General features: G+C 70.2%; 55 protein-coding genes, 5 tRNA genes and 1 other RNA gene (1 of these 61 only partly in view). 36 read left to right on the forward strand and 25 right to left on the reverse strand.

Features of this window, described 5'->3' with window-relative positions:
• Positions 1-104: 104 nt before the first annotated feature.
• Positions 105-701, reverse strand: a complete 597-nt coding sequence (locus ACWF62_RS03535) for a bacterial proteasome activator family protein (RefSeq protein WP_378507640.1) — start codon at positions 699-701, stop codon at positions 105-107.
• Between the two features lie 140 nt (positions 702-841).
• Here ACWF62_RS03535 and ACWF62_RS03540 point away from each other — a divergent pair, with 140 nt between their 5' ends.
• Positions 842-2,041, forward strand: a complete 1,200-nt coding sequence (locus ACWF62_RS03540; protein ID WP_378507641.1) for a cysteine desulfurase-like protein — start codon at positions 842-844, stop codon at positions 2,039-2,041.
• Between the two features lie 85 nt (positions 2,042-2,126).
• Here ACWF62_RS03540 and ACWF62_RS03545 read toward each other — a convergent pair whose 3' ends face one another.
• The gene (locus ACWF62_RS03545) at positions 2,127-3,113 is read right to left on the reverse strand and encodes an NAD(P)H-quinone oxidoreductase (protein ID WP_378507642.1); all 987 of its coding nucleotides are present in this window, start codon (positions 3,111-3,113) and stop codon (positions 2,127-2,129) included.
• Between the two features lie 88 nt (positions 3,114-3,201).
• Between ACWF62_RS03545 and ACWF62_RS03550 the strand changes: the two genes are divergently transcribed.
• The 5 genes from ACWF62_RS03550 to ACWF62_RS03570 all read left to right on the forward strand — a co-directional run bounded on the left by ACWF62_RS03550 (position 3,202) and on the right by ACWF62_RS03570 (position 5,571).
• A complete protein-coding gene (locus ACWF62_RS03550; RefSeq protein WP_378507743.1) occupies positions 3,202-4,359 on the forward strand; it encodes an alpha-hydroxy-acid oxidizing protein in 1,158 nt (385 codons plus the stop codon).
• An 87-nt stretch (positions 4,360-4,446) separates the two neighbouring features.
• Complete coding sequence (locus ACWF62_RS03555) at positions 4,447-4,881, forward strand: MarR family winged helix-turn-helix transcriptional regulator (RefSeq protein WP_378507744.1); 435 nt, start codon at positions 4,447-4,449, stop codon at positions 4,879-4,881.
• A 49-nt stretch (positions 4,882-4,930) separates the two neighbouring features.
• Positions 4,931-5,017, forward strand: a tRNA-Ser gene (locus ACWF62_RS03560).
• A 123-nt stretch (positions 5,018-5,140) separates the two neighbouring features.
• Positions 5,141-5,419: a hypothetical protein gene (locus tag ACWF62_RS03565; protein ID WP_452629427.1), complete on the forward strand. Its 279-nt coding sequence runs from the start codon at positions 5,141-5,143 to the stop codon at positions 5,417-5,419.
• A gap of 5 nt (positions 5,420-5,424) precedes the next feature.
• Positions 5,425-5,571, forward strand: coding sequence for a hypothetical protein (locus ACWF62_RS03570; protein WP_378569831.1), 147 nt, complete (start codon positions 5,425-5,427; stop codon positions 5,569-5,571).
• On the opposite strand, the gene ACWF62_RS03575 is transcribed toward ACWF62_RS03570, so the two are convergent.
• Together ACWF62_RS03575 and ACWF62_RS03580 are read right to left on the reverse strand one after the other, a co-directional pair.
• Positions 5,572-5,925 (reverse strand): hypothetical protein, encoded by a 354-nt coding sequence (locus ACWF62_RS03575; RefSeq protein ID WP_378507645.1) that lies wholly within the window; start codon positions 5,923-5,925, stop codon positions 5,572-5,574. It abuts the gene before it with no gap.
• A 94-nt stretch (positions 5,926-6,019) separates the two neighbouring features.
• Entirely contained in the window at positions 6,020-6,835 is an 816-nt protein-coding gene (locus ACWF62_RS03580; protein ID WP_452629429.1) for a DUF5602 domain-containing protein, read from the reverse strand.
• A gap of 203 nt (positions 6,836-7,038) precedes the next feature.
• Between ACWF62_RS03580 and ACWF62_RS03585 the strand changes: the two genes are divergently transcribed.
• A complete protein-coding gene (locus tag ACWF62_RS03585; RefSeq protein WP_452629430.1) occupies positions 7,039-8,028 on the forward strand; it encodes an alpha/beta hydrolase in 990 nt (329 codons plus the stop codon).
• A 14-nt stretch (positions 8,029-8,042) separates the two neighbouring features.
• Here ACWF62_RS03585 and hisC read toward each other — a convergent pair whose 3' ends face one another.
• A complete protein-coding gene (hisC, locus tag ACWF62_RS03590) occupies positions 8,043-9,128 on the reverse strand; it encodes a histidinol-phosphate transaminase (RefSeq protein ID WP_452629431.1) in 1,086 nt (361 codons plus the stop codon).
• Between the two features lie 166 nt (positions 9,129-9,294).
• On the opposite strand from hisC, the gene ACWF62_RS03595 reads away from it, so the two are divergent.
• A tRNA-Ser gene (locus tag ACWF62_RS03595) sits at positions 9,295-9,386 on the forward strand.
• Between the two features lie 50 nt (positions 9,387-9,436).
• Positions 9,437-9,512: transfer RNA gene (locus tag ACWF62_RS03600), tRNA-Arg, on the forward strand.
• 136 nt (positions 9,513-9,648) lie between these two features.
• Here ACWF62_RS03600 and ACWF62_RS03605 read toward each other — a convergent pair.
• Positions 9,649-10,170: a hypothetical protein gene (locus tag ACWF62_RS03605; protein WP_378507649.1), complete on the reverse strand. Its 522-nt coding sequence runs from the start codon at positions 10,168-10,170 to the stop codon at positions 9,649-9,651.
• Between the two features lie 175 nt (positions 10,171-10,345).
• Between ACWF62_RS03605 and ACWF62_RS03610 the strand changes: the two genes are divergently transcribed.
• On the forward strand, positions 10,346-10,936 hold the full coding sequence (locus tag ACWF62_RS03610) for a putative glycolipid-binding domain-containing protein (RefSeq protein ID WP_378507650.1): 591 nt from the start codon (positions 10,346-10,348) through the stop codon (positions 10,934-10,936).
• A gap of 48 nt (positions 10,937-10,984) precedes the next feature.
• On the opposite strand, the gene ACWF62_RS03615 is transcribed toward ACWF62_RS03610, so the two are convergent.
• A complete protein-coding gene (locus ACWF62_RS03615; RefSeq protein WP_378507651.1) occupies positions 10,985-11,953 on the reverse strand; it encodes a prephenate dehydrogenase in 969 nt (322 codons plus the stop codon).
• A 49-nt stretch (positions 11,954-12,002) separates the two neighbouring features.
• On the opposite strand from ACWF62_RS03615, the gene ACWF62_RS03620 reads away from it, so the two are divergent.
• Together ACWF62_RS03620 and ACWF62_RS03625 are read left to right on the forward strand one after the other, a co-directional pair.
• Positions 12,003-12,539 (forward strand): tRNA adenosine deaminase-associated protein, encoded by a 537-nt coding sequence (locus tag ACWF62_RS03620; protein ID WP_378507652.1) that lies wholly within the window; start codon positions 12,003-12,005, stop codon positions 12,537-12,539.
• 5 nt (positions 12,540-12,544) lie between these two features.
• Positions 12,545-13,003 (forward strand): nucleoside deaminase, encoded by a 459-nt coding sequence (locus tag ACWF62_RS03625; RefSeq protein WP_378569871.1) that lies wholly within the window; start codon positions 12,545-12,547, stop codon positions 13,001-13,003.
• Between the two features lie 9 nt (positions 13,004-13,012).
• Here ACWF62_RS03625 and ACWF62_RS03630 read toward each other — a convergent pair whose 3' ends face one another.
• Entirely contained in the window at positions 13,013-13,582 is a 570-nt protein-coding gene (locus ACWF62_RS03630) for a TetR/AcrR family transcriptional regulator (RefSeq protein WP_378507653.1), read from the reverse strand.
• 78 nt (positions 13,583-13,660) lie between these two features.
• Between ACWF62_RS03630 and ACWF62_RS03635 the strand changes: the two genes are divergently transcribed.
• From ACWF62_RS03635 to tgt, 9 genes are all read left to right on the forward strand, one after another.
• The gene (locus ACWF62_RS03635; RefSeq protein ID WP_378507654.1) at positions 13,661-14,260 is read left to right on the forward strand and encodes a dihydrofolate reductase family protein; all 600 of its coding nucleotides are present in this window, start codon (positions 13,661-13,663) and stop codon (positions 14,258-14,260) included.
• Between the two features lie 45 nt (positions 14,261-14,305).
• Positions 14,306-14,396: transfer RNA gene (locus ACWF62_RS03640), tRNA-Ser, on the forward strand.
• Between the two features lie 97 nt (positions 14,397-14,493).
• A complete protein-coding gene (locus tag ACWF62_RS03645; protein ID WP_452629432.1) occupies positions 14,494-14,880 on the forward strand; it encodes a hypothetical protein in 387 nt (128 codons plus the stop codon).
• Positions 14,881-15,030: 150 nt separating this feature from the next.
• Entirely contained in the window at positions 15,031-15,327 is a 297-nt protein-coding gene (locus ACWF62_RS03650; protein ID WP_378507656.1) for a hypothetical protein, read from the forward strand.
• Positions 15,327-16,898: an alpha/beta hydrolase gene (locus ACWF62_RS03655; RefSeq protein WP_452629433.1), complete on the forward strand. Its 1,572-nt coding sequence runs from the start codon at positions 15,327-15,329 to the stop codon at positions 16,896-16,898. The genes ACWF62_RS03650 and ACWF62_RS03655 overlap by 1 nt, the downstream gene beginning before the upstream one ends.
• Before the next feature lie 73 nt (positions 16,899-16,971).
• Positions 16,972-17,427: an RrF2 family transcriptional regulator gene (locus ACWF62_RS03660; protein WP_378507658.1), complete on the forward strand. Its 456-nt coding sequence runs from the start codon at positions 16,972-16,974 to the stop codon at positions 17,425-17,427.
• Between the two features lie 58 nt (positions 17,428-17,485).
• The gene (locus ACWF62_RS03665; protein ID WP_452629434.1) at positions 17,486-19,219 is read left to right on the forward strand and encodes an ABC transporter ATP-binding protein; all 1,734 of its coding nucleotides are present in this window, start codon (positions 17,486-17,488) and stop codon (positions 19,217-19,219) included.
• A gap of 20 nt (positions 19,220-19,239) precedes the next feature.
• Entirely contained in the window at positions 19,240-21,132 is a 1,893-nt protein-coding gene (locus ACWF62_RS03670) for an ABC transporter ATP-binding protein (RefSeq protein WP_378507746.1), read from the forward strand.
• Entirely contained in the window at positions 21,132-22,412 is a 1,281-nt protein-coding gene (gene tgt / locus ACWF62_RS03675; RefSeq protein WP_378507747.1) for a tRNA guanosine(34) transglycosylase Tgt, read from the forward strand. The genes ACWF62_RS03670 and tgt overlap by 1 nt, the downstream gene beginning before the upstream one ends.
• Before the next feature lie 91 nt (positions 22,413-22,503).
• On the opposite strand, the gene ACWF62_RS03680 is transcribed toward tgt, so the two are convergent.
• From ACWF62_RS03680 to ACWF62_RS03705, 6 genes are all read right to left on the reverse strand, one after another.
• Positions 22,504-23,238 (reverse strand): queuosine precursor transporter, encoded by a 735-nt coding sequence (locus ACWF62_RS03680; RefSeq protein WP_378507660.1) that lies wholly within the window; start codon positions 23,236-23,238, stop codon positions 22,504-22,506.
• Between the two features lie 76 nt (positions 23,239-23,314).
• Entirely contained in the window at positions 23,315-23,884 is a 570-nt protein-coding gene (locus ACWF62_RS03685) for a DUF4282 domain-containing protein (protein WP_452629435.1), read from the reverse strand.
• Positions 23,885-24,018: 134 nt separating this feature from the next.
• Complete coding sequence (locus tag ACWF62_RS03690; RefSeq protein WP_378507662.1) at positions 24,019-24,972, reverse strand: hypothetical protein; 954 nt, start codon at positions 24,970-24,972, stop codon at positions 24,019-24,021.
• Positions 24,973-25,091: 119 nt separating this feature from the next.
• Positions 25,092-26,009 (reverse strand): tRNA glutamyl-Q(34) synthetase GluQRS, encoded by a 918-nt coding sequence (gluQRS, locus tag ACWF62_RS03695; RefSeq protein WP_452629436.1) that lies wholly within the window; start codon positions 26,007-26,009, stop codon positions 25,092-25,094.
• A gap of 80 nt (positions 26,010-26,089) precedes the next feature.
• Positions 26,090-26,638, reverse strand: a complete 549-nt coding sequence (locus tag ACWF62_RS03700) for a TIGR03086 family metal-binding protein (protein WP_378507748.1) — start codon at positions 26,636-26,638, stop codon at positions 26,090-26,092.
• A gap of 117 nt (positions 26,639-26,755) precedes the next feature.
• Positions 26,756-26,843 (reverse strand) — tRNA-Ser (locus tag ACWF62_RS03705).
• A 105-nt stretch (positions 26,844-26,948) separates the two neighbouring features.
• Between ACWF62_RS03705 and ffs the strand changes: the two genes are divergently transcribed.
• The 3 genes from ffs (at position 26,949) to ACWF62_RS03720 (ending at position 29,043) form a co-directional block, all read left to right on the forward strand.
• An RNA gene (ffs, locus tag ACWF62_RS03710) (signal recognition particle sRNA small type) lies at positions 26,949-27,043 on the forward strand.
• Positions 27,044-27,089: 46 nt separating this feature from the next.
• The gene (locus ACWF62_RS03715; protein ID WP_378507664.1) at positions 27,090-28,382 is read left to right on the forward strand and encodes an aminotransferase class I/II-fold pyridoxal phosphate-dependent enzyme; all 1,293 of its coding nucleotides are present in this window, start codon (positions 27,090-27,092) and stop codon (positions 28,380-28,382) included.
• Positions 28,383-28,461: 79 nt separating this feature from the next.
• Positions 28,462-29,043 carry an HhH-GPD-type base excision DNA repair protein gene (locus ACWF62_RS03720; protein ID WP_452629437.1) on the forward strand — a complete coding sequence of 194 codons (582 nt, stop codon included), beginning with the start codon at positions 28,462-28,464 and terminating at the stop codon, positions 29,041-29,043.
• Positions 29,044-29,097: 54 nt separating this feature from the next.
• Here the strand turns inward: ACWF62_RS03720 and ACWF62_RS03725 are convergent, their stop codons facing one another.
• Positions 29,098-30,384, reverse strand: coding sequence for an acetamidase/formamidase family protein (locus ACWF62_RS03725; RefSeq protein ID WP_452629473.1), 1,287 nt, complete (start codon positions 30,382-30,384; stop codon positions 29,098-29,100).
• 313 nt (positions 30,385-30,697) lie between these two features.
• Positions 30,698-32,056: an ammonium transporter gene (locus ACWF62_RS03730; RefSeq protein ID WP_378507667.1), complete on the reverse strand. Its 1,359-nt coding sequence runs from the start codon at positions 32,054-32,056 to the stop codon at positions 30,698-30,700.
• A 204-nt stretch (positions 32,057-32,260) separates the two neighbouring features.
• Here ACWF62_RS03730 and ACWF62_RS03735 point away from each other — a divergent pair, with 204 nt between their 5' ends.
• The gene (locus tag ACWF62_RS03735; RefSeq protein WP_452629438.1) at positions 32,261-34,858 is read left to right on the forward strand and encodes a DNA polymerase III subunit gamma and tau; all 2,598 of its coding nucleotides are present in this window, start codon (positions 32,261-32,263) and stop codon (positions 34,856-34,858) included.
• Between the two features lie 52 nt (positions 34,859-34,910).
• Here the strand turns inward: ACWF62_RS03735 and ACWF62_RS03740 are convergent, their stop codons facing one another.
• Positions 34,911-35,882: an alpha/beta hydrolase gene (locus ACWF62_RS03740; RefSeq protein ID WP_378507669.1), complete on the reverse strand. Its 972-nt coding sequence runs from the start codon at positions 35,880-35,882 to the stop codon at positions 34,911-34,913.
• An 82-nt stretch (positions 35,883-35,964) separates the two neighbouring features.
• Positions 35,965-36,888, reverse strand: coding sequence for an AraC family transcriptional regulator (locus tag ACWF62_RS03745; protein ID WP_452629439.1), 924 nt, complete (start codon positions 36,886-36,888; stop codon positions 35,965-35,967).
• 270 nt (positions 36,889-37,158) lie between these two features.
• Here ACWF62_RS03745 and ACWF62_RS03750 point away from each other — a divergent pair, with 270 nt between their 5' ends.
• The 3 genes from ACWF62_RS03750 to ACWF62_RS03760 all read left to right on the forward strand — a co-directional run bounded on the left by ACWF62_RS03750 (position 37,159) and on the right by ACWF62_RS03760 (position 41,224).
• Complete coding sequence (locus tag ACWF62_RS03750; RefSeq protein WP_378507671.1) at positions 37,159-37,647, forward strand: hypothetical protein; 489 nt, start codon at positions 37,159-37,161, stop codon at positions 37,645-37,647.
• Between the two features lie 188 nt (positions 37,648-37,835).
• The gene (locus ACWF62_RS03755; RefSeq protein WP_452629440.1) at positions 37,836-39,050 is read left to right on the forward strand and encodes an acetyl-CoA C-acetyltransferase; all 1,215 of its coding nucleotides are present in this window, start codon (positions 37,836-37,838) and stop codon (positions 39,048-39,050) included.
• A 32-nt stretch (positions 39,051-39,082) separates the two neighbouring features.
• On the forward strand, positions 39,083-41,224 hold the full coding sequence (locus ACWF62_RS03760; protein ID WP_378507673.1) for a 3-hydroxyacyl-CoA dehydrogenase NAD-binding domain-containing protein: 2,142 nt from the start codon (positions 39,083-39,085) through the stop codon (positions 41,222-41,224).
• A gap of 62 nt (positions 41,225-41,286) precedes the next feature.
• Here the strand turns inward: ACWF62_RS03760 and ACWF62_RS03765 are convergent, their stop codons facing one another.
• Positions 41,287-42,612, reverse strand: coding sequence for a class I SAM-dependent methyltransferase (locus ACWF62_RS03765; RefSeq protein ID WP_452629441.1), 1,326 nt, complete (start codon positions 42,610-42,612; stop codon positions 41,287-41,289).
• The gene (locus ACWF62_RS03770) at positions 42,609-44,009 is read right to left on the reverse strand and encodes an FAD-binding oxidoreductase (protein ID WP_378507749.1); all 1,401 of its coding nucleotides are present in this window, start codon (positions 44,007-44,009) and stop codon (positions 42,609-42,611) included. Before ACWF62_RS03770 ends, ACWF62_RS03765 begins: the two co-directional genes overlap by 4 nt.
• 269 nt (positions 44,010-44,278) lie before the next feature.
• Here ACWF62_RS03770 and ACWF62_RS03775 point away from each other — a divergent pair, with 269 nt between their 5' ends.
• Complete coding sequence (locus tag ACWF62_RS03775) at positions 44,279-44,713, forward strand: SRPBCC family protein (protein ID WP_452629442.1); 435 nt, start codon at positions 44,279-44,281, stop codon at positions 44,711-44,713.
• On the opposite strand, the gene ACWF62_RS03780 is transcribed toward ACWF62_RS03775, so the two are convergent.
• On the reverse strand, positions 44,706-45,515 hold the full coding sequence (locus tag ACWF62_RS03780; protein ID WP_452629443.1) for an Rv3717 family N-acetylmuramoyl-L-alanine amidase: 810 nt from the start codon (positions 45,513-45,515) through the stop codon (positions 44,706-44,708). The genes ACWF62_RS03775 and ACWF62_RS03780 overlap by 8 nt on opposite strands.
• A 120-nt stretch (positions 45,516-45,635) precedes the next feature.
• Here ACWF62_RS03780 and ACWF62_RS03785 point away from each other — a divergent pair, with 120 nt between their 5' ends.
• Both ACWF62_RS03785 and recR read left to right on the forward strand, forming a co-directional pair.
• Positions 45,636-45,935 carry a YbaB/EbfC family nucleoid-associated protein gene (locus tag ACWF62_RS03785; protein ID WP_378507677.1) on the forward strand — a complete coding sequence of 100 codons (300 nt, stop codon included), beginning with the start codon at positions 45,636-45,638 and terminating at the stop codon, positions 45,933-45,935.
• A gap of 11 nt (positions 45,936-45,946) precedes the next feature.
• The gene (gene recR / locus ACWF62_RS03790) at positions 45,947-46,555 is read left to right on the forward strand and encodes a recombination mediator RecR (protein ID WP_378507678.1); all 609 of its coding nucleotides are present in this window, start codon (positions 45,947-45,949) and stop codon (positions 46,553-46,555) included.
• Between the two features lie 30 nt (positions 46,556-46,585).
• Here recR and ACWF62_RS03795 read toward each other — a convergent pair whose 3' ends face one another.
• A complete protein-coding gene (locus ACWF62_RS03795) occupies positions 46,586-47,491 on the reverse strand; it encodes a LysR family transcriptional regulator (RefSeq protein ID WP_378507679.1) in 906 nt (301 codons plus the stop codon).
• Positions 47,492-47,634: 143 nt separating this feature from the next.
• Between ACWF62_RS03795 and ACWF62_RS03800 the strand changes: the two genes are divergently transcribed.
• Positions 47,635-49,014, forward strand: coding sequence for an NAD(P)/FAD-dependent oxidoreductase (locus ACWF62_RS03800; protein ID WP_378507751.1), 1,380 nt, complete (start codon positions 47,635-47,637; stop codon positions 49,012-49,014).
• Between the two features lie 169 nt (positions 49,015-49,183).
• Positions 49,184-50,641 carry a lipase family protein gene (locus ACWF62_RS03805; protein WP_452629445.1) on the forward strand — a complete coding sequence of 486 codons (1,458 nt, stop codon included), beginning with the start codon at positions 49,184-49,186 and terminating at the stop codon, positions 50,639-50,641.
• Between the two features lie 6 nt (positions 50,642-50,647).
• Here ACWF62_RS03805 and ACWF62_RS03810 read toward each other — a convergent pair whose 3' ends face one another.
• On the reverse strand, positions 50,648-51,307 hold the full coding sequence (locus tag ACWF62_RS03810; RefSeq protein ID WP_452629446.1) for a TetR/AcrR family transcriptional regulator: 660 nt from the start codon (positions 51,305-51,307) through the stop codon (positions 50,648-50,650).
• A gap of 66 nt (positions 51,308-51,373) precedes the next feature.
• Between ACWF62_RS03810 and ACWF62_RS03815 the strand changes: the two genes are divergently transcribed.
• The 3 genes from ACWF62_RS03815 (at position 51,374) to ACWF62_RS03825 (ending at position 54,349) form a co-directional block, all read left to right on the forward strand.
• Positions 51,374-52,885, forward strand: coding sequence for an MFS transporter (locus ACWF62_RS03815; RefSeq protein ID WP_452629447.1), 1,512 nt, complete (start codon positions 51,374-51,376; stop codon positions 52,883-52,885).
• A complete protein-coding gene (locus ACWF62_RS03820; RefSeq protein WP_378507683.1) occupies positions 52,882-53,466 on the forward strand; it encodes an NADPH-dependent FMN reductase in 585 nt (194 codons plus the stop codon). Before ACWF62_RS03815 ends, ACWF62_RS03820 begins: the two co-directional genes overlap by 4 nt.
• 106 nt (positions 53,467-53,572) lie before the next feature.
• Positions 53,573-54,349: a VOC family protein gene (locus tag ACWF62_RS03825; protein ID WP_378507684.1), complete on the forward strand. Its 777-nt coding sequence runs from the start codon at positions 53,573-53,575 to the stop codon at positions 54,347-54,349.
• A 271-nt stretch (positions 54,350-54,620) separates the two neighbouring features.
• Here ACWF62_RS03825 and ACWF62_RS03830 read toward each other — a convergent pair whose 3' ends face one another.
• Both ACWF62_RS03830 and ACWF62_RS03835 read right to left on the reverse strand, forming a co-directional pair.
• The gene (locus ACWF62_RS03830) at positions 54,621-55,337 is read right to left on the reverse strand and encodes a type 1 glutamine amidotransferase (RefSeq protein ID WP_378507685.1); all 717 of its coding nucleotides are present in this window, start codon (positions 55,335-55,337) and stop codon (positions 54,621-54,623) included.
• Positions 55,330-56,036, reverse strand: partial view of a MurT ligase domain-containing protein gene (locus ACWF62_RS03835; protein ID WP_452629449.1) — the 3' portion only. It continues 550 nt past the right edge of the window; 707 of the gene's 1,257 nt are visible here — the last part of the coding sequence; its start codon lies beyond the right edge, outside the window; it ends in the stop codon at positions 55,330-55,332. Before ACWF62_RS03835 ends, ACWF62_RS03830 begins: the two co-directional genes overlap by 8 nt.

Here is a 56,036-nt window from a genome sequence, read left to right on the forward strand (position 1 = left end):
TTGGCCCGGGGGGGGGGAAAAGGTTCACCAACCCAACCCCCCCCCGAAGTCCTCCCCGTCCTCTAGTTCGTGGAAACTGCCCCCCCCACACAAGCGGGGGTGGCTCACAGGTACTGGCCGGTGCCCGCCTGCGGCTGCTGCTGCCCCGACTGCGGGTGCGCGCCGCCGCCCAGCCCGGGCGGCAGCGCACCCTGCCGCATCTGCTCGAGCTGCGCCCGCGCGGCCATCTGCTGCGCGAACAGCGCGGTCTGGATGCCGTGGAACAAGCCCTCCAGCCAGCCGACCAGCTGGGCCTGCGCGATCCGCAGCTCGGCGTCCGACGGAACGCTGCCGTCGGTGAACGGCAACGCGAGCCGTTCCAGTTCCTCCCGCAGCTCCGGCGCGAGGCCCTGCTCGAGCTCACGAATCGACGACTTGTGGATTTCCTTGAGCCGGGTGCGGCTGGCGTCGTCGAGCGGCGCCGCCCGCACCTCCTCGAGGAGCTGCTTGATCATGGTCCCGATCCGCATCACCTTCGCCGGCTGCTCGACCATGTCGGCGAGGGTCTCCGAGGGCTGCTCCTCGCCGCCCTCCGCTGGCTCGTCGGTGCCGGTGCCCGCGGCGTCCGCTGCGGCGTCGGCCGCCGAGCTGCCCGGCGTCAGCGCCACGGGCCTGCCATCGGGTCCGATCACGACAACGTGCTCATTCTCCGGTTGCGTCATGGCTCCATCTTCGCGGTTTCAGCGCGGAACCGCGAAGAGGCAGCTCGACCGCCGCGCGGCCGCGGTCAGATCGGCTGGCCGGGTGTGCAATCCGTCATCCCGATCACATCGCCGGGAAATCAGGTCTTAGGCTGTCGGTCATGGCTTACGACGTCGCCCGGGTGCGGGGACTGATCCCGTCGCTCGGGGACGGATGGATCCATCTCGATCCGCAGGCCGGAATGCTGCACCCCGATTCCGTGTCGACGGCCGTGTCGACGGCGTTCCGCGGCTCCGCGTCCTCGCACGCCGGACGGCATGCCGGCGCCCGCCGCGCCGCCGAGATCCTGCAGTCCGCCCGCGAGGCGGTCGCCGACCTGGTCGGCGGCGATCCGGCGGGCGTCGTCCTCGGGCCGGATCGGGCGTCGCTGCTGGCGTGGCTGGCTGAGTCGCTCAGCTCCCGGCTCGGGCTCGGCACCGGGGTGGTGCTGTCCCGGTTGGACGAGGAGGCCAACGTCGCGCCGTGGCTGCGGGTGGCGAACCGGTACGGCGCCCAGGTCCGGTGGGCGGAGGTCGAGATCGACACCTGCGACCTGCCAAGCTGGCAGTTCGCCGAACTCATCGGCCCGACGACCCGGCTGGTCGCGTTGACCGCGGCGTCGCCGATCGTCGGGTCCGCGCCCGATGTGCGGGTCGCCGCGGACCGGATCCACGAGATGGGCGGCCTGCTGGTGTGCGACGCCGTCGCCGCAGCGCCGTACGCGCACGTCGACATCCACGAGCTCGGCGCCGACGTCCTCGCCGTGAACGGGCCCACCTGGGGCGGACCGCAGGTCGGGGCGCTGGTGTTCCGGGACCCCGGTCTGATCGACCGGATCCCGCCGATCTCGCTGAACCCGCACGCGCAGGGCCCGGAACGCCTCGAACTGGGCGTGCACCAGTACGCACTGCTGGCGGGGCTGACGGCGTCCATCGACTACCTGGCCAACCTCGACGAGTCCGCGAGCGGCACCCGGCGGGAGCGCCTCGAGACGTCGATCAGCTCGCTGCAGGACTATCACGACCGGCTGTTCGAGCGGCTGCTCGCGTCGCTGCGCAGGCTGCCGCAGGTGACGCTGATAGGGACCTCGCACAGCCGGGTGCCGACGCTCAGCTTCACGATCGCCGGTGTCCCGGCGGACAAGGTCGCCGACCACTTCGCCGAACGCCGGATCGGCACCGTCGTCGGGGGCAGGGGCAGCAGGCTGCTCGACTCGCTCGGCGTCAACGAGGAGGGCGGCGCCGTGACGATCGGCCTCGCCCCGTACACCACGCGCTACGAAATCGACCAGCTCGTCCGTGCCGTCGCCTCGCTCGGCTGACCGTCCCCTCCGCCGGGGTTCCCTAATGTCACATCGGGTCACTCCACGATCGCTAATGTGACATTAGGGAACCCCGGCGCGGCTGTCAGGGGAGGGTGAGGACGATCTTGCCGACGGTGTCGGCGGAGTCCAGCAGCTCGTGCGCGGCGGCGGCCTCGGTGATCGGCAGCTCCGCGTGCACCACCGGGCGAACGGTGCCGTCCGCGATCAGCGGCCACAGCGACCGCGTCACCTCGGCGACGATCTCCGCCTTGCTCGACCGACCGGTCTCCGGGCGGCCGCGCAGGCCGGTCGCGAACACCCGGCCCCGCTTGGCGATCAACTTCCCGAGGTTCAGGTCCCCGATCGCGCCGCCCTGCATGCCGATCACGCAGAGCTGCCCGTCCTTGGCGAGCGCGTCGACGTTGCGGTCCAGGTACTTGGCGCCCATGTTGTCGAGGATCAGGTCGGCGCCGCGCTGCGGGGTGTCGCGGACCGCGGCGACGAAGTCGTCCTCGCGGTAGTTGACGGTCAGCGTCGCGCCGAGGTCGCGGCAGGCGGCGAGCTTGTGCTCGGAGCCTGCGGTGACGGCGACGGTGGCGCCGAGCGCGCCGGCGACCTGGATGGCGTGGGTGCCGATGCCCCCGCCGCCGCCGTGGATGAGCACCAGCTGCCCGGAGTGCATCCCCCCGATCATCACCAGGTTCGACCACACCGTGCAGGCGACCTCCGGCAGCGACGCCGCAGCGACCAGGTCAAGGCCGTCGGGCACCGGAAGTACCTGCGTGGCCGGGACAACCACCTGCTGCGCGTAGCCGCCGCCGGCCAGCAGCGCGCACACCCGGTCGCCGACCCGCCAGTCCGTCACGCCCTCCCCGACCGCGGCGACCGTGCCGGAGCACTCGAGCCCCAGGATCTCGCTCTCGCCTGGCGGCGGCGGATACAGCCCGCGGCGCTGCAGCACGTCCGCGCGGTTGACGGCGGTGGCGGCGACGTCGACGAGCACCCGGCCGGGGCCGGGGGACAGGTCGGGAACTTCGGACCAGGCGAGAACCTCGGGCCCGCCGGGAGCGGTGACGGTGATCGCATGCATGGCTCGACGCTAGCGAACACGCCGGGGCGGTGGCGACAGTACCGGCGGACACACCGGTTACCGTCTCGCCGTGACCTACTTCGGCAACATGCAGAACGAGATCTACTTCGCTGGCCTCGGCGGGACGGTCCCCACGCTGCCGATGACGGCGGCCGGGCTCGAGGACCTGGCCCGGGAGCGGTTGTCTCCGGAGGCATTCGGCTACATCGCGGGCAGCGCGTCCACCGAACGCACGGCGGCGGCGAACCTGGCCGCGTTCGACCGGCATTCGATCGTGCCGCGGATGTTGCGGGGCACCGCATCCGCCGACGCCCGGGACCTCGGTGTCGAGGTGCTCGGGACGCGGCTCGCGGCACCCGTGCTCACCGCGCCGGTCGGGGTGCTTGAGCTGGTGCACCCGGACGCCGAGGCGGCGGTCGGGGCGGTGGCGGCGGAACTCGGTGTCGGGTCGGTGCTCTCGACGGCGGCGTCCACTCCGATCGAGACGGTCGCGCAGGTGTCCGGCGACGCCTGGTGGTACCAGCTGTACTGGCCGTCGGACGACGAGGTGGCCGAGTCGCTGGTGCGGCGCGCGACCGCGGCGGGCGCGAAGGCGCTCGTGGTCACCGCCGACACGCCCGGGATGGGTTGGCGGCCGCGCGATCTCGAGCTGGGTCACCTGCCGTTCCTGCGGGCCAAGGGGATCGCGAACTACCTGTCCGACCCGGTGTTCCGGTCCCGGCTGGCGACCCCGCCGGAGGAGAGCGTCGAGGCCATGCAGATGGCCGTGCTGACCTGGGTGTCGATGTTCGGCAACCACTCGATCCGGGCGAACGACATTGCGCGCCTGCGGGAGTGGACAGATCTCCCGATCGCGGTGAAGGGGGTCGTGCATCCCGACGACGCGCGCGCGGTCGTCGACGCCGGCGCGTCCGGTGTGGTGGTCAGCAACCACGGCGGACGCCAGGTCGACGGTGCGATCGCGGCACTCGACGCGCTCCCCGACGTCGCGGCGGCGGTGGGGGAGCGGGCCACCGTGCTGCTCGACTCCGGGATCCGCAGCGGCGCCGACGTCGTCAAGGCCCTTGCGCTGGGGGCGGACGCGGTCCTGTACGGGCGACCGTGGGTGTACGGGCTGGGACTCGCAGGCGCGGACGGTGTGCGGCACGCGCTCCGGATGCTGCTCGCCGACCTGGACGTGACCCTCGGCCTCGCCGGGTTCGCGTCGGTCGCCGAACTGGATGCGTCGATCCTGCGCAGCATCTGATCGGAGGTTGGTCACTAGACTGGCGAGGTGGCAACAGAGATCGCAGACGCAACCGACGCGGCGCCCCGGTGGCTGAACGCGGCGGAGATGCGGGCGTGGCGAGGGTTCATCGAGGGCAGCCAGCGCCTAATGGAGGTGCTGGGCCGAGAACTGCAGTCCGGGCACGGGATTTCCCTGGCCGACTACCGGATCCTCGTGATGCTGTCGGAGTCCCCGGACGGGTCGGTGCGGATGAGCGAACTCGCCGACGGGGTGCTCTCGTCTCGCAGCAGACTGACCCATCAGGTGCGGCGGCTGGAGACGGAAAACCTGGTCACCCGCAGCACCTGCGTCGAGGACGGTCGCGGCGTCCTTGCCCTGATCACCGACGCCGGGCGCGCGAAGCTCGCCGAGGCGGCGCCGACCCACGTGCGCGGGGTCCGCGGGTATCTGATCGACCTGCTCGACGCCGATGAACTGGCCGGGATGGCGACGGTGTTCGACAAGGTCGACGGGGCGCTCGACACCCGGCCCGGCGCCTGACCGGCGCCGAGTTGGTCCCGCGGTGCTCCCGGCGGTTAGGATTCGCCACGGAAGCGTGGCAGAGCGGCCGAATGCACTCGCCTTGAAAGCGAGCGTGGCGTTAAACCCACCGGGGGTTCAAATCCCTCCGCTTCCGCCGAACGCCCCCACCCGGATCGGGTGGGGGCGTTGTCGTGCGGAGGTGGCGCCCCGCGGTGTCGGTGCCCGCTGCCACACTGGGGCCCGGCAGCGTGGCCGCGTCGAACATCGGAGGAGCGAGATGCGCAAGGTTCCTGGCGGCTGGGTGGGTGCCGCGGTGGTGTTGGTGCTGCTGTTGACCTTCTGGGCGCTGATCGTCGGCACCGTGCTGGTCGGGATCGCGGCGTGGAGCATCTACAAGCTGGTCGGGATCGGGCTCGCGCGGCGGCGTGATCGGCTGACCGGGCAGCGTGCGACCGCGTCCGGGCTGGCGGCGCGTGCCCAGATTCAGCACGAGCAGTACCTGGCCGGCGACGCGCGCGGCGTGTACGGGGAGTACCAGCCGGTGCCGCTCCGATGATCGGGGTGACGGCCGGAACGCGGTGGGCGGTGATCGCGGCGATCGCGATTGCCGGTGTCGTCGCCGTCCGCTGGCTGCGGGCCGGTGCCGCGATGAACTCGGCCGACTGGGCGACCGCCGATCCGATCGGTCCGGACGACCTCGCCGGCTAGCTATCCGGGTGTGTTCAGGTACGTCTCGATGGCCTGCTGGGCCTTCGGGTTGCCGTTGCCGATGCCCACCGCGGCACCGATCGCGGCACCGGTGGGGGCGCCGATCATGCAGCCGGCGAGGCTGCCAGGGAACATCGACACGCAGCCGATGCCGAGTCCGACGGCGGCGCCGATCGCGGTGCCCGCCGCGCCGCCCTGCGCCCACCCCATGCCCAGTTCGGCGAGCATGTTGTCGAGGGCCTGCTGTTTGGTCAGCGGCGGGGGCGGGGCGGGGTCGGCGTGCGCGGTCCCCGTGCCGACGAACATCGCCCCGGCAACGAGAGCCGTGGCCGACATCTTCGTGATCAGCTTCATCGCGATCCCACCTTGCGGACGAAGAGACGAGTCGGGACCGACTGTAGCCCCGCGGACCGACTTTCGTCGGGTGAACGCCCGCGCGCGTCCTCGATCAGGACGCCGCCCGCAGCACCATGCCGCCGAACTCGACGACATACTCGTGTGAGGACTCGTCGAAGCGCGCGGAGTAGGTGGTGGGGTAGTACCCACTCTTCGCGTAGGCCTCGGGCTGCCTGATCTGCTGCTCGACGCTCTGCCTCGTCAACATCCAGTCGCGCGTCATCATCGGTTCCATGAATGTGTATGCACCGTCCCATGATCCGGCGATCAGCACCTGCTGGAAGTCGAAGCCGGGCCCGATCCTGTCGGTGCTGTCGAACCAGTGCATTCCCATGTCGGGCACCGTGTTCAGCACGGCGGGGCCGGGTGCCGGTGCGTACCCGGCAGGCATGTAACGCGCAGGCGGAACATTCGACGCGCGCGGGATGAAATCGAGTCGCATCGGGGTGATCTCGCCGACCGCGGCGGAATCGATCATGTAGAAGTGCATGTCGAAATGGGGTTTGGTGAAGACGCCGGCCGGTTCGTGCCCGTGCGGGTTCCAGTCGACCGTCAGATGGTCGAACACCGTCTCCGGCGCGTCCTGCGGCAGCGCGAGCCGGAACACCTGCATCGGGACGTCCGCCGCGGAGGTCAGCCCGTCGAGCGCGGCCGCGGTCATCCGGATGCCGGTGGCGGTCGGCGTGCCGTCCCCGCCGACCGTGACGTACGAGTGGGCCGACCCGTCGCCGATGGTCACCGTTGGTCCGTCCCGGGTGTCGCCTGCGGCCGCGGCGTCGGGAGCGAGCGCGCACACCCCGCCCACGACCAGGGACGCGGAGGCGGCGAGGGCGAGACCGGTGGAGCGGAGGCGACGCTGAATCCGCATGAGGCACCTCGTTCACGCAGGTGATGGGCGACACAATGATAGCCCGCTTTGCGCTGGTGGATTCCCGCGAGCGGATCGACCGGGTCCCGCCGCCGGGCGCCCGACGGGCGCTCGTGTCGCGCTGCGCGGGGCGCCGGTCTTCGGATACCGTGGCCGCGGCGGCTCGTCCGCAACCCGGCGGGGGCGCCGCACGAGGTGGGCCCATGAAGCTTCTCGTGACGCTGGCACTGTCCGCGGCCCTCTGCGGCCTGATCACCCCCGTGTCCGGTGCCGCGCCGCAGGCGTCGCCCGGGCAGCAGTCCGCGACCGTCGATCGAGTCACGATGCTCACCGACCGCCGTGCTGCGGTATTCGTGCGGTCGCCGTCGATGCGGGAGGTCATCCAGGTCCAGGTGCTGCTGCCGCCGCAGGGCACCGGTCCGCGGCCCACCCTCTACCTGCTCGACGGCGCGGGCGGTGGTGAGGAGTCGAACTACCGGGAGAGCACCTGGACCCAGAAGACCGATGCCGTCGCCTTCTTCGCCGACAAGCCGGTCAACGTGGTGCTGCCGGTCGGCGGCACCGGGAGCTACTACACCAATTGGCTGCGGCCCGATCCGACGCTCGGTGTCGACGAATGGGAGACGTTCCTGACCCGGGAACTGCCACCGATCATCGAGGCCCGATTCGCGGGCAACGGCGTCAACGCGATCGCGGGCCTGTCGATGGGCGCACACGCCGCGCTGAACCTCGCCACCCGCCATCCGGCGATGTTCGAGGGGGTGGCGGCCTTCAGTGGATGCCCGGACAACAGCCAGTCGAACTCGCGGCTGTCGGTGCGGGCCACCGTGGCCTGGAAGGGCGGCGACGCCGACAACATGTGGGGGCCCGAGGGCGACCCGGCGTGGGCGGCGAACGATCCGATGCGCAATGCGGATGCCTTGCGGGGCAAGGCCGTCTACCTCTCCACCGGCAACGGGGTGATCGGCCCGCTGGACGACCCCAGCACCGTGGACGGGCTGAGCGCGATCACGCTCGGTGCCGCGTTGGAGGCCGCCGCGCTGCAGTGCACCCGACTGTTCGACGCCCGGCTGCGGCAGCTCGGCATCCCCGCGACCGTCCGCTACCGCGACACCGGAACGCACTCGTGGCCCTACTGGCAGCTGGACCTGCACGACGCCTGGCCGACGCTGGCCCGCGCACTGCGGGTGTGACCACGACCGGCCGGTCAGTCCTGCGCTGCCTTCCGGATCGCGAGGCCGGTGCCGGTCGCGAAGGCGAGGAAGGCGTCGTTCTCGACGGGGTCGCCGATGGTCACCCGGACGCCGTCGCCGGCGAACGGTCGCAGCACGACACCCTCGCTGATGCTGCCCTCCGCGAACTCCGTCGTGCAGGCGCCGAGCGGCAGCCACAGGAAGTTCGCGTTCGACGGGGGCACCTCGTACCCGGCCGCGAGCAGCGCGTCCCGCACCCGCGTCCGCTCGGCGACCACCGTATCGGTGCGGGCCAGCAGCGCGTCCTCGACCGCGAGCGAGGCGATGGCCGCGGTCTGCGCGATCGAACTGACCGCGAACGGCAGGTGCACCTTGCTCAGCGCCGCCACGATCTCGGGGTCGCCGACGGCGTATCCGACGCGGATTCCGGCCAGGCCGTACGCCTTGGAGAAGGTGCGCAGGACAACGACGTTGGGTCGGCCCTCGGCGAGGGCGACACCGTTGACGGCGGTCCCGTCCGCGCCGGGACGCATGTATTCGTAGTAGGCCTCGTCGAGGACGACGAGGATGTCGGCGGGGACCGCGTCGAGGAATCGTTCCAGGGCGGCCGCGGCGACGACCGTCCCGGTCGGGTTGTTCGGGTTGCACACGAAGATCAGCCGCGTGCGGTCGGTGATCGCGGCGAGCATCGCGTCGAGGTCGTGGACGTGGTCCGCGGTCAGCGGAACGCCGACCGGGGTCGCACCGACGACCTGCGCGAGCACCGGGTACACCTCGAAGGCGCGCCACCCGAACATCACCTCGTCGCCGGGGCCCGCGGTGATCTGGACCAGTTCCTGGCACAGGCTGACCGAGCCGCAGCCGGTCGCGATCCGGTCGGCGTCGACCCCGAGCTTGTTCGCCAGCGCGTCCCGCAGTGCCACCGACCCGTTGTCGGGGTAGCGGTTGGCGCCAGCGGCCGCCTCGGCGATCGCGGCCACCACGCCGGGAAGTGGTCCGGCGGTGACCTCGTTGCTCGCCAGCTTGTACGCGCCCGGGTAGCTGCGGCCGGGGGTGTAGGGGCTGATGGCGGCGAGGTCGGGACGGATGCGTGCGTTCACAACGAACCATTATGCGCGGAGAGGCCTGCTCGGACGTCGGACTGCCGAATTCGGTCCGGCTCGCGGTCGGCGACCAGCGGGAACGGCGGATTCACCAGCCGTTTTGCAGAATCGAGCGGACCCTGTGTAATCTTTCGTCCCGGCGGTTCGAAAGGACCTGAGCCTAGGAAGCGTGCCAGAGCGGCCGAATGGGACTCACTGCTAATGAGTTGTCCTCCTTACAGGGGACCGGAGGTTCAAATCCTCTCGCTTCCGCCACGTCGGTTCGCCGACACCGTCGATCTTTGGATCGGCACAACTGAAGACATGCGCCCGTAGCTCAACGGATAGAGCATCTGACTACGGATCAGAAGGTTAGGGGTTCGAATCCCTTCGGGCGCACCAAGGAAAGCCCCGCGTCGGCACTGCCGGCGCGGGGCTTTTCCGATCCGCCGGGGGATCGGTCGCGCCCGAACGGGCGGTTACCGGAACATCGGCCGAGAGCCGCGCTCGGCATCCGCCCGTTCGATGTCCGTCCGGGTCACCAGCTGCAGCCGCAGATCCCGGTCAGCGACTGCACCTGGAAGCACTCGCCGCAGGTCGTGAGCAGCTCGCGGCGCCTGCTGAGGTCGCGTTTCTGGGCCTTCGCGCGGGCCTGCACCACGCTCGGGGCGAGCGTCGCGACGCCACCGTCGACGGGCAGGTCCACCGCGCCGAAGTGTCGATAGCACCGCAGTCGTTCCTCGGCGGCATGCAGCTCGAGGTCGTCGGCCGCGATGCCGTACGTCGCGAGCACGGCCTTCGCGTAGCCCTCGCCGACGGTGCCGTTGACGCTGACGCACAGCGCGGACAGCAACGGTTCGCCGCGTGCCGCGCAGTCCGCCCCGACCCGGCTGAGGGTCTTGCCGATCCAGTTCTGCAGAAGGTTGCGGGTCCGCACCCCGGACCGCTCCTGGATCTCGTCGGCGAGTTCCTGATAACTGAGGGTGCGCTGGTAGGTGCCGGCCACTTCGATCAGGACGCGGCGGGCCTCGGCGGACCAGATCTCCTGATTGTCGGGCATCGATAACCTCCTGGGGCTGAAATCCGATCAGCCCCATTCTGTGACCGATGTGTTATCGAATGCGCAGGTTTCGCTGTTCCCGACCACGACGGACGCCCGTGCTCCACAATGTTCGGCCGGCACGCTGGCGGTGGCCTCGGCTGCTGAACCGCGTTGCGTCGCTTACCGTAGACAGGTGACCACTCCTGCGCAGGGCGCCGACACCGTTTGGCCCGCGGTCCTCACCTGGCGGGCGCACCACGCGCCCCGGATGGAATCGGTGCGAGTGCAGTTGGTGGGCAACCGGATCAAGGCGTCCGGCCGGATCATCGGCGGTCACTGCGACGAGCATCCCGCGTTCAGCGCGTCCTACGATCTCGTCACCGATGAGGCGGGTGTGACTCGCAGGCTGTCCCTGCGGACCAGCCTCGCGACCGGGGAACGGCACGTCTCGATCAGCCGGGACGCCGAGGGCTACTGGATGGTCGAGGACGGCAGCAGTCACCACCGGTCCGCGTTCGGCGGGGCGCTCGACGTGGACGTGGTGCTCAGCCCGTTCTTCAACACCCTGCCGATCCGGCGGTTCGGGATGCAGCGCGACTCCGAGGACGTCCAGGTTCCGGTCGTGTACGTGTACCTGCCCGACCTGAGCGTGCGGCCCGCGGACCTGACCTACAGCTCCGGCCCCGACGGCATCCACGTGCTCTCGCCGGTGTCCAGCTCGTCGATCACCGTCGACCCCGACGGATTCATCCTCGACTATCCGGGCCTCGCCGAACGCATCTGAGCGGCTCCGCCCGTGAGTCCTTTTGGCCCGCACGCGGACCAGAAGGACTCACAGTGCGCGGAGCGCGCCACCCCGGCGACCCGCCTCCCGCAGGGCCTCCGCCCAGCCGGGGGCGCCGATCTCGATGCCGGTGATGTCCCAGCGGTCCAGGTCGTCGTGACGCTGCCGGGCCCGGTACCCGGCCTCGACGAGGGTCTCGGTGCTCCCCGACTCCGCCAGCGCCCGGCGCGCCTCGGTCAGCAGCGCCAGCGCCTCGTCGAGCGCCACCGTCAACGCCGGGGCGTTGGCCTCGCACATCGCCCGGACCAACGCGGGTGCGGTGCCCGCAACCCGGGTGCCGTCCCGGTACGACCCCGCGGCAAGGGCCAACGCCAGATCGCCACCGGCCGCGGCGGTCACGGCCAGCGCCTCGGCCAGCAGGTGCGGCAGGTGCGAGATCCGGGCGACCGCGGAGTCGTGCTCGGCGGCGCAGGCGGGCACGACCACGGACCCACAGTCCAGGGCGAGGCGCGCGACCCGCGTCCACGCGTCCGGGGCGGTGTCGTCCTCGGCGGCGACCACCCACGCCGCCCCGTCGAACAGGCCAGGGAACCCGGCCGACCATCCGGACTCCGCGGTCCCGGCCATCGGGTGCCCGCCCGCGAACCGCGCGGCGAGGCCGTGCCTGCGGACGGCAGCAAGGACCGAGCCCTTGACGCTGATCACGTCGGTGAGCGTGCAGGCGGGCGCGTGCGCGGCGACCTGCGTCAGGACGCCGTCGAGGGCGGGTTCGGGGACGGCGATCACCACGATCGCGTCGGTGTCCGCGGCGCGGATCAGCGCCGCCCGCAGGTCGGTGCCCGCGTCGAAACCGTCGGCGCGGGCCTCGTCGGCCGGGCCTGCGGATCGGTTCCACCCCCACGCCTGCCGTCCCGCTGCGACGGCGGCCCGCAGCAGCGATCCGCCGATCAGTCCGAGGCCGAGCACACACACCGGGGTAGCAGTCGATTCAGCGGACACTCGCCTAGGTTGGCACATTTGCCCGCTGAACTTCATGTAGGGGCCGAACGCGGACTACGGTTGCCGCATGGCTGCTCAGCGCGCGGGGAACAACGCCCCCTCGGACCAGTTCGAAGACCTCGACGGCTTCGGTGTTGCAGTGGTGCTCGACGACGGGAAGTGGAAGTGCACGGCCCTCACCGGGGCGGCGCTCGCGAGCCTGGAGCAGGCCGAGAAGGAACTGCTCGCCATGCGCGCCTCGGGTGCGGTGTTCGGTCTCCTCGATGTCGACGAGGAGTTCTTCGTGATCCTGCGGCCCGCCCCGACCGGGACCCGGCTGCTGTTGTCCGATGCGACGATGGCCCTCGACTACGACATCGCCGCCGATGTGCTGGAGGCGCTGAACATCGAGACCCCCGACGTCGACCCGGACGATCTCGACGACATCGAGCCGTGGGAGGAGGGCGACCTCGGCGTCCTGTCCGATCTCGGCCTGCCCGAGCCGGTGCTCGGGGTGATCCTCGCGGAAACCGACCTGTACCCCGATGAGCAGTTGTCGATGATCGCGCAGCGGCTCGGGTTCGGCTCGGAGCTGTCCGCGGTTCTCGACGCCGCTTCCCGGTAGTGACGCTGCCGCTCGCCCGCGACGAGGCGATGGTGCGGGCCGCGATCGAGGCGGCGGGTGCCGCGGACGCCGCGGATGTTCCGGTGGGGGCGGTGGTCTTCGACGCCGACGGGGTGGAGCTCGCGCGGGCCGCGAACGCGCGGGAGGCGGCCGGGGACCCGACCGCGCACGCGGAGATCGTGGCGCTGCGGCGGGCGGCGAAGGTGCACGGCGACGGCTGGCGTCTGGAGGGCGCGACGCTGGCGGTGACCCTGGAACCGTGCACGATGTGCGCGGGCGCGTTGGTGCTCGCGCGGGTGTCCCGGGTGGTGTTCGGGGCGTGGGAACCGAAGACCGGCGCGGTCGGGTCGCTGTGGGATGTGGTCCGCGACCGCAGGCTCACCCACCGCCCGCAGGTCCGCGGCGGTGTCCTGGAAGCGGAGTGCGCGGCCCTGCTCGACGACTTCTTCCGGACCCGCCGCTGACCGGGTCGCTCACGGTGGCAGGAGCCCCGACACCAGGGCGTCGATGATCTCGTCCGTCGGGGTGTCGGGCATCAGGGGAGTGGTCAGCCGCTCGAGAAGTAGGCCGTCGACGGCGTAGTGGAACAGCGCGATTTCCCGCGCGCCGCCCGGCAGCCCGGCCGCGGTGTTGAACGCGACATCCGCCTCGAATCCGGTTCGGCCCCAAGCGGACATCATTGCCGCGACCTCGGGTCGTCGGCTGCTTTCCAGTCGGAGCTCGAACAGCGCGAGCGTCACCTCGCGATTCTCGGTGAGCCGCCGGACGATGTCCCGGACATAGTCGGCGAACAGTTCGCGGCTCGGCTCGCGGTCGGCCAGCGTTGCCAGGGCCTCGGCGCCGGGGATCAGTCGTTCGCCGATCCGTTCCACGAGGCCGGCGATGAGGGCGTCCCGGCTGCGGAAGTAGTTCGATGCGGTGCCCAGCGGGACGCCCGCCGCACGATCGACCGCCCGGTGGGTGAGGCCCCGGGCGCCCTCGGCGGCGAGGACGGTCAGGCCCGCGTCGGCGAGCAGCTGCCGACGTTCGTCATTGCGTGCCATGCGACGAATCCTAGCGCAACCACGACACCTGTTGTATGTTCGTGGCAACCACAACAACTGCAGTGATTGGAGTCCGGCATGCGTGAACTCGTGTACTACGTCGCCGCGAGCCTCGACGGCTACATCGCGGGCCCCGACGGTCGATACGACGCATTTCTGATGGAGGGCGACCACATGGCCGACCTCGCCCGGTTCGCCGACGCCATCCCCACCGACGGTGCCGCGCACCTCGGAATTCCCCAGCCGGGCACCCGATTCGACACCGTGCTGATGGGGTGGAACACCTATGCGGGCGGCGCGGCCGAAGGCGCGACCAGCCCGTATCGGCACCTGCGCCAGATCGTGTTCTCGCGCAGCAACCACGCCGATGCAGAGAACCTGGAGGTCGCCGCCGCCGACCCGGTGGAACTGGTGCGTGAACTGAGGCGCACGGACGGCGCGGACATCTGGCTGTGTGGCGGCGGCGCACTGGCCGGTGCGCTCGTCGACGAGATCGACAGACTGATCGTGAAGCGTCACCCGGTGCTCTTCGGTGCCGGTGTCCCGCTCTTCGGTGGGGTCGCGTATCGGCCCGCGGTGTTCGACGTGGTGGACACCCGGACGTTCTCCTCGGGCGTCGAGGTGGTCGAGTACGTGCCGCGAAGGGCCTCGGCGACTTCGCCTGTTTCTGCAGGTTGAGGCACGATTTCGTTCCCGCGGGGGCATTCGGGTACTGTTTCCCGCGGTGGCGTGTCCGAGCGGCCGAAGGTGCAGCACTCGAAATGCTGTGTACGGTAACCCCGTACCGAGGGTTCAAATCCCTCCGCCACCGCCAAGGCTCCCCAGCTGTGTACGCAGGTGGGGAGCTTTTTTTCGTGCGGGTGTCCCCGTCTCGGCGCGGTGGACCGGCCATTCTGGTAACCATGGTGGCCGTGAACAAGGCCTCGATCGTGATTCCCCTCGCCGGTGCTGCGCTGCTGGCTCTCGCCGGATGCTCGTCGGACGAGTCGTCCGGTGCCACCGAGGACGGCTTGCGGGCCGCGCTCGACGCCCAGTACGCGAACCTGCAGCAGGGCGACTGGGCCGCCGATTACGACAACCTGTCCGCGCGCTGCCAGGAGAAGTTCGGGCGGGAGGAATACACCGAGGCGGCGGCGACGGCGTACGCGGGCCGGGACTTCTCCGGCCCGCAGCAGGTCGAGATCACGATGGACGGTGACTCGGCGACCGTCGTCGCGACCTCGTTCGACGGCAAGGGCAACAAGGCGCCGATGACGTGGACCTACCTCGACGGCGAATGGCGATTCGACAGCTGCTGACCCACCGCGAGTGCGTCGCCCGGAGTGCCGTGCGACGCACCCCGGGCGCGGCCGGTTCCCTGGGGATCGCCGCCTGTGGACGGCCGATTCCCCGCCCCGATCAGCGCTAGCGTGCGGCTGAGCACAGCGGAGTGCCGGAGGGGGTAGCCGATGTCGGGGGAGATGAGCGTCGACGTCGCGGCGGTGGAGACGCTGGCGGCGGCGTTGGCCGTCGCGGCGGGCCGGACGGCGGGCGGTGACCCCGCGGCGCCGATCGCGGCCGCGGCGGCGGCGTTGCCCGGGTCGGACACCGCGGCCGTGCTGGTGCCGCTGTCCGTGGGCCTGTCCGGTGCGGTCGGGGATGCCGCCGCGCGGCTCCAGGAGATGGCCGCCACCGCACGACGGTCCGCGGCCGGATACCTCGCCGCCGACGATGCGACGGCGGCCCGGCTGCGCGGCGAACTCTGATGCGTCCCACCCTCACCCAACTGCGCGCCTGGACCCCGGAGGCGCTGACCGGGCATGCCGCCGTTCTTACCGCGCTGAGCGAGCACCACCTCGCGAGCGTCGCCTGCGCGGATGCCCGGGTTCGGGACGTCGCGTGGACCGGGGTCGCCGCCGTCGCCGCGGCGGAGCGGTCGGATCGAGAAGTCGCCGCGTCGAAGGCGTTGTCCGCGCACCTCGACGCCGTCGCCGGGGCGCTGCGGGAGGCCGCGCACCGGGTCGGTGCCGCCCGCGCCGCGGCGCTCGCCCTCGCGGACGAGGCGGTCGACCGGTTCGGGCTGCGCGTCACCGACTCCGGGCGGGTCGCCGCGCCGGCGACGTCCCGGCTCGGCGGCCTGCTCGTCACCGTCCTGATGCGGGTCGCGCTCGCCGAGCTGGCCCGGATCCAGGACGCCAGGTTGGCGGCGGCTCTCGATGCGGTGGACGCCGCCGACCGCGCGGCAGCGACGGCGCTCCGTGGCGTGAACCATGCATCGGTCCCGCCGGGCGATGCGTCCCCCGAAGACAATTCGCGCTATTGGCGGCGGCTGACTCCGGCACAGCGCGGTGCCGTGCTCGCCGAGCATCCGGACTGGATCGGCAACCGTGACGGCATCCCGGCGGCGGTCCGTGACACCGCGAACCGGGCGGTGCTGGAGGCCGACCGGCGCGGCCTCGCCGACCGCATCGAGGAGATTCGGGCGGCGGGCCGGTACCGGGATCCCCTCGGCGGCGCCAGCTGGTGGGCCCGGGCCGAGGTGTCGGCGGCGCGGGCCCGTCTCGACGAGATCGACTCCGTGGCACGGGCTCTCGACGACCCGGAGCGACGACTGCTCGTCTATCGCGGCGGCGCAGAGGTGCGCGCCGCGGTCGCGGTCGGCGATGTCGACCGCGCTGACCACGTCGCGGTGTTCACGCCGGGCGTGAACTCCACCGTCGGGGGCGACCTCGGGAGGTACGCCGATGCCCTGACCCGGGTGCGGGCGAGCGGTGCCAGGCAGCTCGGCGCAGTCGGCCGCGACGAGTCCGTCGCAACGGTCGTGTGGATGGATTATCGTGCGCCGCAACTGGACCCGGCGGAGCCGTTCGATGCGCTGCGGGATGCGGTGGTCGACCTCGCGGGTGGTGCCGCGGCTCGGTCGGGGGCCGAGTCGCTGGCGTCCTTCCTGCGCGGCCTCACCGCGGCGCGGCCCGGGGAGATGCACCTGACCGCGGTCGGCCACTCCTACGGATCGACGGTCACCGGGTTGGCGCTGCAACACGGACCGGCAGGCGTCGACGACGCGGTGTTCCTCGGCTCGCCCGGCGTCGGCGCCGACGACGTCACCGACCTCGGGCTCGCGCCGGGTCGGGTGTACGCCGCGGACGCCCCCGGCGACCTGATCGCCGACCTCGGCGTCTACGGCGCCGACCCGGACACGCTCGCCGGTGTCACCGTCCTGCCCACCGCCGCCCGCGACTCGCTCACCGGCGTGACGGGCCACAGCGGGTACCTCGATCCGGGCAGTGCCAGCCTCGACAACGTCGCCGCCGTCGTCGCCGGACTACCCGGATGAGGCGGCCTTGCCGGTTTCATACCTGGATGGTAGGAATTTGCGTTGGCGACGGGTCCGACGAGGGGTGGGTGGCGTGCACATCAGCGCGAAGGTCGACTACGCGGTGCGCACCCTCGTCGAGATCGCCGCCGCGGACACCACACCGGTCAAGGCCGAGCACCTGGCAGGCGCCCAGTCCATTCCCCACAAGTTCCTTGAAGCCGTTCTCGGCGACCTGCGCCGCGCAGGCCTGGTGCACAGCCGCCGCGGCCCCGACGGGGGCTACTGGCTGGCCCGGCCCGCGGCGGACATCGCGGTCGCGGACGTGATCCGCGCCGTCGAGGGACCCCTCGCCTCCGTGCGCGGGGACCGCCCCGAGGAGGTCACCTACGGCGGCGCCGCCGCGCCGCTCCGGGACGTATGGATCGCGGTCCGGGTGAACCTGCGTGCCGTGCTCGAGGCCGTCACCGTCGCCGACATCGCCGCGGGCGACCTGCCCGCGTTTGTCGCCGACCTGACCGCCGACCCGCAGGCGTGGCACCGCCGCTGACCGTCCCGCCCGCGCGCCCGCCCGACGACAAACGAGCAGGTTGGTAGCCTCTTTCGATATGTTGTACTCACTGCTGCGGACATACCTGCGGCCGTACCGGGCCGCCCTCGCGGGTGTGATCGTCCTGCAGTTGATCTCCACGATGGCATCGCTGTACCTGCCGAGCCTGAACGCCGACATCATCGACAAGGGCGTCACCAAGGGCGACACCGGTGTGGTGCTGTCCACCGGCGGCATCATGCTGCTCATCACCTGCCTGCAGATCGCCTGCAGCATCGGCGCCGTGTATTTCGGCGCCCGCGCCGCGATGGGGCTCGGCCGTGACCTGCGCGCCGCCGTCATGTACAAGGTCGGCGACTTCTCGTCCAGGGAGGTCGGCTTCTTCGGTGCGCCGTCGCTGATCACCCGCAACACCAACGATGTCCAGCAGGTGCAGATGGTGGTGGTGATCTCCTGCACCATCCTGGTCGCCGCGCCGATCATGTGCATCGGCGGCATCGTCATGTCGATCCGGCAGTCCCAGGGCCTGGCATGGGTGCTCGCGGCGGCGGTGCCCGCGCTGGCGCTGACGATGTTCCTGGTGATCCGGAAGATGATCCCGCAGTTCCGGTCCATGCAGGTGCGGATCGATGCGATCAACCGGGTGCTGCGCGAGCAGATCACCGGGATCCGGGTGGTCCGCGCGTTCGTCCGGGAGCGGTACGAGGTGGAACGCTTCGGCGAGGCCAACGACTCGCTCGTGTCGGTCGCGCTGCGGGTCGGGCGGCTGATGGCGTTCATGGCGCCCGCGGTCATGCTGATCGCGAACCTCACCAGCATCTCGGTGCTGTGGTTCGGCGCCCACCTGATCGACGACGGGAAGATGGAGATCGGCGCGCTGACGGCGGTGCTGTCCTACATCATGCAGATCCTGATGTCGGTGATGATGGTGACGGTGATGACCGTGCTGCTGCCGCGCGCCTCGGTGTGCGCCGAACGGATCAGCGAGGTCCTCGACACCGAGCCGTCCGTCCGGGAACCGGACTGGACCCTCGACTCCTGGCGGGAGCGGGGCATCGTCGAGATGCGCGACGCGTCGTTCGCGTTCCCCGGCGCCGACGAACCGGTCCTGCGCAACATCACCTTCCTCGCCGAACCGGGCATGACCACCGCGATCATCGGCGGCACCGGGTCCGGCAAGTCGACGCTGCTCAACCTGATCCCGCGGCTGATCGACGTCACCGACGGCCAGGTGCGGGTGGGGGGCGCGGACGTCCGGTCCATCGACCCGGACCGGTTGCGGGGCTCGATCGGTCTGGTGCCGCAGAAGCCGTTCCTGTTCTCCGGCACCATCGCGACCAACCTGCGCTACGGCAACCCCGACGCCACCGACGCCCAACTGTGGCGCTCCCTGGAGATCGCGCAGGCCGCGGACTTCGTGCGGGCCGCACCCGACGGGCTCGACACCCCCGTCGCGCAGGGCGGAACCAACCTGTCCGGCGGCCAGCGTCAGCGCATCGCGATCGCCCGCGCCCTCGTCCGCAGCGCCGAGATCTACCTGTTCGACGACTCCTTCTCGGCGCTCGACCTCGGCACCGATGCCCGGCTGCGGGCGGCGCTGCGCCCGGTCACCCGCGACTCCTGCCTGATCCTCGTCGCGCAGCGGGTCTCGACGATCATCGACGCGGATCAGATCCTGGTGCTCGACGACGGCCGCATCGTCGGTGCGGGCAGGCACGAGCAACTCCTCGAGAGTTGCCCCACCTACGCGGAGATCGTCGCCTCCCAGTTCACCGCCAAGGAGGCGTCGTGAGTGCAGCGCAGGCCGGCGCGATGCCGGGGAAGAAGGCGCTGAACTTCGGGCCGTCGCTGCGGCGGCTGCTGCGCCGGTTGGCGCCGCACCGCATCGCGGTCGGCACGGTCATCGTGCTGGCCACGATCAGCGTCGTGTTCAGCGTGATGGGCCCGAAGATCATGGGCCACGCCACGAACATCATCTTCGACGGCATCGTCGGGCATCAGCTGCCCGCCGGGTTGACCAAGGACCAGGCCGTCGACGCGCTGCGGGCGGACGGGCAGGACACCTTCGCCGACATGGTGTCCTCGATGAACGTCACCCCCGGTGTCGGCATCGACTGGACCGCACTCGGGCAGGTGCTGGCGCTGGTGCTCGGCCTGTACCTGCTCGCCTCGCTGTTCGCGTGGCTGCAGGCGTACCTGCTGAACAACATCGTCCAGGGCACCGTCCGGCAGCTGCGCGCCGACGTCGAGGCGAAGATTCACCGGCTGCCGTTGAGCTACTTCGACACCACCCAGCGCGGTGACCTGCTCTCCCGCGTCACCAACGACATCGACAACGTCGCGCAGACGGTCAACCAGACCATCAACCAGATGCTGACGGCGCTGCTCACGGTCGTCGGCATCCTGGGGATGATGCTGTGGATCTCGCCGCTGCTCACCCTGATCGCGATCCTCACCGTTCCCGCGTCGATCGCGGTCACCGCGGTCATCGCGAAGCGGTCGCAGAAGCACTTCGTCGCGCAGTGGCACACCACCGGCGCGTTGAACGCCCAGATCGAGGAGACGTACACCGGGCACGACCTGGTGAAGGTGTTCGGCAGGCAGCGGGAGGTCCGGGCCGCGTTCGACGAGAAGAACGACAAGCTCTACCAGTCGGCGTTCAAGGCACAGTTCATCTCCGGGCTCGTGCAGCCCGCCGTGATGTTCCTCGGGAACCTAAACTATGTCGCGATTGCAGTGATCGGCGGCATGCGGGTCGCGTCGGGCACCATGAGCCTCGGCGACGTGCAGGCGTTCATCCAGTACTCCCGCCAGTTCACCCAGCCGATCACGCAGATCAGCTCGATGATGAACCTGATGCAGTCCGGAGTCGCGTCCGCGGAGCGGGTGTTCGAATTGCTCGACGAGGAGGAGCAGTCGGCCGATCCGGAGGAGGCCGCCACCCCCCGGACCAAACGGGGACTCGTCGAGTTCCAGGACGTGTCGTTCCGCTACAAGGACGAGCAGCCGCTGATCGAGGACCTCAACCTGATCGCCCGTCCCGGGCAGATGGTCGCGATCGTCGGGCCGACCGGTGCGGGCAAGACGACACTGGTCAACCTGGTGATGAGGTTCTACGAGGTGAACTCGGGCCGGATCCTGCTCGACGGCGTCGACATCGCGACGATGACCCGCGACGACCTGCGCTCCCGGATCGGGATGGTGCTGCAGGACACCTGGCTGTTCGGCGGGACCATCCGCGACAACATCGCCTACGGCCTGCCCGGCGCGACCGAGGAGCAGATCCTGCAGGCCGCGCGGATGAGCCACGTCGACCGCTTCGTGCGGACCCTGCCGAACGGCTACGACACCGTCATCGACGAGGAGGGCAACAACGTCAGCGCGGGCGAGAAGCAGCTGATCACCATCGCCCGCGCGTTCCTCGCCGAGCCGTCCATCCTGATCCTGGACGAGGCGACCAGCTCGGTCGACACCCGCACCGAGCTGCTCGTGCAGCACGCGACCGCGGCGCTGCGCAGCGACCGCACCAGCTTCGTGATCGCGCACCGGTTGTCCACCATCCGCGACGCGGACCTGATCATCGTGATGCAGGACGGGCAGATCGTCGAACAGGGCACGCACACGCAGCTGCTGCTCGACCCCGACGGCGCCTACTCGGAGCTCTACAACAGCCAGTTCGCCGGCCCGGCCCAGGTGCAGGCGTGATCGAAGAGACGGACCACGTGACAGACGACAACACTCCGGTGCCCACCCCGAACGACCCGTTCTTCACGGTGCGGACCCGGATCCCCGGGCAGCTCGGGCGGACGGGCACGATCCACACCCCGCACGGGGACATCGCCACCCCGGCGTTCATCGCGGTCGGCACCAACGCGACCGTGAAGGCCGTGCTGCCGGAGACCATCCGGGAGGCGGGGGCGCAGGCCGTCCTCGCCAACGCCTACCACCTGTACCTGCAGCCAGGCCCGGACATCGTCGACGAGGCGGGGGGCCTCGGCCGGTTCATGAACTGGCCCGGGCCGACGTTCACCGACAGCGGCGGGTTCCAGGTGATGTCCCTCGGTGTCGGCTTCAAGAAGGTCCTCGCGATGGACGCCGTCGGGGTGCAATCCGACGACGTGATCGCGCAGGGCAAGGAGCGGCTCGCGCACGTCGACGACGACGGGGTGACGTTCAAGTCGCACCGGGACGGCAGCAGGCACCGATTCACCCCGGAGATCTCGATGGGCATCCAGCATCAGCTGGGAGCCGACATCATCTTCGCGTTCGACGAGCTCACCACGCTGTTCAATACCAGGGGCTACCAGGAGCAGTCGGTGCAGCGGACGCAGGCGTGGGCGGTGCGGTGCATCGCCGCACACGAACGGCTCACCGCCGAGCGCAGGCACCGGCCGTATCAGGCGCTGTTCGGTGTCGTGCAGGGCGCCCAGTACGAGGACCTGCGCAGGCAGGCGTGCCGGGGACTGGAGTCGATCGTCGGCGAGACGGGCCGCGGCTTCGACGGTTACGGCATCGGCGGTGCGCTGGAGAAGCAGAACCTCGGCACGATCGTCCGCTGGTGCAACGAGGAGCTGCCGGAGCACAAGCCGCGGCATCTGCTGGGCATCAGCGAGCCCGACGACCTGTTCACCGCGGTCGAGAACGGCGCCGACACCTTCGACTGCGTGAACCCGTCCCGGGTGGCGCGCAATGCGGCGATGTACACCGAGGGCGGCCGGTTCAACGTCAACACCAGCCGCTTCAGGCGGGACTTCAACCCGATCGACGAGAACTGCGACTGCTACACCTGCCGCAACTACTCGCGGGCCTACCTGCACCACCTGTTCAAGGCGAAGGAGATGCTCGCCTCGACGCTGGCGACGATCCACAACGAGCGGTTCACGATCCGCCTGGTGGACCGGATCCGGGAGAGCATCGACGGCGGCTACTTCGACGACCTGAAAGCGCAGACGCTGAGCAACTTCTACGCAACCGCCCGCGCCTGACCCGCACCCTGGACTCGTCCCGAATGGCCCATTCGGTTACTTCAACTGACCGAATGGGTCATTCGGGGCAGGGACGGGGAATCCGGTGGCGTCAGGACGCGAGGACGTACGTCGGTTCGCGCTTCTTGACGTAGGCGATGACGCGGTACGTGACGGGCATGACCAGCACCTCGACGAGCGTCTTCCAGAGGAACCCGACGAGCAGGTAGTTCAGGAAGTCCTCCCAGGTGGAGATGCCGATCGCGCCCGCGGCGATCGCGCAGAAGATCAGGGTGTCCGCGAACTCGCCGACCACGGTCGAGCCGATCAGCCGTGCCCACAGGTGCCGCTCCTTGGTGCGTTCCTTGATCGCCACCATCACCAGGGAGTTCAACAGCTGCCCGACCAGATAGCCAGACAGGCCAGCCAGCAGCAGCCGCGGGTAGACACCGACGACCGCCTCAAGGGAGGACTGGTTCTCGTAGAAGTCGGCGGACGGCAACTCCAGCAGGATCAGGAAGCACACCGACGCCAGGATCAGGGCGCCGAATCCCAGGTAGATGGCCCGCCGGGTGGCCTTGAACCCGTACACCTCGCTGAGCACGTCACCGACGACGTAGGCGAGGGGGAACAGGAAAAACCCGCCGTCGGTGATGATCGGCAGGACCTGAAGGGGGCCGATCGTCAGGTCGGCGTCGGGGAAGAACGCGACGCCCTTGGTGGCGCAGATGTTGGAGATCAGCAGTACCGCGGTGAACAGCGCGACGAGGGTCGGGTAGTAGCCGCGGGCGACGTACGCGAAGGAAGCCTGCTCTGGCTGCTTGCCTGCCTGGTCTGAAGCTGTCACGTCGGCCATCCAAGCACCGCGACGACGTCGGGCGCGAACCCGGCGAGGGTTCGCGCCCGATGTGCGAGGTTTGCGATCAGGGGCGCCGCTTGAGCTCCTTGACGTCCTCGGAGATCTTGATGACGGCGACGTAGAACTCGAGGCTGATCCGCATCAGGGCCAGTAGGACCAGCCCGAGCAGCGGCGCGCCAATCATGATGAGCAGCCCGAGCGGTTCCCCGTTCGCGATGCCCGCGATGCCCGCGATGATCCCGAACACCGTGTACAACCCGACCATCACGGTGAGCAGGATGTAGAGGATCTTGACGACCTTGGGCGTCACGTAGCTGTTGAAATTGAAGTCGAACAGTGCCCCGAAGAACCCGCCTGCCTGGGCGCCGGCCGTCGGCGGTGCCGGTGGGGCCGGCGGGAAGCCGCCGAACGGGGCGTGCCCACCCGGGTGGCCCGGCTGGCCGTACTGCGGCGGGGGCGGCGGGTAGCCTGCCGCCGCGTAGTCGGGCTGCGCTGGGTACTCGGGCTGCGCCGGGTACTCGGGTTGCGCCGGGTACTCGGGCTGCGGCCCGGCATAGGCGGGTTGCCCGGTGTGGCCGGGCTGCTCGGTCGGGCCGCCCTGTCCGGGCTGGCTGGTGGGTCCGCCGGTGGTCATCTCTCCCCCTGAGGTCGTCGCGGTCGGATGACCGCCGGGGGCAGGATACGGACCTCCCCGGCCGCGTGTCAGCGGCACACGCCGCCGAGCAGAACCGACGTGTCGGAGATCGCACCCCGCCGGGGACGGGCGGCTCAGGCCGCGACGCGGCCGCCGACCACCACCCGGTACGCGTAGGTCGACGCGATGATCGTCAGCGGGACGGTGATCAGCAGGCCCAGCCCGCACAGGATCAACCCGACGATGTTCAGCCCGACCAGCGCCAGTGCCAGCAGCACCAACTGCCCGACATTCGCCGAGATCGCCTCGAAACTGGACTTGATCGCGGTGATCGGGTCCTGGTCCTTGTCGATGACGAACTGCAGTGTCCAGTAGGTGAGGAAGGCGATGATGATGCCGGGAATGATGAACAGCAGGAACCCGATGCCGGTGATCAGCCCGACCAGGAAGCTGGCGATGATGATCGCGCCGACGTTGCTGAACTGGAAGAACGCCCCGAAGCTCGGCTTGGTTCCGTTCAGTTCGCCCAGCGCCCCCCGGACCAGCGCGGCGCTGATCAGGTAGCCGACGACGGTGGTGACGATGCGGCCGATGATCCCCCAGAGGCTGAAGTCCCAGAATCCCGCGTAGTCCGCGAAGTCCATGTCCGCGTCGGCGTCGGTCACCCTGGACCAGTCGGTGAAGATCGCGGCGACCGCGCCGCTGATGATCGCGGCGACGATCAGGATTCCGATCCACACCCCGGCGTTGGCCTTGAACTTGCTCCACGCGTAGCCGAGGGCGTCACCGACCGTCAGCTGCGGGCTGCCGCCGGGGCCGCCGAACCCCGGGGCCGGCTGCAGCGGGGCCCCGTATCCACCGGTCGGGGGTGGCGGCGGGTAGCCGCCGGGCTGCGGCGCCCCGTATCCCGGTGGCGGGGGATAGCCGCCGGGTTGGCCGTACGTCGGCTGGCCTTGGCCCGGCGGGGGATACCCCTGGTTGGGCGGCGGCGGGTAGCCCTGGTTGGGCGGCGGCGGAGGAGTGCCGGATCCGGGCTGTTGCGGTGTGTTCGGGTCCGGAACTCCGGGCGGGTTGTCGCTCACGGGCATCCCCTCGTCGTGCAGAGTCGGTGGTGCAGTGCGGTCGTACCGTGTGCCGTGCTGGCATGACAGTACGACGCCCGTCGGACAGTCGCACGGCGACAAGCAGGTGTTTCGTACCGATTCGGCTACGACGGGGCGTCCGGGACGAACACCCACGGGTCGCGGGGGAGCACGTCGGGATCGAACCGGTCGAGCAGGTCAGGCATCGACGGACGCTCGCCCGGTTCTGCCAGCCCGAGGGTGCGGGCGAGCAGGCCCCGCACCGCGTGCGGGTCGCGTCCGGCGGCCCGCTGGTCCGCGAGGGTGACGGCGCCGTCTCGTTTCGCGAGCCGTTGGCCGTCCGCATTCAATGCAAGGGGGACGTGCGCGTACACCGGCACCGGCAACCCGAGGAGGGACGCCAGATAGGCCTGACGTGGTGCCGAGCCGAGCAGGTCGTCGCCACGGACCACCTGGTCGATGCCCTGCGCGGCATCGTCGACGACGACGGCCAGGTTGTATGCGGGGACTCCGTCGCCGCGGCGGAGCACCACGTCGTCGACGAGTCCGGTGTGCGGGCCCCGCAGCAGGTCGTGCACCGTGAACGCGGCGAGGTCGGCGCGCAACCGGAGCGCCGGCGGGCGTCCGCTGTCCCGCTTCTCCTGCTGCTGCGCCGCCGTCAGGTCGCGGCAGGTGCCCGGGTAGTGCCCGTCCGGTCCGTGCGGCGCGGTGACGGCCTGCTGGATTTCGCGTCGGGTGCAGAAGCATTCGTAGGTCAGGCCGGCAGCGGCGAGCGTGTCGACGGCATCGGCGTACCGGCCGGTTCGCCGTGACTGGTGGACGAGGTCGCCGTCCCAGTCGATGCCGATCGCGGTGAGGTCGGCGAGTTGGCGCTGCTCGGCGCCGGGCCGGACCCGGTCCAGGTCCTCGATCCGCATCAGGAAGGCGCGGCCGGTGCTGCGGGCGAAGAGCCATGCGAGGAGTGCGGTCCGCAGATTGCCGAGGTGCAGGTCACCGGACGGACTTGGCGCGAACCGACCCGCTCCCGGGACCTGCGTACTCATGCCGCCAGCCTAGGGTGCCCGGCGGCCCGGCCACGACAGCGGAGGCGAACTCCGGGAGCGGTGTCCGGGCCTTCCCGCGGTCAGGGTCTGCGCCCGAGGATCCCCAGCACTCGGGACTGCTCGTCGGCACCGGCGGGCACCTCGACGGCCGGTCCGCAGACACCCGGGCTGCGGATCGCGTCGCCCATCCGCTCCGCGAGACCCGAGGCGATGGCGAGGTCCTCCGCGGGAATGGTCTCGTCGAGCCCGGTGGCGCGGGCGAGGTCCCAGCGGTGAATCACCAGGTCGAAGGCCATGAACGCGCCGAAGGTCGCGGCCACGGTGGTCCGGCCCAGCCTGCTGTCGTACTCGCGGCCGGCCCGCTCGGGGTCCTCGAGGATCTCCAACACCGCGTCGCGGGCCGTCGCCCACGCCGCGACCGGATCCGCCGCGACGTCCGGGCCGGACGGCAGGCTCAGGCCTGCCGGGGTGAGCGGAAACGACTGCGTCTCGATGACGTGCCCGACCACATCGCGTGCGGTCCAGCCCTCACAGGGGGAGGGGGAGTCCCAGCGGTCCGCGGGGATTCGGGTGACGGTGTCGGTGAACCTGTCCGCGAGGCGGCGGTACGTCTCGGCTGTGTCTGTGATGTCCATCGCATCATTGTGCTCCGGGGCACCGACACGATCCCGAGACGCGGCGCGGGCACCGCAATGGTGGCAAGGAAAGAACCGGGGCCCCCGATCCGAAGCTCGGGGCCCACGGTGTGGCGGAGGATAGGGGATTTGAACCCCTGAGGGCGTTAACCCAACCCGCGTTCCAGGCGAGCGCCATAGGCCACTAGGCGAATCCTCCGTGGGCGAGCATACCGGTACACCCCCCAGGAACGAAAAACGGGCCGTGTGAGGTGCCCGACCCCGGCCGGTTACCCGTCCCGCCGCGCCGATCGCTACACTCGTCCATGGATCCCGCGCGGCGCGCATCCTGTGAACTCCCCCAGGGCCGGAAGGCAGCAAGGGTCAATGGGCTCTGCCGGGTGCGCGGGGTCCCCTTTATTTTGAGCTCCGCTCCCGTCACCCCGGTGTGAAAGGTCTTTCCCGGATGCCTACCCAAACCCAAATTGGGTTGATGAGCCACGAGGAACTCCGTTCCGAGCACGAGCGGCAGTCCGAGAAGTATCAGCAGCTCAAGGCGGAGAAGCTGGTCCTCGACCTCACCCGTGGCAAGCCGGCACCCGAGCAGCTCGACCTGTCCGAGGCGCTGCTGGCGCTGCCCGGTGAGGGCGACCACCGTGACGGCAGCGGCACCGACGTCCGCAACTACGGCGGACTCGCCGGTCTGCCGGAACTGCGCGCGATCTTCGCTGAGCTGCTGAACATTCCGGCTTCGAACCTGCTCGCCGGAAACAACGCCAGCCTCGAGGTCATGCACGACCTGATCGTGTTCTCCCTGCTGCACGGCAATGCGGATTCGCCGCGGCCGTGGACGCGGGAACCGGCGATCAAGTTCCTGTGCCCGGCACCCGGCTACGACCGGCATTTCGCGATCACCGAGTCGTTTGGCATCGAGATGATCCCGGTTCCGATCCGGCCCGACGGACCCGATGTCGCCGCGATCGCGCACCTGGTTGCCGACGACCCGCAGATCAAGGGCATGTGGATCGTGCCGACGTACTCGAACCCGACCGGTGCGGTGTACTCCGAGGAGGTCGTGCGGGCGCTGACGTCGATGCCCGCCGCCGCCCCCGACTTCCGGTTGTTCTGGGACAACGCCTACGCCGTGCACCCGCTGACCGAGGAGTTCGCTCCCGCTCACGACGTGCTTGGACTGGCCGCCGAGGCGGGCAACCCGAACCGGCCCTACGTGTTCGCCTCGACCTCGAAGATCACCTTCGCGGGCGCGGGCGTCAGCTTCTTCGGCAGCTCCGATGCGAACCTCGCCTGGTATCAGAAGCATGTTGGCAAGAAGAGTATCGGCCCGGACAAGGTCAACCAGCTCCGCCACCTGCGGTTCTTCGGTGACGCCGACGGCGTGCGGGCGCACATGGCCAAGCACCGCGAGATCCTCGCACCGAAGTTCGCGGCCGTCCTGAGGATCCTCGAGGATCGGCTCGGACCGACGAAGATCGCGTCCTGGACCGAACCGCGGGGCGGCTACTTCATCAGTCTGGACGTGGTCCCTGGCACCGCGAAGCGGGTCATCGCGTTAGCGAAGGACGCAGGCATCGCGCTGACCGCCGCCGGGTCGGCGTTCCCGTACGCCACCGATCCCGACGACACGAACATCCGTCTTGCCCCGAGCTTCCCGTCGATGACGGATCTCGAGACCGCGATGGACGGCGTCGCGACCTGTGTCCTGCTTGCCGCAACCGAGAAGGCCATCGCCGACGCCTGACGCGTCGGCTGGCCGAACGCCCGGCTGGGTGGCGGAAGCGTCCCGTGCCCGGCGACGGCATTGGTGTCAGAATCGAGCAATGGCTCTCACCCTGCACCTGGCCGGAGACCCCGCCGCCGACGCACTGCTCGCTGCCGACCCGCTCGCGCTGCTGATCGGCATGTTGCTCGATCAGCAGATCCCGATGGAGGTCGCGTTCACCGGCCCCCACAAGCTCGACGAACGCCTCGGCGGGCTGGACGTGCACACGATCGCGGAGATGGACGAGGAGGCCTTCCTCGCGATCTGCGCGACTCCGCCTGCGGTGCACCGCTTCCCGGGTTCGATGGGCAAGCGGATCCAGGACCTGTGCCGGTACCTCGTCGAGCACTGGGACGGGGAAGCGACGGCGATCTGGTCCGAGGGCGACCCCGACGGCAGGGAGATCCTCAAGCGCCTCAAGGCTCTCCCCGGCTACGGTGACCAGAAGGCCCGAATCTTCCTCGCCCTGCTCGGCAAGCAGATCGGTCTTCAGGCCACCGGCTGGCGGTCGGCCGCGGGTGCGTACGGCGAGGAGGGGTCGCGCCGGTCGATCGCGGATGTCGTCGACGACACCACCCTCGCCGAGGTGCGCGAGTTTAAGAAGGCGGCGAAAGCCGCAGCCAAATCAGCGAAGGCGTGACCGTTCCCGCGCGTGCCGTCGAGGACGTCGCAGGCGGCGCGCGCGGGAGTCGGCTTACTCGAAGTGCGACTTGGCGATCTGGCCGTGTACGCCGACGGTGCGGTCGACGACCTGGGAGACGGTGAAGTCCGCCGCCGCCGACAGGTACGCGTAGGCGGTGGCGCGGTCCATGCCCTTGTCGTGTTCGAGGAAGTCGAGGGCGTTGACCACCGCACGCCGCATGGCCGCGTCCAGGTCGCTGTTCTGCCCGCCGACGGACCCGTCGGGGTCAGATAGCCCGATCGGAATCCAGGACTCGTCGGTTTCGCCGAACGGGTGCGAGTAGGCAACCGACGGCGCGTCACCGGATCCCTTCTTGCACACGGTGAGCCGGAAGGTGCCGCGCAGCGACCCTTCCATCGCGGTCAGTGCGGCCTCGCCGTCGCCCATGCTCATGTGCGGGTCGCCGACATAGAACAGGGCGCCCTCGGCGAACACCGGCAGGTACAGCGTTGAGCCCTGCCCGAGCAGTCGGATATCGATGTTGCCGCCGCCAAGCGTGGGTGGGATCGAATTTGCGCTCGCTGCCGTCGGATCGGCGTCGGTGGAGAAGGCGACACCCATCATTCCCATGAAGGGGCGCAACGGGAATCGGACCTTCCCTGCGCCGAACGGCATGACGCCCTTACCGTCTTCGATCGCGGTGAAGGTGGAGACGGTGCCGTACCGCATCGGGTCCCTGGTTGATCGTCCGTCGGTGGCGATCGGCGGCATCACCTCGTCGAGACCGATGCCCGCAGGGGCGGAACCGTCGGCGGTGATGGCGAGCGATCCCTTGCCGTGTCGACTCGACACCACGCCGTAGGGCACCCGGGGAACCGCCTCGAGGGTCTCGATCTTGAGTACGTCGCCCGGTTGGGCGCCCTCGACGAAGACCGGTCCGGTCACGACGTGCGGGCCGTCCTTGTCGAAATTGCGCGTGGTGCGGTTGTATTCGGACGCGATGGCGACGGCGTCGTCGAGGATGTCGGACCGGTCGACGCCCCTGCTTCCGAAGTACTCGACCGGATCCCGGCCCTGGTCCTCGAGGATCCCCTCATGGGAGACCGCGTCGATCGTGACGGTACGACCGGACGCCATGCGCAGTGCTGGCGTGCTGTGCACGGTGGGCACGTACCCCCACAGCACCTGATCGGGGACCGAGCCGAGGTAGTGATCGCCGGAAACGGTTCCGGTCCCGGGCTGCAGAATCTCAAGGGCGCCCGCAGGGAGGCTGGAGGATGATCCCTGCGCGGTGGCGTGGGAGCAGCCGGTCACCCCTGCGACGCCGATCCCGGCACCGACCGCAACCATCGCCCGCATGAAGCCGCGTCGGCCGAGGCCGCGGTCCAGCACTTCCGCTGCACGAGAACCGAATTGATCCACTAGTGGTACCTCCTGGTGTCGGGTAGAAGCGAGCACCAGGAAATTAGCGTTCCTCTGTATCGCGGACGTTTCGCCGGTATGTCCGATGGATTCGGATTGTGGGATCGGGGGTCGAGGCTTCCGTACCTGCCCTCTGCACAGACCTTTTCGTGCGTGTACAGAGGAATTGTGCGTCGAAAGGGTCTGTGCACACTCGAAAATCTATGTGCGTGACATGAATTGGTCCGCCACTGGAAGACCGCCCGTTCGATCAGCCGCGGGTGGGGCCGACGTCGTCCAGGTCCGGGTCCTCACGATCGGGGCGGTCGTCCCGTCCGGCGACCATGCCCGGATGGCTACCGAAGATCCCGGACCCCAGTCCTCCCGGGCCGCCGTGCGCGAGGACCGCGTGCTCGTACGCGGATTCGGCATGCAACGCCAGGTCGATGCCGCTGGTCTCCTGCTCGGCGGTGACGCGGAAGCCGACGACCCGGTCGATCACCTTCCCGATCGCGTAGGTGACACCGAACGCGTACAGCCCGACCACCGCGACCGCGAGCGCCTGCTTGCCGAGCTGCCCGAGGCCACCGCCGTAGAGGAGTCCCTCCGGGCCGTGCGTCATCACCTGCGCGGCCAGGAGGCCGATCGCCAGGGTGCCGACGATGCCGCCGACCAGGTGCACTCCGACCACGTCGAGCGAGTCGTCGTAGCCGAACCGGAACTTCCAGCCGACCGCGAACGAGCAGACGACGCCGGCGAGGGTGCCGACCACCGCGGCGCCAAGGATGGTCACCCACCCGCAGGACGGGGTGATCGCGACGAGGCCGGCGACGACGCCGGACGCCGCGCCGAACGTGGTCGGGTGGCCGTCCCGCCGCTGCTCGACGATCATCCAGCCGAGCATGCCGGTGCAGCCCGCAACCAGGGTGTTGACGAAGACGGCGGCGGCGGTGCCGTTCGCGCCGAGCGCGGACCCGGCGTTGAACCCGAACCAGCCGAACCACAGCAGGCCGACACCGAGCAGCACGAGGGGGAGGTTGTGGGGGCGCATCGGTTCGCTCCGGAACCCGATCCGTTGCCCGAGCACCAGCGCCAGCGCGAGTCCCGACGCACCGGAAACGATCTCGACGACCAGTCCGCCCGCGTAGTCGAGCGCCCCGAGTGCCGCGATCCAGCCGTCCGGTCCCCACACCCAGTGCGCGACGGGCACGTAGACGAGCAGCGCCCACACCGGCACAAACAGCATCCACGACGAGAACTTCGCGCGGTCCGCGATCGCACCGCTGATCAGGGCGGCGGTGAGGATCGCGAACGTCAGCTGAAAGGTCGCGAACAGCAGTTCGGGAACGGTGCCGTGCAGGGTGTCGGGTGAGATCCCGGCCATCCCGATGTGTTCGAGCCCGCCGAGCAGTCCGCCGCCGATGTCGTCGCCGAAGACCAGGCTGTATCCGACCACCAGCCACACGACCGTGACCAGTGCGATCGCGACGAAACTCATCATGATCATGTTGAGCACGCCCTTGGACCGCACCATGCCGCCGTAGAAGAGGGCGAGACCCGGGGTCATCAGCAGCACCAGCGCGGTGCTCACCAGCAGCCAGGCGGTATCGCCAGCGTCGATCGTCTGCACGTCAGCCTCCTCTGCGTGCGGTCGGCTCGCACGCCGCAGCCGACAATCCGCTGCCGGGGTTTCGCATGCACTGCCGCGGCGTTGCGAGTGTGTTTCGCCTTCCTCACACCCCCGCTGCCGTGGTGAGTCGATCCCGCGCGGCCGACGACCCGCGGCGCGGGCGCCAATGGGCCGGATGTCGGACCCCGCCGGTACCCTCACGGCGTGGCCCTCTACCGGAAATATCGACCGGCGACCTTCGCGGAGGTGGTCGGGCAGGAGCATGTCACCGAGCCGCTGAGCACTGCCCTTGACGCGGGACGCATCAACCACGCGTACCTGTTCTCCGGACCGCGCGGCTGCGGCAAGACCTCCTCCGCCCGCATCCTCGCCCGGTCGCTCAACTGCGTGCAGGGGCCGACGTCGACGCCGTGCGGGACGTGCCATTCGTGTGTCGCGCTCGGCCCCGGCGGCGCAGGCAACCTCGACGTCATCGAACTGGACGCAGCGAGTCACGGCGGCGTCGACGACACCCGCGAACTTCGGGACCGCGCCTTCTATGCGCCTGCCGAGTCGCGGTACCGCATCTTCATCGTCGACGAGGCGCACATGGTCACGACGCAGGGCTTCAACGCCCTGCTCAAGATCGTCGAGGAGCCGCCGGAGCACCTGATCTTCGTGTTCGCAACCACCGAACCGGAGAAGGTGCTGGCGACGATCCGGTCGCGCACCCACCACTATCCGTTCCGGCTGCTTGCCCCGAACACCATGCGCGGGCTGCTGGAGAAGATCTGTGAGCAGGAGCAGGTTGCGGTGGCGGACGCCGTGTATCCGCTGGTGATCCGCGCCGGGGGCGGTTCGCCTCGGGACTCGCTCAGCGTGCTCGATCAGCTGCTGGCCGGCGCAGGAGATGAGGGCGTCACCTATGCCCGGGCGTTGGCGCTGCTGGGGGTCACCGACGTCGCCCTGATCGATGAGGCGGTCGACGCGCTCGCGGCCGGGGATGGGGCAGCGCTGTTCGGCACCGTCGACAAGGTGATGGACGCCGGGCACGATCCACGGCGGTTCGCGGTCGACCTGCTCGAGCGGATCCGCGACCTGATCCTGATGCGTGCGGTGCCCGCCGCGGGTGAGCGTGGACTGGTCGACGCTCCAGGGGACGTGCTCGACCGGATGCGGGAGGAGTCGGAGCGACTCGGCCCCGCGACGTTGGCGAGGTACGCGGATCTGCTGCACGCCGGTCTCGGGGAGATGCGGGGGGCGACGGCGCCGCGACTGCTGCTCGAGGTGATCTGCGCCCGGATGCTGCTGCCGTCCGCGTCCGACGCGGAGTCGGCGGTCCTGCAGCGGCTCGAACGACTGGAAGCGGGTGGGGGCGCGGTGCAGGCGTCGGCTCCGGCGCAGACCCGGCAGGCGGACGAGGCGGCGCCGCGGTTCCAGCGGCCGTCCCAGCGTCGGCAGGCGGAGCCGGATCCCGCACCGACGGCCCCCCCGGCCCGCGAGACCGCCAGCGACGAGGCCGCGGAACGCGTTGCGGCGGCCGCCGCCCGTGCGCAGGCCGAGGCTCGGGCCCAGGTGGCGGCTGCGGAACTGGAGGCAGCGGCCCTGGCGAAGGCCGCGACCGAGGTCGCGGCCGCAGCGACGGCCGCGGCCGACCGCGCCCGGGCCGCCGCCGCGGCACTGTCCTCGTCGGGCCCGGCCCCCTCCGCCGTGGGATCGGCGCAGCCCCGGTCCACCGGCCCGACGCCGCCGGCGGTACGCCCCGGGTCCGAGGAAACCGGCACGGTGCCCACGGTTCCGGTCGCCGCGGAGTCCGTGCCGACGAATGCCATGCCGACGAATGCCATGCCGACGGACGCCGTGCCGACGGACGCCGTGCCGTCGGACACCACGACCTCGGGACATGCTCCCGCGGAGCCCCCGCCGCCGCTTCCCGTGCAGCCGGAGCTCGTGCCGTCCGAAACCCCGTCGTCCGAAACCTCGCCGCCCGAATCCTTGCTGCCGGAGCCCGCGTCGGCCCCCGAGCCGGAACCGGCACCGGCGGTCGCCACTGCGGCGCCGGACGCCGACGACATCGCCCAGCCGGTGGTGCATTCCGGGGACACCCACGCCACCGCCGACCTGGCCGATCCGGAAGCGGCAGCCCTGCAGACGCCGCCTGCCGAATCGGAGCCGGAGAGGGCCGAGTCGGCGTCGACCGGGGGAACCGCGGACCTAGCCACCGTCGCCGCACGGTGGTCGGAGGTGCGCAGCAAGGTGCGCGATCAGAGCAGGCCCGTCGAGGCGATGCTGTCCGGCGCCACCGTTCAGGCCGTCGAGAACGGCACTGTGGTGCTTGCCCACGCCTACGCACCGGTCGCCAAGCGTCTGATCGAATCGCGCAACGCCGACATCATCCGACAGGCGATGCGCGAGGTGTTCGGTGGGGATTGGGCCGTCGACCTTCACGTCGGTGCACCCGATCACGACGCCCCGAGCAGGCCCGCGGCGCCGCGGGCCCAGCCGAAGGCGGAGGGCACCCCGCGGTTCTCGCGGCCGAGCCAGTCCGGGTCCGCGCCGCAGGAGGCACGCCCCCGGCTCGAACCGGCGGCACAGTCCCCGGTCGACGACATCCCGCCGCCCGAGGAACCCGACTACCCGGACGATCCGGGGCCGCCGCCGGACGTCGACCCCCCGTCCCCGCAGTCGGTGACGGCGGAGGACGAGGAAGAGATGATGGCGGAGGCCGCGGAACCGGCCGATCCGTCGGTACGCCGTGATCCGCAGGAGGTGGCGATCGAGCTGCTGTCGGACATGCTCGGCGCGAAGCCGCTCGACGGGTAGGCCCTGCCCGCGACGATCCCGGCGCCCCGCCTCGATGTCGAGACGAGACGGGTCAGGCCGATGCCCTCCGCTGCGACGCGAGGTTGGCGCGGGCGAAATCGACGCTGAGCGCGACGAGGTCGCGGCTCTCCCGCAGGATCGTGCCCAGCACCGGGAAGGCGTGGATCTGCCCGCTCCACAGGTGCGTTTCGACCGGGCGCCCGGCCTGTTCGAGCCGGGTGGTCAGCAGTTCGACGTCGGGGCGCATCAGTTCGTACTCCGCGCAGGAGAGGAACACCGGCGGCAGCAGCGCCGGGTCGGCGTCGACGGGGGAATCCACACCGACGATGGCGTCGGGCCCGCCGAGCCAGCGGTCCTTGAGCTTCGCCACCTGGCTCATCGGCAGATACGCGTCCTTGCGCATGAACCGGGGGTCGTGCCGCTCAAGGTGCACACTCAGCAGCGGGGAGTAGCCGATCACCGCCGCCGGACGCGGCAACCCCTGCAGCGCGGCGAGCTCGGCGACCTTCATCGCGAGGTAGCCGCCCGCGGAGTCGCCTGCGACGATCACCCTCGTCGGGTCCGGGCAGGACTCCAGCACCGCCCGGTACGCGGCCATCGCGTCGGAGATGGAGGTGCCGACCCCGCCGCCCGGCAACTGCCGGTACTCCACCGAGATCACCGGCACCCCGGCGCGGGCGGACAGCAGCGCGCACAGACTGCGATGGGTGCCGCGGCCGCAGAACACGAACCCGCCGCCATGCAGGTACATGATCGTGCCGTCGGTGAGCGCATCGGTCGCCGCGGCACCGTGCACGACCCGTTCGCAGGGCACGCCGCCGAGGGTCACGTCGGTCACCTCGGTGTGCGGCGGCGCGGGCAGGCCGTCCACGAAGGTCTCCAGCCGCGCCAGCATCCGGATGCCCGCGTCGGTCGTGGGCCACGCCGTGAACAGCGGCTTCATGACGACCTTCGCGAATCCCGAGATCAGTCGCGCGCGGGCGCTGACGTCCCAATGCCAGACGGTGTTCTCGCCGGTACGCATGGGCGACCCCCTACCTGTATGTGACCGTGTGTCACGCACACGATAGGGCGCCCGGGCCGGGTCCGTCGGGTAACCGCCGGAGTCAGCCCCGCAGCACCTGGGACGGCGAGGTGCCGTACCTGCCGCGGTAGGCCGCCGCGAACCGTCCGGGGTGGGTGAACCCCCACTGCCGCGCGATGTCGGTGACCGTGCGGCTCGGTTCGGCGGCCACGAGCTCCTCGTGCGCCCGTTCCAGGCGGATGTCGAGCAGGCACTCGGAGGGGCTGCGGCCGACGTGGCGGCGGAACCCTTCTTGCAGTCGACGGACCCCGACCCCCGCGCATTCGGCCATGTCGCCCGCCGTCCACGCCCGCCCCGGGTCGGCCTGCAGGGCGTCGAGCACCCGTTTGACGATGCGGGGCCGTGGGGCCGGGGCAGGCGCCGCCGGTGTCGCGGCGAGGATCAGCGCCGACGTGACCGCGCCTGCGAGATGCTCGGCGACCAGCGGATTGCTCAGCACCCCCGGATCGTCCGACAGCTGCCGCGCGAGCGAGGTGACCAGGCGCAGCCAGCTCGCGCCCTCCGGCGTTGTGAGGTCGATCTGCAGAGGCAGCCGCCGTTCCGTCTCGAGTACCCGCAGCATTTCGCGGTCGAGATGGGCGCGGTCGATGCCGACACCCAGAATCCGGCAGGCCCGGTTCCATCCCGTGATGTGGGTGTCGGTGTCGGGTGGGCAGACGGTCGCCCACCCGACCGGGGAGGTCACCTCCACGCCCGCGGTGACCGACGTCAGGTGACCCGAGATCGGGATGTTGACGGCGTAGCCGCCGGGATGGGCGGACTCGACCGTGACGTCGGCGCCCCAGCCGATACCGGCCAGTCGGATCGGACCTAGCTCCGCGGTGTGGACCACGGCCCCCGCGGTGCTCTCGCGGGACAACCGGGTCAGCGTGTGCGGGAAGTACGCGTCCGCGACGAGCCGCGATGCCGCGCCCCAGTCCGTGGGGACGACGCGGGGTGTGACCACCGGTGACCTCCCGTCCGATGGCCATCCCGGCGGGGAGCGGCCGTCATTCCGTTGACCGACAGTCTCCTTCGGGGGGACCGCCGTCGTTCCATTCCACCACCGACCCGCGGCACGCACCCGCGAACCGGACGAACCCGACCGCCCGAATCGGCTGCGCAATGTGTCCAGTGGCCGCGCGCGGCGGATCGCGGCCGCGGTCGTCATGCCGTAACGTCGGGGAACACTCGGCCCGGGTTCGATGGGCGATGCCACGACGAGGGAGGGCGTGACATGCCGTTGCACCGACTCGAGTCCTCGGGCCCGAATGGCGACGAGTCACCGAGTCGGGCGAGGCTGACGCTGGTCCCCGCGCCGGAGCCGCCCGCCCGGCGGGTGGGCACGCTGCGCATGCTCGGCGTGGTCCGAGGCCATGCCGGTGAGCCGATCCACGGTGCGCGGCTGGAGTGGTGGCATCCCGCCGACGACACCCAGCTCGACACCGGTCGGACGGGCCAACCGAACGGCTCCGCTGCCACCTGTGAGCGTGGCGGCTTCGACCTGGTCGCCGGTGACGCGGACGAGCACCTGCGGGTGGTCGTGCGGGCCGAGGGCTACGCACCCCTCGATGTCCGCCTCGTCCCGCTGCCCGGGCTGCCGCCGATCTCGCCGCCCATCTCGCGGTCCGGGCGGGCTCCGCTGGCCGTGCGCCCGGGCGCTGCCGGGCGGGTCGAGTGCTGGTGCGAGTTCACCCTCACCTCCCAGGGGCTGCGCTCCATCTGACGGTCGCGGCGATCGCAATGGTCATGGACCTCGCTCGCTTCGGTCCTGGACCTCTTTTTGGAACACGTTCTACTATGGCGAGCATCGGGGTGTCTGCCTCGGGCCGGGGCACACGGCGCCCGGCACCCGTTGGACCTGCAGAAGACCGCACGCCCGCGGCCGCCGCGCCGCGCACAGGAAGGAACACCGTGACCACAGAGGCATTCATTTATGAAGCCATCCGCACCCCACGCGGCAAGGGAAAGGCCAGCGGCTCGCTGCACTCGGTGAAGCCGATCGACCTGGTCACCGGCCTGGTCGCCGAGCTGCGCACCCGCTTCCCGAACCTGGACGAGAACCGCATCTCCGACATGGTCCTCGGCGTCGTGTCCCCGCTCGGCGACCAGGGCGCCGACATCGCCCGCACCGCAGTGACCGTCGCGGGCCTGCCCGAGACGGTCGGCGGCGTGCAGATCAACCGCTTCTGTGCCTCCGGCCTCGAGGCCGTGAACATGGCCGCGCAGAAGGTGCGGTCCGGCTGGGACGAACTGGTCATCGCCGGCGGCGTCGAGTCGATGTCCCGGGTGAAGATGGGCTCCGACGGCGGCGCCTGGATGCAGGACCCGGCCACCAACTTCGACACCTACCTGGTGCCGCAGGGCATCGGCGCCGACCTGATCGCCACCATGGAGGGCTTCACCCGCGAGGACGTCGACACCTATGCGGCCCGCTCGCAGGACCTTGCGGCGAAGGCGTGGGCGGGCGGCTACTTCGCCAAGTCCGTCGTCCCGGTCAAGGACATCAACGGTGTCACCGTCCTCGACCAGGACGAGCACATGCGTCCCGGCACCACTGTCGAATCGCTCGCCAGCCTGGCTCCGGCGTTTGCCGGCATCGGCGAGATGGGCGGCTTCGACGCGGTTGCGCTGCAGAAGTACCACTGGGTCGAGAAGATCAACCACGTCCACCACGGTGGCAACAGCTCCGGCATCGTCGACGGTGCCGCGCTGGTGCTCGTCGGCTCCGAGCGGGCAGGCAAGGAGATGGGCCTGACCCCGCGGGCCCGCGTCGTCGCGACCGCGACCTCCGGCGCCGACTCCACGATCATGCTCACCGGACCGACCCCGGCAGCGCACAAGGTGCTCGCCCAGGCCGGGCTGACCGTCGACGACATCGACCTGTTCGAGATCAACGAGGCATTCGCCTCGGTCGCGATGAAGTTCCAGAAGGACCTGAAGATCCCGGACGAGAAGCTGAACGTCAACGGCGGCGCGATCGCGATGGGCCACCCGCTCGGCGCGACCGGCGCCATGATCACCGGCACCATGGTCGACGAGCTCGAGCGCCGCGGCGCCAAGCGCGCCCTGGTGACGCTGTGCATCGGCGGCGGCATGGGCGTGGCCACCATCATCGAGCGCGTCTGACGCTCACGACACCGATCAGGAGAGACGAAACAGTGAGCGAACAGAACATCATCGCCTGGGAGCAGGACGCCGACGGCATCGTCGTGCTCACCATCGACGACCCGAACCAGGGCGCGAACACCATGAACGACCGGTACATCGCGTCGATGCGCGCGACCGTGGACCGGCTGCACGCGGAGAAGGACACCATCACCGGTGTCGTGCTCACCTCCGGCAAGAAGACCTTCTTCGCCGGCGGCGACCTGAAGAACATGATCAAGGCGGGCCCGGCCGACGCCGAGCACATCTACCATCACAGCCTGAACCTCAAGGCCGACCTGCGTCGCCTCGAGACCCTCGGCAAGCCGGTCGTCACCTGCATCAACGGTGCCGCGCTCGGCGGCGGCCTCGAGATCGCCCTCGCCACCCACCACCGGATCGCCGCGGATGTCCGGGGCGTCAAGATCGGTCTGCCCGAGGTCACCCTCGGCCTGCTGCCCGGCGGCGGCGGCGTGGTCCGCATGGTCCGCAAGTTCGGCATCATGACCGCGCTGACTCAGCACCTGCTGCAGGGTCAGCAGCGGGCGCCGCAGCAGGCCCTCGCCGCTGGCGTCATCGACGAGGTCGTCGCCTCCGTCGAGGAGCTGGTCCCCGCGGCGAAGGCGTGGATCACGGCCAACCCGGACAAGGGCACCCAGCCGTGGGACGAGAAGGGCTTCAAGATCCCCGGCGGCACCCCGTCCACCCCGGCGTTCGCGGCGAACCTGCCCGCCATCCCGGCGAACCTGCGCAAGCAGCTCAAGGGCGCCAACATGCCCGCACCGCGCGCGATCCTCGCCGCCGCGGTCGAGGGCAGCCAGGTCGACATCGACAACGCGCTCAAGATCGAGTCCCGCTACTTCACCTCGCTGGTCACCGGCGACGTCGCGAAGAACATGATCCAGGCGTTCTTCTTCGACATGCAGGCCATCGGCTCCGGCGCGTCGCGTCCGAAGGACATCCCGAAGCGGGAAATCAAGAAGGTCGGCGTCCTCGGCGCGGGCATGATGGGCGCGGGCATCGCGTACGTGTGCGCGAAGGCCGGAATCCCGGTGGTGCTCAAGGACGTCGAGCTCGCCGCCGCCGAGCGGGGTAAGGGCTACGCGGAGAAGATCGAGGCCAAGGCGCTCTCGCGCGGCAAGACCACCGAGGAGAAGTCGAAGGCCCTCCTCGACCTCATCACCCCGACCGCGGACGCCGCCGACTTCGCCGGTGTCGACTTCGTCGTCGAGGCCGTTTTCGAGTCGCCCGAGCTGAAGAAGAAGGTCTTCGCCGAGATCGAGGACATCGTCGACGCCGACGCCCTGCTCGGCTCGAACACCTCGACGCTGCCGATCACCGACCTGGCGACCGGCGTCAAGCGGCCGGAGGACTTCATCGGCATCCACTTCTTCTCCCCGGTCGACAAGATGCCGCTAGTCGAGATCATCCGCGGCGAGAAGACCACGGACGAGACCCTCGCCCGGGTCTTCGACTTCGTGCAGAAGATCCGCAAGACCCCGATCGTGGTCAACGATTCGCGGGGCTTCTTCACCTCCCGCGTCATCGGCACGTTCGTCAACGAGGCGATCGGGATGGTCGCCGAGGGCATCGAGCCGGCCACCATCGAGCAGGCCGGCATGCAGGCCGGCTACCCGGCGGCGCCGCTGCAGCTGTCGGACGAGCTGAACCTGACGCTGATGCAGAAGATCCGCGCCGAGTCGAAGGCCGCCGCGCTCGCCGAGGGCAAGACGCTGCCCGCCGACCCGGCAGGCGACGTCATCAACTACCTGGTTGAGGGCAACGACCGCAAGGGCCGCCTGGGCGGTGCCGGCTTCTACGACTACGCGGACGGGAAGCGCACCGGCCTGTGGCAGGGCCTGCGGGACCACTTCGAGTCGGGTTCGGCGACCCCGCCGATCCAGGACCTGATCGACCGGATGCTGTTCATCGAGGCGATCGAGACGGTCAAGTGCTTCGACGAGGGCGTCATCACGTCCACCGCCGACGCCAACATCGGCTCCATCATGGGCATCGGCTACCCGGCCTGGACCGGCGGCGTGAGCCAGTTCGTCACCGGCTACCCGGGCGGCAAGGCGGGCTTCGTCGCCCGCGCCGAGGAGCTCGCAGCGAAGTACGGCGAGCGCTTCACCCCGCCCGCGTCGCTCAAGGGCTGACCGCAGTCGGGGGCCCTCGTCGTCCGGATTCCCGGGCGGCGAGGGCCCTCGATTCGTCGGTTCTAGGGCTTCCACCAGGGGCGGAGGGGGACGTTCGCGTTCCCGTCGCGGCCGACCCTGACGGCGAGGACCTGATGCAACTGCACCACGTTGCGTTCGAAGCCGAGCTGCGATCCCGCCATGTACAGGCCCCACACCTTCGCGGTGCCCTCCCCGACCTCGGCGACGCACTCGTCCCAGTTGGCCTCGAGGTTGCGGCACCAGCCGGCCAACGTCAGCGCGTAGGACTCGCGCAGGTTCTCCTCGTGCCGCACCTCCAGCCCGACATCCTGGACCTCGGTGATGATGCGGCCCGAGCCGGTCAGCTCCCCGTCCGGGAACACGTACCGGTCGATGAACCCGCCCGCCCTTGCGTTGTGCTTGTTGTCCGGTCGGGTGATGCAGTGGTTGAGCATCAGGCCGCCGTCCCGCAGCTTCGACTTGATGAACCCGAAGTAGGCGGGGTAGTTCGCGACCCCGATGTGCTCGGTCAGGCCGATCGACGACACCGCGTCGAATCCGGTCTCGGCGATGTCCCGGTAGTCGGAGTGCCGGACCTCCGCCAGATCCGACAGGCCCTCGGCCGCGATCGCCCGCTGTGCCCACTCGGCCTGCTCGGCGGACAGCGTCGCGCCGATCACCTTGACCCCGCGGCGGGCGGCGTACCGAACCATTCCGCCCCACCCACACCCGATGTCGAGGAGACGGTCGCCCTTCGCCAGGTTCAGCTTGTCGAACACCAGCCGGTACTTGTTGTCTTGGGCACCCTCGAGGGACTGCTCCTCCGACTCGTACGCGGCGCAGGTGTACGTCATCGACGGGCCGAGAACCTTCTCGTAGAAGGCGTTGGAGACGTCGTAGTGGTGGTGGATCGATTCCGCGTCGCGGGTCTTGGAGTGCCGCAGGCCCTCCGCGATGCGCCGCCACCGCGGCAGCGATTCCTGCGGCGGGGGAGCGATCGGCTTGAGGACGTCCCACCCGAGGGATCGGGTGATCTGGGCCAGTTCGCGGGGGGTGGGGCGGCTGAAGTGCAGTTGCTCGCCGAGTACCCGGAGCACCTCGTACGGATTGCCGGGATGCGCGCCGACGATCTCGAGGTCGCCGGAGATGTATGCCCGGGCCAGGCCCAGATCACCGGGTGCCGTCACCAGGTACGTCGTGCCGCGGGGGGAGCGGAGATTCAGGTGGAACTTCGCATCGGTTGAGCCGAGCGAGCTGCCGTCGTACGCGGTGAAGTACACCGGTAGGTCCTTGCCGACGACGATCTCGAGGATCTCGGCGATCGACAGCCTTCCTGCGTCGGTGCCGTCCTTCCGGGATGCGGTCCTCGAGTCCTTGAATGTGGTCACTTGCGTTGCACCGCCTTCGAATACAGGTCCAATAGTCGTGAGTTCGGGTCGTACTTCCTCTTCAGTTCCTCGTAACGTTCGCCGCCGTAGAGGGCGGTGAACTCGTCCTTCGCGTAGTAGGCGTCCGAGTACAGCGACTTGTGCCCGTCGAACTCGGTCACCGTGCGCTCGATGCGACGGTTCGTTGCCCCCTCGGGTTCGCCGGGGACGATCGGCACCGACGACCAGAACCCGATGTTGACGTACGTGCGCTTCGGTTCGAGGGGGTACAGCGGCCACGGCCGGTCGGCCGCCGCGCCGGTGGGCGCCGGTTCGCGCAGCCGCAGCGGGCACAACCAGATGGGCTCGATCGGAATCTCCCGGAGGAACCAGTGCACGAAGTCGGCGGTCCGCTCGATCGGGACCTCGACGTCCTGCACGACCCGCTCCCGCGGCGGCAGCCCCTTGCGCTGCTCGAGCCGGTCGCCGATGTCGTACCGCTGGTCGAGCCCGATCAGCTTCCAGTAGAAGCTGCTGCGCAGGTAGCGCTTCGGCCACCACCGGCGGATCCGCGGATTCTGGGTGCCGAACGCGCGTGAGCACCAGAACCAGTCGGTGTCCCACCGCCACAGGTAGTCGTGGATCGTCAGCCGGTCGGTCTTCGGGTGGTTCACCGACTCGTGCTGGATGGACCGGTAGTAGATGTCCATGCCGGTGTAGTCGGACACCGGTCCCGGCTCGTCGGTCTGCGTGCCGAGCGTCAGGTACGACTCGGTCGCGGAGAACACGACGCCGTCGAGATAGTCGACGGCGACGCCGTCGTGCAGGCGGGTGCGGGCGATGGTGTCCATCGTGGACTGCAGCGTCTCGACGTCGTCGAACCGCAGGTGGCGCAGGGCGACAAAGGGTTTGACCGGTTCCAGCCGAATCCGCAGTCGGGTCGAGTAGCCGAGGGTGCCGTAGGAGTTGGGGAAGCCGTAGAACAGGTCCGCGTGCTCGCCGTCGGGCGTCGCGGTGACGATCTCGCCGCTGCCGGTGAGAACGTCGATCTCCAGGACGGACTCGTGCGGCAGGCCGTTCCGGAAGGACGTGGACTCGATGCCGAGGCCGGTGACGGCACCGCCGAGGGTGATCGTCTTGAGTTGGGGCACGACCAGCGGCGCCAGCCCGTAGGGCAGCGTCGCGGCGACGAGGTTCTCGTAGGTGCACATGCCGGCGACGTCGGCGGTGCGGGCATCGGGGTCGACGGAGATCACCCGGTCCAGGCCGGACACGTCGAGCCCGGGCGCATTCGTCTTCGCGCGGGCACGGAAGAGGTTCGACGTCTTCTTCGCGAGCCGCACGGCAGCGGCGGGCGGGATGGCGTGGTAGCTCGCCAACAGGCGGTCGACCCCCGCACGGTGGGCCTGCGGCCCGATCTCGAGCGGAGTGGTCGATCGCCGGGTCGATCGCCTGCGGAATGCACTGGAAGTGACTGCCACTCTTCGACGCTATCCCCTGACCGGCTTCCGGGCGATGGAAGGTGGCAGCGCGTCGCGAAATCGCCGCCTCGCCGCGCGGCAACGCCGAAGCTGTGATACGAGGCACAGCCGTCTCGGGGAAGGTGGCCGGGACCCTGACGGACCAGGCACGATGGGTGGATGCGTGGGCGGCGCGGTGCCGGCCCGTCAGTAGTGAGGAGAACCCGGTGGGACAGGTCAGTGCCAGCAGCTCGGTCGAGGTCGCAGCGGTTCCGGAGGCGGCCCTCGCGGCGATCGCGGACTACCAGACCGTCCGTCCTCGGATCCTGTCGGAGCACTATTCCGACTACCGCGTGCTCGAGGGCGGGCAGGGCGCGGGAACCGTCGCGTCCTGGGCAATCAAGGCGACGGAGAAGCGCACCCGCAATGTCACGGCCACGATCACCGTGTCGGGGGACACCGTGACGGAGACCGACGCCAACTCGAGCATGGTGACGACCTGGACGGTCACCCCGCACGGTTCGGGGTCCACGGTCACCACCACCACGGCGTGGAACGGTGCCGGTGGCATCGGCGGATTCTTTGAGCGGACCTTCGCGCCGCTGGGCCTCAAGAAGATTCAGGCGGAGGTCCTCGCGAAGCTGGCTCGCGAACTCAGCTGACGAGGTACCGGGAGATGCCCTGGGCGAGGGCGGTCGCGTAGCGTGCGCGGCCGCCCTCGTCCGTCATCTGTCGTGCCTCGTCGGCGTTGCGCATGTTGCCGAGTTCCACCAGGATCGACGGGCGCTCGGCCAGGTTCAGCCCGGCGAGGTCGGCGCGCGGCTGCAGCCCGCCCGACCCGGCGTAGGTCGACGGGGTCAGGCCCCGCTCGACGAGCGCGTCCCGCATCGCGGTGGCGAAGGTGACCGACGGCCCGGCCTGGACGTCGTTGAGCGGCGGCGCCGAATAGCAGACGTGGAAGCCGTGCTGGTCCGGTCCCGCTCCGTCCGCGTGTACCGCGACGACGGCGTCCGCGGCGGCTGCGTTCGCGGCCGCCGCGCGTTCGTCGACGCAGCTGCCGACGGACGCGTCGTCGGTGCGGCTGAGCAGCACCCGGGCGCCGAGCTCCTCCAGTTCGGTACGCAGCAGGCCGGTCACCTGCCAGGTGAGGGTGTGCTCCGGGTAGCCGGCGTCGGTGGCGGTCCCGGTGGTCTGACAGTCCTTGGTGTCGCCCCGCCCGGTCGGGACCTGCGCGGTCATCGCGGCGTCCTGCGACCCGCTGTGCCCGGGGTCGAGGAACACCGTCCTGCCTGCAAGGGGGAGCTGCGGCGGCTCGGTCACCGCGGCGGCCCGCGCCGCGGAGGTGACCGGGGGTCCGGCCGAGGCAACGCCGTCGACGGGGATGGTGCACCCGGACAGTGCCAGCCCGGCAGCAGCGAAAACGGCACCGTGCGTGATTTTTACCCCGGTCGGGGGAAAAATCACGCACAGGCGGCGTAGCCGCGTCGTCGCTCGCACGCGCTCACCGTAGCCGGGTGCGTCTACGCTGGCGAGCACACACGCGCAGAAAGGACCGCAAACGTGCAGCCCGGTGGACAGCCCGATATGCAGCAACTCCTCGCTCAGGCCCAGCAGATGCAGCAGCAACTGATGGCCGCGCAGGCCGAGATCGCCCAGACCGAGGTCACCGGCCAGGCCGGTGGTGGCCTGGTCACCGCGACCGTCAAGGGAACGGGCGAGGTGGTTGCGCTCGCGATCGACCCGAAGGTCGTCGACCCGGACGACGTGGAAACACTGCAGGACCTGGTGATCGGTGCCATCGCGGACGCGGCGGGCAAGGCGCAGGAGATCGCGGCTGGCAAGCTCGGCCCCCTCGCGGGCGGCATGCCCGGACTTCCCTTCTAGCGAGGCGGAGCGTGTACGAGGGTCCGGTCCAGGATCTGATCGACGAACTCGGCAAGCTGCCGGGTGTCGGGCCGAAGAGTGCGCAGCGCATCGCGTTCCATCTGCTCGGCGTCGAGCCGCCGGAGATCGAGCGGCTGCAGAACGCACTCCAGCGGGTGCGCGACGGCGTGCAGTTCTGCATCGTGTGCGGGACGGTGTCCGACAAGGAGCGGTGCCGGATCTGCTCCGACGAGCGACGCGATCGCACCATCATCTGTGTGGTCGAGGAGCCGAAGGATGTGCAGGCGATCGAGCGCACCCGCGAGTTCCGTGGGCGCTACCACGTTCTTGGCGGTGCACTGGATCCGCTCAGCGGGGTCGGGCCCGACCAGCTTCGTATTCGGGAGTTGTTGGCGCGCATCGGCAATCAGGAGGACGGCGTCGATGTCGCCGAGGTGATCATCGCCACCGACCCGAACACCGAGGGGGAGGCGACCGCGACCTATCTGGTGCGGATGCTGCGGGACTTCCCCGGTCTAACCGTCACCCGGCTCGCGTCCGGATTGCCGATGGGCGGCGACCTGGAGTTCGCCGACGAGCTGACCCTCGGGCGGGCACTGTCCGGCAGGCGCACCATGTGACTCCGCCGCCGTCGCACCCGGCGGCGGCGGTCACGCCTGCTCGGCCGCGTCGGGGTTGCCCGGCATCGTGTGACGCAGCGCGTCAACCAGCAACACCATTGCGGGGGAGAGGTTTTCGCCGCTGCGCACGACGCCGCACACCGGGACCTGCAGCCGGCCCTGTGCCTCCCGCATCACCTGCAGTCCGGTGCGTGGCGCGCTGCCCGACACCGTGCCCGCGTAGAGCACGGTCCAGGCCCGGGGATTGTTGATGACGTCGAGGATCGCGGTGTGGTCGCGGGCGATGGGCGGGCCGAATCGCGGGCGGCGTCCCGCCTCCACGAAGGCGTTCTCGATGACGGAGTGGATCAGCACCTGACTGCTCCGCGGCGGCAGCAGCAGCGGGTACGGCGCCAGTTCGCCCAGTTCGACGGAGGAGAACGCCGACAGCGGATGCTCGCTCGAGGTCACGATCATCAGGTCCTCGATGCCGAGCGGGATCGCCGACAGGCCCGGCCGGTCCGCGGTCCCGCGGATCAGCGCGATGTCGGCGTCACCGGACGCGACCGCGTCGATCCGCTCGGTGAACCGCTTGATGACGAACTCGATGTCGAGGTCGGGGTAGCGGGCGCGCACCTCGGCGATCGCGTCGAGGCTCTGGGGTGCGAAGGTCATGTTCGCGGTGATCCGGATCCGGTTGCGCGGTTCCTTGGCGACCGCGAGTGCCTGGGTCTCCAGCGCCAGCACCTGCTGGGCGATCGGGACCAGGCGGGAGCCGGCAGGGGTGGTCCGCACCACCCGGGTGGACCGGTCGAAGAGCGTGGTGCCGAGTTCGTGTTCGAGCTTGGCGATCTGATGGCTGATCGCGGACTGCGAGATGAAGCACTTCGTCGCGGCGCGGCTGAAGCTGAGCTCCTCGCTCACCGCGAGGAAGTAGCGAAGCTGCCGGAAGTCCACCCGACCATCCTACTTATGAGCAAACGCGATAACTGAATTGCGAATGGTCCAGGATCCTGGCGGCCCGCCGGGGTAAGTACCTAGCGTGGCTATCTGAACTGATTCAGCGTTGATTCAGCAGGAGGTTTCTCGTGGGTGAGGCAGTGAAGGACCGGACCGAGGTCGTCATCGTTGGGTCGGGATTCGGTGCCCTTGCGGCGGCGAAGAAGCTGGCCAAGGCGGGTAAGCCCTTCGTGCTGATCTCCGAGACCACCGAGCACCTCTTCCAGCCCCTGCTGTACCAGGTGGCGACCGGCGTCCTCGCCCCGGGCGAGATCGCACCGTCGGTGCGGGCCATCCTCGCCAAGTACCCCACGGCCGACGTCCGGCTCGGCCGGGTCGTCGGCGTCGACGCCGCGGCCAAGGAGCTCGTCTACGAGGCGGCTGGCGAACGGCACACCCTCGGCTACGACTCGCTCGTCGCCGCGACCGGCGCCCGCCAGTCGTACTTCGGTCGCGATGAGTTCTCGAAGGTCACCTACGCACTCAAGACGGTGCGCGACGCGGAGCGGCTGCGCGACCAGATCGTCCGCTGCTTCGAGGAGGCGCACACCACCAGCGACCTCGAGCGCCGCAAGAACCTGCTCAGCTTCATCGTGATCGGTGCCGGTGCAACCGGCGTCGAGCTCGCGGGCCAGATCAAGGAGCTGGCGGGTCGCTACTTCGAGCAGTCGATCCGCGGAATCACCGCAGCCGACGTCACCGTCACCCTCGTCGAGGGCGCCGGGGTCGCGATGCCCGCCTACGGTGGCAAGCTCAGCGAATACACCAAGGCGTCGCTCGAGAAGTCCGGCGTCGAGGTGGTGCTCAATACGCTCGTCACCGACATCGACGATCACGGGGCCACCCTCAAGGCGCACGGCGAGCAGGAGGGCGTCCGGCGGACCGCAGAGACCGTTATCTGGTCGGCGGGCGTGCAGGCCAACGACTTTGCCCGCGTGCTCGCCGAGGCCACCGGCTGCGAGACCGACCGCGCGGGCCGGCTGCTGGTCAACCCGGATCTCACGGTCGGCGGGCGAGCCGACATCTTCGCGGTCGGCGACATGACCTCGCTGAACAATCTGCCCGGGCAGTCCCCGGTCGCCATGCAGGGCGGTCGCCACGTCGCCCGAACGATCCTCGGGAAGACCAAGCGCGGCACCCCCTTCGCGTTCCGCGACAAGGGCAGCATGGCGATCATCAACCGGTTCCGGGCCGTCACCAAGGTCAAGAGCATCGAGCTCACCGGGGTCGTCGCCTGGGTGCTGTGGCTCGCCGTGCACATGGTCTACCTGGTCGGCTTCCGCAACCGGTACGTCGCGGTGATGTCGTGGTGCGGTTCGTTCCTCGGTCACCGCCGCCCGCACTTCCACTACGCGCAGAAGGAGCAGGCGATCATCGAACCCACTGCCGCCGAGCAAGGTTCGACGGACGCAACGATCGAGCCCGAGGTGATCAAGAGCGTGCTCCCCGCCGCTCCGAAGGAGCCCGTCACCGTTTCCTGACCTCCGTCGAACCGACGGACCGACACCGACAACCGCGTCTCACCCCCGGGTGGGCGCGGTTGTCGGCCTTCGGGAGCCGGATCGTGAGTTCGAAAACCTAAGTGTCGACACCGAGTACGCGTGTTCCCACCGCCGCGACAGCTCACCCCGGCGGTGCTAGCGTGCCGCCATGCGCATCCGGCACGGGGGCTTCTTGGTTCGACTGTGGGTCACCACCCTTGCGGTGACGGTCGTGGTCGGTGGCGGCACCGCCGTTGCCCAGTCCAGTGGCAGCGCAGGCGGTGAGGGGTCCGTCGGCACGGGGTCGCTCACCGACGGCACCGGGTCGGACGGGCAACCGCTGAACGGCACCACCCTGATCACCGGGTCGATGGGCACGGGGTCGCTGGCCCGGTCCCCACTGGGATCGGTTCTGCCGCCGCTGGTCGACGCCGTCGTCCCGGCACCGAACCCGCCCTATCCGGACCTGGACGCGCTGTGGCAGGCGGTGCTGCCCTCGCCGATCGGCGACCCATTCTTCGACGACTACCCGCCCGGGCTGCCCGGGATGGCCAACGGGCAGGTCATCGAGACGCGGGACGTCACCGCGGTGGCGTCGCAGCTCCTGCGCGGTCCGGTCCGCGAGGTGCGGCAGTTCAAGGTCAAGACCACCGACGCGCACGGGGCCCCGTCCTTCGCGACCGCGACGCTGGTGGTGCCCGCCACCCCGTGGGCTGGTCCCGGCCCGCGTCCGGTACTGGTCAACAACGTCCCGATCAACGGTCTTGGCCGCGACTGCACGCCGTCGTACACACTCGCACATGGGATCACGCCGTCGACGAATCCGTTCGAGCTGCTGCGGCCGGTGACGGCGAAGGCGGAGGAACGCGGGTACGCGGTGCTCATCCCCGACCACGAGGGTCCGCGGATGGCCTACGGTGAACCGTTCGTCGCCGGGCACGCGATCCTCGACACGATCCGCGGGATGCGCACCCTGTATCCCGCGGAGTTCGGGACGAGCAGGCTCGCGATGATGGGCTACTCCGGAGGGGCGATCGCGACCAGCGGCGCGGTCAAGCTGCTCGACGAGTACGCACCCGAGTTGGCGGCGGACATCGCTGGCGCCGCGATCGGCGGCGTGCCCGCCGACTACGACATGCTCGGGCGCACGATGAACGGAAACCTCGCGGGCGGACTGTTCATGGCCGCAGTGCTCGGGGTGGCGCGGGAGCGGACCGAGATCCTGACCCTGATGAACGACCTCGGCGAGCGGGTCGGCACGTCCGGGCTGCGGAACGGATGCGTGATGACGCTGGCGCTGCTCGGCGTCCCCGGGATCCCGATCGAGGCGCTCGCCAACATCAAGCAGGTTCTGAGTTCGCCTGTCGCGCAAGGCATCTTTGCGGAGCTGAAGATGACGAACAAGCCGTCCGGGACGCCGCTGTACATCTACAACGGTGGCCAGGAGTTCTGGATTCCGGCGCTCGGCACCCAGCGCCTCTTTGCCGAGCAGTGCGGGCTCGGGGTGCCCACCGTGTACCGGCAGGTGCCCGGCGAGCACGTCATCGGCGAACTCACCGGGAATCCCGGCGCGTTCGACTGGGTCGATGCGCGACTGCGGGGGGAGCCTGCGCCGAGCGGGTGCTGACGCCGTTCACGCGCGCGGCAGGTACCCGACAAGGAAGGCATGGACCCCGTCCGCGACGCCCGCGCGCAGGTCCGCGTCGGCCGGCGGCGTCCCGTCGACCGCGGTGCGATCGGCCACCTCCGCGTTGATCAGCGCCAGGTAGTGGCGGGCCGTGCGCTCAGGTTGGGCCACCCGAAGCCTGCCCTCGGCCTGCAGGCGTTCGAAGCCTGCCGCAACGGCGCGATGCACGCGTCGCGGGCCCGCCTCCTGCCACGCCCGTAGCGACGCGGCGGGGAAGTGCGCGGCTTCGACGCTGATCTGCCGCACGATCGCGAAGTGGTCGGCGAACTCGTCGCGCACGCTGCTGGTCACCAGGTCGAAGCCGAGCCCAACCAGGGCGGCCTCGAGGTCGGTCTCGGCGGCGAGATGCCTGTCCAGCATCGCGATCTGCGCCTCGGCGACCTCGGACGCGCTGGCCGTCACGGTCTCGGTGAACAGCGCCTCCTTGCCGTCGAAGTGGTTGTACAGCGTGCGGGTGGACGCCCCCGCCTCCGCGGCGATGACGTCGATTCCGGCGCGGGCGAAGCCGTCCCGGCCGAACACCTTCCTCGCCGCGTGGAGGATCGCGGTGCGCTTGTCGGAGCGTCGGGTCCGGCTCGCGGCGGTCGAGGTGTTGGCGCTGGTCATGGGCACGATCCTAGCGCAAGTACAACGACCGTTGCAATTATGCAACGGACGTTGTACTTTGGCGTCATGACCACAACAGCCACCCGGCGCGGCCGCGACACCGCGGTGCACCCCGACGCCCATCGCGTCACCCTCGCCGCCGTCCTCCTCGGCTCCCTGATCGGGCCGATGCTGATGTCCGGGACGGCCGTCGCGCTGCCGTCGATTGCCGCGGACCTGGACGCCTCCGGCGGTGCGGTGCAGTGGGTCGTCACCGGCTACTTCCTGTCCGCCGCCTGCTCCATGCTGGTCGCCGGATCCCTCGCGGACCGGTTCGGGCGCCGCCGAGTCCTGCGGGTCGGTGCCGCGATCTACGTCGTCGGCACGGCCGCCGTTGCGGCAGCACCGAACATCTGGATGCTCAACCTGGCGAGGACGGCGTCCGGCATCGGGGCGGCCGGGATCATGGTCGCGGGAGGAGCGTTGCTCGCCGCGACCTTCGACGGTCCGGCGCGGACCAGGGCCTTCGCCGCCGTCGGGTCGACGGCGGGCGTGGGTCTGGCGATCGGCCCGACGGTCGCGGGCCTGCTGGTCGGCGGGGTGGGGTGGCGGGCAACCTTCCTCGTCTTCGCGGTGCTCGGGTCGCTGATCCTCGCCGGGGCGGCGGTCGTCGCGGAGTCCCGTTCCGACTCACCAACGGGCATGGACCACGCCGGACTCGTCACGCTCGTCGGGGGGCTCGGTCTGATCCTGCTTGCCGTCACGCAAGTGTCCGAGGCGGCGGGAGCCAGCCCCCGGGTGCTGGGCCAACTCGGACTGGGGGCGGCGCTTCTCGTTGCGTTCGTGGCGATCGAGCGGCGAGCCCAGAGTCCGCTGCTCGACCTGGATCTGTTGCGGGACAGGCGGTTTGTTGCATGGTGCTTGGCCTCCGGCCTCCTTGCCCTCGGATCGACCACCGTCCTCGTCTCCCTGCCGACCTATCTCCAGGGCGTGAACGGTCTCGCACCGGGGCGCGCGGGTGCCGTCATGCTGATGCTGACCGTCCCGGTGATGGCGGTCCCCGCGCTCGGTGCCCGGCTGGTCAACCGGGGAGTCTCGCCGCGACTGCTCATCACCGCGGCTCTGGTCGCGCTGGCGTTGGGAAACGCCTGGCTGCTCGTGCTCCATCCCGGCATCTCCACCGCCGAACTTGTTGGCCCCCTCGTCGCCATCGGTGCGGGCAACGGGCTCGCGATCGGCATCATCGACGCCCAGGCGATGGCCCTCGTCCCGCCCGATCGGGTGGGGATGGCCGCCGGACTGCTCAACACCGTGCGCGGCGCGTCGAATGCCGTCCTGCTCGCACTGTTCGGTGCGGCGATGGCCACGATGCTGCGCACCCGGATCGGGGATGGGCCGCACGCCAGTCGGGTGCTGTCGGGTGAACTCGACGGCCCGGACATCGACTTCCTTTCCCACGCCCTCACGGAGGCGTGGCGGACCGCGCTGCTCGTCATCGCGCTGCTCTGCACGGCCGCCGCGGCCACCGTCGCGGCACTGCTCCGCCCCGCAACTGTCGTCTCGACCCTGTCCGACTCAATCAAGGAGAACCGCTCATGACCACTCGCCGCCTCCGCATCGCCGTCATCACCGGCAGCACCAGGGACGGGCGCTTCGGCCCGACCGTGACCGCCTGGTTCGCCGAGCACGCCGCCTCGTTAGGGTCGGTCGACCTCGACATCGTGGACCTTGCCGAGTCCGAACTTCCTGTGGTGCATCCGGATTGGGGTGCGGAGCGGACGCCCGCGCACGCCCGGCTCGGCGTCCGACTCGATGCGGCGGACGCCTTCGTCATCGTCACCCCCGAGTACAACCACAGCTTCCCGGCGGCGCTGAAGAACGCGATCGACCTGTTCCGGGACGAATGGAGCGCCAAGCCGGTGGGATTCGTGTCGTACGGCGGGCTGGGCGGTGGATTGCGCGCGGTCGAACAGCTTCGCCTGGTGTTCGCGGAACTGCATGCCGTCACCGTCCGCGACAGCGTGAGCTTCCACGGTGCCGGATCCGTGTTCGACGACGGCAGGCCCATCGACCCCACCGTGTGCACGTCGGCCGCGACGAACATGCTCGACCAGCTCGTCTGGTGGGGGACCGCCCTGCGGGATGCGCGGACCGCGCGCCCCTACGGAATCGCGGCCTGACCCGGGCCGCCGCCGACTGCGGATTCGTCCCGGGCCGCATGTCGGTGCGGACACGTAGCTTGGGGCACGCACCAGTCCTTGGCAACACTTGCGATAGGAGTCTCACGTGCCTCAACGTCAGTCCCAGGTCGGTTCCCCCTGTTGGGTCGATCTGTTCACCTCCGATCCCGCCAGCGCCGTTCCGTTCTACAGCGGACTGTTCGGGTGGTCCTGCGACACCAACGAGGACCCGCAGTACGGCGGGTACGCCATCTTCAGCAAGGACGGTGAGCCGGTCGCCGGGATGATGAAGCAGGGGCCGGACGATCCGTACGGCGACGTGTGGACCGTCTATCTGGAGGCCACCGACGCCGCGGCCACCGTGGACCGGGCCGCCGCCGCGGGTGCCCAGGTGATGATGCCCGCCATGCAGGTGGGCGACCAGGGCACGATGGCGGTCCTCGCCGACCCGGCAGGTGCGGTGATCGGGGTGTGGCAGCCGGATCGGCACCGCGGGTACGGCCGCTGGGGAGAGCCGGGCACCCCCGCCTGGTTCGAGACGATGTCCCGCGACTACCGGGCCGCGCTGCCGTTCTACGAGTCGGTGTTCGGGTGGACGATGACCTCGATCGGGGACACCGACGAGTTCCGGTACTCGCAGGCAACCGTCGCAGGCGACGAGATCGCAGGCGTGATGGACGCGTCCGGCTTCCTGCCCGAGGGGGTGCCCTCGTTCTGGCGGTACTACCTCGCCGTCGACGACACCGACGCGGCGCTGGCGCGGGTCGTTGAGCTCGGCGGGACGGTGACGGCGCCCGCCGAGGACAGCCCGTTTGGGCGGGTCGCGTCGGTGGCGGACCCGCTCGGCGCGCAGTTTCAGATCGTGCAGCCGCCACGCGAGTGACGTGACGGGTCCAGGGTCTGCCACCGCAGGGGGGCGGCCCCGGACCCTGCCGTCGTTGCGTGCCGTCCGGCCAGGAAATGGCAGGTCAGGACTATTGCCAACGGTGCAGACCCGGGCGTACCGTGAATCTTGCGGATCAAGGAAAACCGAATCGGTAACGGCTCGAAGAACCTTGAAAAGCAGAGATCCGGCCGGGAACGCGAACAATCGCTACGTTCTCGGCCGAACCCCTGTTCGGGGTTCTTCGTCCGACCCCCGGCGGTCGGCCCGGTCAGCGACCGGCCGCGAGCCGCTCCCGGCGCAGTCGGGCGACCTCCGGCAGATCCAGCGGCGCGAGCGCGTCGACGCCCAGCGCCCTGGCCAGCAGCAGATCCGCCAGCTCCGGGTTCCGCGCCAGCACGGGACCGTGCATGTAGGTGCTGATCACCGACCCCTGCACCACACCCTCGTGCCCGTCGCCGACACCGTTGCCGACGCCGTGGGTGACCTTGCCGAGCGGGGCGGCGGCAGCGCCGAGCACGGTGCCGCCGCGGTGGTTCTCGAACCCGGAGAGCGGTTCGCTCAGACCGTCGATCAGCGGGCGGGTGATCACCTCGCCGATCGCGCGGGTCTGCTGCGGGGAGGTGGTCACGTCGAGCATCGACACCCCGTCGACGCGTTCGCCCGCGGACGTCTCGTACCAGTGCCCGAGCACCTGGATCGCCGCGCAGATCGCCAGCACCGGCGCCCCCCGCTCCGCCGCCCGCTGCAGCCCGGGATACCGGGTGAGGTGGCGTGTCGCGAGCCGTTGGGCCGAATCTTCGGCGCCGCCAAGGGTATACACGTCGAGGGACTCCGGAACGGGGTCCGACAGGGTGATGTCGACGATCTCCGCGTCGATGCCGCGCATGCGCAGGCGCTGCCGCAGGATCAGCGCGTTGCCGCCGTCCCCGTAGGTGCCCATCACGTCGGGGAGCACCAACCCGATCCGCACGGTCGACTCAGACATGCTCGGTCCTCCTCGCGATCGCCGTGTTCAGGTCCCGGAAGGCGGTGTAGTTGGCCAGCACCTCGACCCGACCCTCGGGGCAGGATGCGATGGCGCGCAGCGGATCCGGCTCCAAGGTGTGCTCGACCCCGGCGTAGGTGAGTCGGACCGCGAGGTCGGTGGCCCGTTCACCGGACGCAACGACCTTGACGCCCTCGAAGTGCTCGAACCGGACGTCCCACAGCCAGGACAGGTCCTCCCCGTCCGGCACCTGGCCGTTGACCGCGATGACGAGGCCGTCGACGGAGTGGTCGATCATCGACAGCGCCTCCTGCCAGCCCGCGGGGTTCTTCGCGAGCAGCATCCGCAACGAGTGCGGTCCCACCTGCACGGCCGCGTACCGGCCCGCGATCTCCCGGACGCCCGCGGCCGCCGCGACCGCGGCAACCGGGTCGGCGCCGAGGGCGACGGCCGCGGCGACCGCCTGCGCCGCATTGCCGCGGTTCGCCCGGCCGGGGAGGGTCAGCGTCATCGGGATCACGAGACCGTCCGGCCCGTAGAGGTTCTCGTCGTCCAGCCACCACTGCGGGGTCGGGCGGGCGAAGTCGGTGCCGGTGCTGCGCCAGTTCCCGTCCGCGTCCCACACGATCGGCTCACCGCTGCGGGGGCAGCTGACCGAGTCGCCTGCCCAGCCGCTGCCCGCAGCCACCCACACCACGT

This window comes from Rhodococcus sp. NPDC054953, assembly GCF_053609225.1.

What these genes read in the sequence shown, in the direction of transcription:
- ACWF62_RS03535 (WP_378507640.1), bottom strand. Translation starts at nt 701, where the DNA reads ATGACGCAACCGGAGAATGAGCACGTTGTCGTGATCGGACCCGATGGC.
- ACWF62_RS03540 (WP_378507641.1), top strand. Translation starts at nt 842, where the DNA reads ATGGCTTACGACGTCGCCCGGGTGCGGGGACTGATCCCGTCGCTCGGG.
- ACWF62_RS03545 (WP_378507642.1), bottom strand. Translation starts at nt 3,113, where the DNA reads ATGCATGCGATCACCGTCACCGCTCCCGGCGGGCCCGAGGTTCTCGCC.
- ACWF62_RS03550 (WP_378507743.1), top strand. Translation starts at nt 3,202, where the DNA reads ATGCAGAACGAGATCTACTTCGCTGGCCTCGGCGGGACGGTCCCCACG.
- ACWF62_RS03555 (WP_378507744.1), top strand. Translation starts at nt 4,447, where the DNA reads ATGCGGGCGTGGCGAGGGTTCATCGAGGGCAGCCAGCGCCTAATGGAG.
- ACWF62_RS03565 (WP_452629427.1), top strand. Translation starts at nt 5,141, where the DNA reads ATGCGCAAGGTTCCTGGCGGCTGGGTGGGTGCCGCGGTGGTGTTGGTG.
- ACWF62_RS03575 (WP_378507645.1), bottom strand. Translation starts at nt 5,925, where the DNA reads ATGAAGCTGATCACGAAGATGTCGGCCACGGCTCTCGTTGCCGGGGCG.
- ACWF62_RS03580 (WP_452629429.1), bottom strand. Translation starts at nt 6,835, where the DNA reads ATGCGGATTCAGCGTCGCCTCCGCTCCACCGGTCTCGCCCTCGCCGCC.
- ACWF62_RS03585 (WP_452629430.1), top strand. Translation starts at nt 7,039, where the DNA reads ATGAAGCTTCTCGTGACGCTGGCACTGTCCGCGGCCCTCTGCGGCCTG.
- ACWF62_RS03605 (WP_378507649.1), bottom strand. Translation starts at nt 10,170, where the DNA reads ATGCCCGACAATCAGGAGATCTGGTCCGCCGAGGCCCGCCGCGTCCTG.
- ACWF62_RS03615 (WP_378507651.1), bottom strand. Translation starts at nt 11,953, where the DNA reads ATGTGCCAACCTAGGCGAGTGTCCGCTGAATCGACTGCTACCCCGGTG.
- ACWF62_RS03620 (WP_378507652.1), top strand. Translation starts at nt 12,003, where the DNA reads ATGGCTGCTCAGCGCGCGGGGAACAACGCCCCCTCGGACCAGTTCGAA.
- ACWF62_RS03630 (WP_378507653.1), bottom strand. Translation starts at nt 13,582, where the DNA reads ATGGCACGCAATGACGAACGTCGGCAGCTGCTCGCCGACGCGGGCCTG.
- ACWF62_RS03635 (WP_378507654.1), top strand. Translation starts at nt 13,661, where the DNA reads ATGCGTGAACTCGTGTACTACGTCGCCGCGAGCCTCGACGGCTACATC.
- ACWF62_RS03650 (WP_378507656.1), top strand. Translation starts at nt 15,031, where the DNA reads ATGTCGGGGGAGATGAGCGTCGACGTCGCGGCGGTGGAGACGCTGGCG.
- ACWF62_RS03655 (WP_452629433.1), top strand. Translation starts at nt 15,327, where the DNA reads ATGCGTCCCACCCTCACCCAACTGCGCGCCTGGACCCCGGAGGCGCTG.
- ACWF62_RS03665 (WP_452629434.1), top strand. Translation starts at nt 17,486, where the DNA reads ATGTTGTACTCACTGCTGCGGACATACCTGCGGCCGTACCGGGCCGCC.
- ACWF62_RS03670 (WP_378507746.1), top strand. Translation starts at nt 19,240, where the DNA reads ATGCCGGGGAAGAAGGCGCTGAACTTCGGGCCGTCGCTGCGGCGGCTG.
- ACWF62_RS03685 (WP_452629435.1), bottom strand. Translation starts at nt 23,884, where the DNA reads ATGACCACCGGCGGACCCACCAGCCAGCCCGGACAGGGCGGCCCGACC.
- ACWF62_RS03690 (WP_378507662.1), bottom strand. Translation starts at nt 24,972, where the DNA reads ATGCCCGTGAGCGACAACCCGCCCGGAGTTCCGGACCCGAACACACCG.
- gluQRS (WP_452629436.1), bottom strand. Translation starts at nt 26,009, where the DNA reads ATGAGTACGCAGGTCCCGGGAGCGGGTCGGTTCGCGCCAAGTCCGTCC.
- ACWF62_RS03715 (WP_378507664.1), top strand. Translation starts at nt 27,090, where the DNA reads ATGCCTACCCAAACCCAAATTGGGTTGATGAGCCACGAGGAACTCCGT.
- ACWF62_RS03720 (WP_452629437.1), top strand. Translation starts at nt 28,462, where the DNA reads ATGGCTCTCACCCTGCACCTGGCCGGAGACCCCGCCGCCGACGCACTG.
- ACWF62_RS03725 (WP_452629473.1), bottom strand. Translation starts at nt 30,384, where the DNA reads ATGCGGGCGATGGTTGCGGTCGGTGCCGGGATCGGCGTCGCAGGGGTG.
- ACWF62_RS03740 (WP_378507669.1), bottom strand. Translation starts at nt 35,882, where the DNA reads ATGCGTACCGGCGAGAACACCGTCTGGCATTGGGACGTCAGCGCCCGC.
- ACWF62_RS03750 (WP_378507671.1), top strand. Translation starts at nt 37,159, where the DNA reads ATGCCGTTGCACCGACTCGAGTCCTCGGGCCCGAATGGCGACGAGTCA.
- ACWF62_RS03785 (WP_378507677.1), top strand. Translation starts at nt 45,636, where the DNA reads ATGCAGCAACTCCTCGCTCAGGCCCAGCAGATGCAGCAGCAACTGATG.
- ACWF62_RS03805 (WP_452629445.1), top strand. Translation starts at nt 49,184, where the DNA reads ATGCGCATCCGGCACGGGGGCTTCTTGGTTCGACTGTGGGTCACCACC.
- ACWF62_RS03810 (WP_452629446.1), bottom strand. Translation starts at nt 51,307, where the DNA reads ATGACCAGCGCCAACACCTCGACCGCCGCGAGCCGGACCCGACGCTCC.
- ACWF62_RS03815 (WP_452629447.1), top strand. Translation starts at nt 51,374, where the DNA reads ATGACCACAACAGCCACCCGGCGCGGCCGCGACACCGCGGTGCACCCC.
- ACWF62_RS03820 (WP_378507683.1), top strand. Translation starts at nt 52,882, where the DNA reads ATGACCACTCGCCGCCTCCGCATCGCCGTCATCACCGGCAGCACCAGG.
- ACWF62_RS03830 (WP_378507685.1), bottom strand. Translation starts at nt 55,337, where the DNA reads ATGTCTGAGTCGACCGTGCGGATCGGGTTGGTGCTCCCCGACGTGATG.